The sequence below is a fragment of the Paenibacillus sp. 23TSA30-6 genome, assembly GCF_014858585.1.
Lineage (GTDB): Bacteria > Bacillota > Bacilli > Paenibacillales > Paenibacillaceae > Paenibacillus.
The window spans coordinates 1-57671 of the sequence record NZ_SLTL01000026.1 but is presented as its reverse complement, the minus strand read 5'-3'; the positions used below and the strand labels follow the sequence as shown (position 1 = coordinate 57671).

Below are 57671 nucleotides of genomic sequence, written 5' to 3'. Positions count from 1 at the left end.
AAAGTTGCCGCTAATAATGCGTCCTGCTCGGGAACAGAATGTTGAGCAGACAGTGTAAAACGAAGAGCAGCAAAAGCCTCACCCTTATGATTACGGCAAAATACAGGAACCATGTACACAAATGCAAGGCTTCCGTCCCGAAGTTTGCGTTGACTTATTTCCATTTCTCTGGACAAGCAGCAACGTTCGACCAGCTCCAAATCCTCGTCATCATCCTCTTCCCTACCTGCAACCCGAACACCTGTAAAATTAAAAACGGCGGATTGTTCTTCATTAACCCACGATATACCATTGCTCTGCTGCAACCAGTTCCGATATCCTTGGACAAGAAGCTGATTAATATAGGGGAAATCAAATGGTGTCATATCCATGTTTTGGAGCCAGGCAAAAGACGTATATTCTTTATCATCAAACAGCGGAGCACCGCTAACCTGGGCTGTTTTACCGTCAAGCGTTTGCTGATCCGTTGTTGAAAAGTCCGACATATTAAGGCGCTCCTTTACAGCAAAATTAGCTGTACCAAGACAGCGGCTACGCACCACTATAGCTTATAATATGATCTATTTTACTCTTAACTCCAGAAATTTGCATCCATTTTTCAGAAATTCGTCCCACTTTTTTAGTTCTAAAGCCCTATCGACAAATTTTGACGTTTTCATTCTTTTTCTCTTCTTGACATGACCCACTATTACATATAGTATATATTAATGAAAAAGACTGTACGGCAGAACTATCTACTGTGCGGATCTTAAATTTTGGGCGTAACAGTTTGTGTCACCCTCATCTTATTTGTTGCTAACAGGACAGCGGCTGAACTTTTCTGTCAGTAGTGCGCATCACCTTGATTGGTAGCGCCGAACAAATTGGAGCGCAAAGAGAGCCCCAACTCAAATTTTAATTATGAAGGAGTTAACTCTATAATGGCACGTTACACTGGTCCTAAATTTAAATTGAGCCGTCGTCTGGGGATTTCCCTGAGCGGCACAGGTAAAGAATTGAAACGCCCTTTCCCTCCGGGACAACATGGTGCAAACCAACGGAGAAAAATCAGCAACTACGGTATGCAGCTTCAAGAAAAACAAAAGCTGCGTCACATGTACGGCTTGGGTGAAAAACAATTCCGCACTCTGTTCAACAAAGCTCAACACATGCACGGTATCGCTGGTGAGAACTTCATGTTCTTGCTGGAAAGCCGCCTGGACAACCTCGTGTTCCGTCTTGGCTTTGCTAACTCCCGTGCAGGCGCACGTCAATTGGTAGCACACGGTCACGTTACTGTGAACGGTAAAAAAGTTGACATCGCTTCTTACCAAGTAAGCCTGGGCGACGTGATCGGTCTTCGTGAAAGAAGTCGTTCCCTGTCTTCCATCAAAGAAGCTTTGGAAAACCGCAACCACTTGGCAGCTTACCTGGAGTACAATGACGCAGCTCTGGAAGGCAAATACATCCGTTTGCCTGAGCGTGGCGAATTGTCCCAAGATATCGACGAAAAACAAATCGTCGAATTCTACAACCGCTAATCCTTGTGATAGCACTGAAAAGCACCCGAACTTCGTTCGGGTGCTTTTTTCGTGTTACTGTTGCGTGAAGCTTGTAACATTTTATTCAATCGGTATATATATCTTAATATCCAAATCTGGAAAGGAAGAATTCATCACGTCGGTGATTTCAAAATCCGGTCCTTCCCTACGCTCAAAATTAGAGTTGGGAAGCCATGTGCCGTAGATATAGTTTCGTACATCCTGAACCTGGCCATTCGGACCTGAAGCGTTAAATTCGGCATACTTTCCTGCAGGAATCTCCATATAGATAAATCCCTCTGCCAAATCTTCCGCTTCTCCCTCAACTTCCTCGCCAATCACAAATGAAAATTCACCATTATCTTGAAAAGAGCAAGCAATACCGTACGACATCCCTGGTGCAATTTTATTCGGAATACGCATAAAATGCTCATTCGTTCCAAAGTGATCATAAAATCCTGGAATCTCATTATAATGCTGCTCATGATTCAAGTTTGTTTTGTACTCATGGCCTATGACCTTAATCGTATCGAATTGCAGCATTACCGGCTTATTCACATCCAAATCCCCTTTGGTGTTTTTTTGATAATCCAGAAAATTAATCTTGTGTTGCTGGGAAATATCTATATCACTGTTCCGGTATTTCCCCGGGGTGACACCAAAACTTTTTTTCAAAAGCACGTGTAAATGCTTCTTGTGAACTGTACTGGTATTCAAGAGCAATATCTAATACCTTTTGATTAGACTGTTTCAGCCCTACAGCCGCCTCTGATAATCTTCTCTTCCTTATATACTGTTGAACCGTAAAACCCGAAATCGCCTGAAAAAGCCTCTGAAAATGAAAGGATGAAAAGCAAGATTGCGAAGCAATTTCCGTAATTTTCAACTCTTCTCGAAGATTCATTTCAATAAACTCAATCGCACACTGTATTCTTTTAAAGTAGTCCATACGATCCTTCCCCTTACTTGTTATAGTTTGACGATTCATCCACCAAGCGAATTTAGCAAGACTTCGTAATCCATTATGTACAATCCTGCACATACTTGTTTGATCATTTGTGCTAAGTTTACCACGCCCTTTTTACTTCAGTAGAAATAAAAACAACGCAGAGACACTATGCATGTCTCTGCGTTGTTAAAATAAAGGTGATTAACGGCGGGCAACAACGAAGCGGCCTGATTTAAATCTGGAGAAATCCAGCGATGTAGACTAAATCGAACGCAGGACTACCTCTCTCCCGCCATGTATCTCACATTTTTATCAGCCTAGCTTGATTTTGGCGAACTTCCGTTTACCCATTTGCACAATATCGCCTTCCTGCGGCGCGTATGCTTCGTTTATATCGGTCCATTTCTCTTCATTAATTTTGACCGAGCCCTGTTGAATGCTGCGTTTGGCTTCACCATTGGAAGCCGCAAAGCCCAAATGAGTCAGCAATTGGATGACACGGATGCCGCCATCTTCCAAATGATCGGCCGTCAAAGTGAACTCTTCAATATCGTCAGGCAGCGCTCGTTGCTGGAATACAGTCACAAAATGCTGCTTCGCTGTTTCCTCCGCTTCCTTACCGTGGTACATGCGTACCAACGTTCCAGCCAGCTTCATTTTGGCGTCACGCGGATGCACTGAACCGTTCTTAATGCCTTCCGCCAGCTCAGCCAGTTCCTCATTGTTCAAATCTGTTGCCAGCTCAAAATATTTAAGCATCAGTTCATCAGGAACCGACATGGATTTTCCGTAGATTTCGTTCGGCTCCTCATCGACACCAATGTAGTTGCCCAGACTTTTGCTCATCTTCTGCACGCCATCCAGCCCTTCAAGCAGTGGCAACGTAATGGTGGCCTGTGGCTCCACTCCGTATTCCTTTTGCAGAGTTCTGCCCATCAACAAATTGAACTTTTGATCTGTACCCCCCAGCTCGATGTCGCTTCGGAGTTCCACAGAATCCATCCCTTGCATCAACGGGTAGAAAAATTCATGGATGCTGATCGGCAAGCCGTTTTGGTATCTTTTCGTAAAGTCATCCCGTTCCAGCATACGTGCGACAGTTACTTTAGCGGCCAGCGTTACCACATCGGCAAAAGACATGGGAGCCAACCAATGGGAATTGTAGTATACCTTTGTTTTTTCGGGGTCCAGAATTTTAAATATCTGCTCCTTATACGTCTGAGCATTGCGCTGGACATCTTCCTCGGTCAGTTGCTTCCGAGTTTCCGATTTGCCTGTCGGATCACCAATCTTGCCCGTAAAATCACCGATGATAAGCTGCACCTGATGACCAAGCTCCTGAAACTGGCGCAGCTTATGCATAACGACCGTATGCCCGATGTGAATATCCGGCGCCGATGGGTCAAGTCCTAATTTAATCTGGAGCGGCTCACCGCTAACGACCGATTTAATAACCTTACGCTTCAGCTCGTCCTCTGGTACAATTTCCGCCACACCACGTTGGATCACATTTAATTGGCGTTCTACCTCTGCCTGCTGCTCAGGCTTCATCTCTTCCCACTTCATCCTGTATACCTCCTGTTTTTATCCAAAATATTACATATTAAACAAACCAAAAAGCCCCTTTCATCCCAAGGGACGAGAAGGAGCTGCTCGCGTTACCACCCTAATTAAAGAAACGTATGCCAAAGACAAGCGTTTCTTTCACTTCATTCCTATAACGGGCCTACACCCGGTACTGGATTACTATAGTCAGCTTCGCAAATCTGCAAAAGCTCTACCATTCATCCAGACAGCTCCAGACGGTAATTCAAAGGAGGGTCGTTACCGATTCGCACCACCCATCGGCTCTCTGCACAACGTGATTCCACCTTCTACTGAAGTCTTTCTCTGCTTTTCACGATATTTACTTTGACCTATTTATAACACACCACTTTTATAGAGTCAACGACACCAAAAGACAGGCTTTTTAGCATATGGGTTCATTTTGTAATTTTATGCTATAATAATGGCTGTTATAAAGGAGGAAGACTTAATGGTTGAAGAAAACAACAATGTGTCAGAGCCAAAGCCTTCCCGCTTACGGACAACCATGCGGAGGCTCGGCCGTGTCATAAAGTGGGTCGTCATCATCTGTTTTATGGGAGCGCTGTTCGCAGGAGGAGCCGCAGCCGGCTATGTAGCCTCTATTGTGAAAAGCGAGCCTGTACGCTCCAGATCCATGATTGAACAGGAAGTAGACAAAAATGCAATTACAGGCTTTGCTTATTTCAATGATGGCTCCCCTATCGGACAGCTCCGGACAGAAGAAGATCGACGTCCTGTCACGTTTAAGGAGATTCCGCAACTCGTCATTAACGCAGTCATTGCTATTGAAGATAACCATTTTTACGAGCATAAAGGTGTCGATCTGTCGGGAACGCTGCGGGCTATAAAACAAAAAGCGCTGCATGAATCCGTACAAACCGGAGGAAGCACCCTGACCCAGCAGCTTGCCCGTCGTGTCTTTCTGAATCTGGATCGCACGGATGACCGCAAGGTCAAGGAAATTTTGCTCTCTCTGCGCCTTGAGCGCTTCCTGAGCAAGCAGCAAATTATTACGGCCTATCTCAATAAAGTACCTTTTGGTAACGGATCAAGCGGTTATAACGTCTTTGGGATCAAAGCAGCGGCCAAAGGTATTTTTAATGAGAATGATCTGAATGAGCTGAATGTGGCTCAAGCCGCCTATCTAGCAGGTCTGCCACAGCTTCCTTCCTCTTATTCCGCTTACAACGGTAAGGGTGAATTTAACGAGTCCGGCTTTAAAAGGGCGATCAACCGCCAGCACCTGGTACTCAGCCGAATGCTGGAGGAGAATAAAATCAATCAGGCACAGTATGATGAGGCGATGGCTTTTGATATCAAAAAGTCGCTCGCTCCACGCACTGTTAAAGCCTATAACACGTATCCGTATCTTATGATGGAAACGGAACGGCAAGCGGCACAGGCACTTATGTCAGTCACAAATCCGGGTCAAGCGGCCAATGCCAGTGCAGATGCCAAAACCAAGGATGATAACGACTTGCTCAAAGAAGCTGAACAGCAGCTTCGAACAGGTGGTTATATGGTATACACCACTATTGATAAAAGCATCTACAAGTCGATGCGCCAAATTGCAGAGAACAAGAATAATTTTTCTTCCACAAGTAAAACCAAGGGAGACGAGCAAGCGGCCGCGATTCTTATCCAGCATAAAACAGGCGCGATTCTCGGTATGATGGAAGGCCGGGATTTCCAAAAGGAACAGATGAATTATGCGACCCAGATGGTACGCCAGCCGGGATCGGCTATGAAGCCGATTGCCGCCTATCTCCCTGCATTGGACAGCGGTCTCGTGCAGCCTGGCAGCATCGTGGATGATGCACCTATTATTTTGAAGGATGGCAGCAATGGGTATCACATCCCGAAAAACGCCAATAACCGCTATCAGGGGCTGGTTACGGCCCGTTATGCGCTGAATCAGTCACTAAATACGATAGCACTCAAGTTGTTTAACGAAAAAGTAGGTATCAGCAAAGCTTGGGATTTTGCCAAGAAGCTAGGCATTACCACCTTGGAACCAAGCGATAACAATGCCCAGACAGGTGTACTCGGCGGCTTGGCCCACGGGGTCACAGTTGAGGAACTGACGAATGCTTATGGTTCGATTCCAAATGGCGGTGTATTTAATGACGCCTACATGATTGAAAAGATTGTGGACTCGCAAGGCAATATTGTTTATAAGCATCAGCCTAATCCTGTACAAGCCTTTACACCACAAACCGCCTATCTGATGACGGATATGCTGCGTACAGCCGTGTCGGAAGGTACAGGCAGACTGGTGAAGCGTAATTTCGATCAAGCTGGCAAGATTCCGATTGCCGGTAAAACAGGCACTACACAATCCTATACCGATGTATGGTTCGAGGGCTTTACGCCTGACGTCACACTGGGTGTATGGGTTGGTTACAAGCAACCTGTCAATAAGCTCGAAACAAAAGCACAAAAAGAGCGGGCACGTCGCCTTTGGGCGCAAATCATGAATGAAGTGACCGCAAAGGATCCGGATCTGTTCCAAACCGACAGCTTCAAGCGACCAGACGGTATTGTAACAAGAACAGCGTCCGCATACGGTTCGGATATTTACAACAGTAAGTATCCACCCAAAAACAGTGAAAATGGTGTCACTCGTGCCAAATATATTACCTATCAAGGTGTCAATTACATTCCACGGGACGGCACACCAGATGACATGTTAAACGAGCGGACCGTTAGTAAACGGGAAAAACCGATTTCAGAGCTGATTAAAGAGCTCCAGCAAGCCTTTACGGTGATGAGACGACATAATTCGTTGTCCTACTATCTGCCTCAGGATGCAGATAAGGCGGCTCCTACCCGGATTGATCCGCGTAAAGACGATGGAGCCGATCCTAGTGCTCCGTCTAACGTTGGCGTAAGCTATAGTGACGGCAAAGCTATGATCAGCTTTAGCCCAAGCGGAAACAGCGATGTCGTAGGATACCGTCTATATCGTTCTACGGATGGGAGCAGTTTCCAACGGCTTGGCAAGGTCGTCATGGCTGACGGCTCTAAAGTGTTCTCTGACAGCCCGGGTGGCAGCAGCTCCAGCTACTACGTAACCGCCGTTGATGTAGGTGGACATGAGTCAGGGCCAAGCTCCCAAGCAAGTGCAGCACCTGTAGTGCCACCTGTTGATCCTGGGAATCCAGTTGTACCGGGTGAAGGAGATGGAACGGGTGCGCAGCCTACGGAGATTCCTACCGCTCCTGGGCAGCCTCAAGCGAAAGCAGCAGGCTCAGCCGTAGCGCTCCAATGGAGTGCAGGAAAGCCTGCGGATGCGATTACAGGCTATAAAGTGTATTACAGTGAAAGCGGTGCGGAGCCTTTTACAAACATCGGCTCCACCGCATCCACCAGCTTTCAATATAAAGCGGGCAGCAAACCGAAGGGTTGGTTCCGCATCACTTCCATGAATGCCTTGGGGGAATCAGCTCCTTCCGGAGCCGTTCGTCCATAACAGCTCACAACAGCAACAAATATTAATATTTGGTAAAAATCTACTTTATCAGCACCAACAAAAGGAGAGTCCCTCAGCTATCACGGCTTTGGAGACTCCCTTTTTTGTATCTTTCTTAAAAAGCATTTCAATCCTCTATGGTAGACAAATCTCCTGTAGGAAGATTAAGTTCCCAGGCTTTGAGTACACGTCTCATAATTTTACCGGAACGGGTTTTGGGCAGCTTTTCCTTAAACTCAATTTCGCGTGGTGCAGCATGGGCAGACAGCCCTTCTTTGACAAAGCGATAAATATCCTGCTGCAAAGCTTCAGAGGGGGTGTAGCCTTCACGGAGTGCGATAAAAGCTTTAATGATCTCTCCCCGCACAGTATCCGGCTTTCCGATCACTCCAGCCTCTGCTACAGCGGGATGCTCCAGAAGCTTGCTCTCGACCTCAAATGGACCGATCCGCTCCCCTGAGGAATTAATGACATCATCAATACGCCCCTGAAACCAGAAGTATCCGTCCTCATCCATATAGGCAGAATCACCGGACACATACCAACCGGAAAAACGGAAATACTCCTGAAATTTGTTCGGGTTGTTCCATATACGATTCATCATAGAGGGCCACGGTGTACGTATCGCCAAGTGCCCCATTCGATTAGGCGGCAGCACTTGCCCTCTGTCGTCCAGAATAGCCGCCTGAATACCAGGCAGGGGCTTTCCCATCGAGCCGGGCTTAATCGGCAGCTCAGGGTAATTACAAATCATTTGACCACCCGTTTCCGTCATCCACCAGGTATCATGAATACGCTGCTTATATACCTGCCAGCCCCAGCGTACCACCTCGGGATTTAACGGTTCCCCGACGGATAACACATGCCGCAGGCTTCCGAGATCATATTTGGCAACGATATCCTCCCCTGCGCTCATGAGCATCCGAAACGCGGTAGGAGCGCTATACCATACAGTCACCTCGTGGCGCTCAATCGTTCGGTACCAATCCTCGGGACTAAAACGACCGCCACGGATCACATTTGTTGCTCCATTCAGCCACGGGGCGAAAATGCCGTAGGACGTTCCTGTAACCCAGCCGGGATCGGCTGTACACCAATACACATCATCTTCACGCAAATCAAGCACCATTTTACCGGTATAATAGTGCTGAATCATCGCGTTTTGCACATGATATACACCTTTAGGCTTGCCCGTTGAGCCTGACGTGTAATGAATAATCAACCCATCCTCACGACTCAGCCATTCCGGTTCAAGTTCCTCGGAGGACGTAAGCATTTCCGTTTCAAAATCAATAATCCCTTGCTCCCGTTCGTCCACATCGCCAACCACAAAAATATGCCGCAGCTCCGGAAGTTCCTCACGCTTTACGCGTGAAAGAAGTGCAGGCGTGGTCACCAGCGCCACTGCTCCGCTATCTTCCAGCCGATCCTTGACCGCCGTTTCCATAAACGCCTCAAACAAAGGCCCGACGACTGCTCCTACCTTCAAAATGCCAAGCAGACTAATGACCAGCTCAGGTGAACGCGGCATGAATATAAATACCCGCTCCCCTTTGCCAATGCCGTATTTTCGCAGCACATTGCCAAACCTGTTGGAGCTGGCACGCAACTCAGAAAAGGTGTAGGCTTCATGGCGGTTCGCGTCACAATACAACAGCGCCGTTTTGTCACCTCTCCCTTCCTCTACATGCCGGTCAATCGCTTCGTGCGCCATGTTCACCTTGCCTGATTCATACCACGTAAAATGACGCTCTGCATCTTCCCACTGAAAGCGGTTGTAAGCTTGTTCATACGGGCCCATGTTGGATGTGGGAACTACAGCCTGGAGTTCTTCAATCTTCATGCGTTCAGCCTCCTCACGATATAATGAGAATAATACAGAACATGATAACGCTTACAAATTCAATACAAGCATGTCAATTCCTTTGTTTAACATCTGATAAAAGCGACTAATTGTGAACAATTTATGTCTAAAACAGTATATCATAGGTGAGGATGTGACGACCATCCTTTTCATTTATTTGTTTTTTTGCTATAAGTAGGGGATATGGGGAGCTAGGTCACGGTAAACAAGGAGGCGCATGTATGCAGCATTTAAAACTGCACCATTTGGACACGCTGAGTCATAACGGGCAAAGGATCTACGTAGAAGGCCCCGTATCCGCTGAACAACTGCGTTCATTTCAAATGCATCCACATCTCGACGCCTTTCGCAAGCCGAAGGAGCAATTCGACGCGCTGGTGGATATTTCGGGACTGCCGGAAGGCAGGATTATCATCGCTCATGACGGGGAAACCATTCTCGGATACGTGACTTTTCACTATCCGGATGAGATGGAACGCTGGTCCGAAGCCAGAATGAAGGACCTGCTGGAACTTGGAGCGATTGAGGTAGCCGACGAATATCGCGGACTGGGTCTGGGAAGCCAAATGATTCGGGTCGCCTTTGAGGACGGACAACTGGAATCCTATATCATTTTTACGACTGAGTACTATTGGCATTGGGATTTAAAAGGCAGCGGTCTCTCCGTATGGGAATACCGCCGCATGATGGAACGTCTGATGAAAACGGTGGATATGGTCTGGTACGCTACGGATGATCCTGAAATATGCTCCCACCCGGCGAATTGCCTAATGGTCCGAATGGGAGAGGATGTCCCCCTCACATCACAGGAACAATTTGACCGTATCCGGTTTGTGAGAAGATTCATGTATTAAAATGTTACACCACTAGCCTTCTAACCCAAATGCTTCAGCATATATTCCACAATTCGATGCGAACGATGGGAAGATGCTACTGTAAATTCGCCAAAATTAACGTGGGCAGATCCGTCTGCCTTATCAGACATAGAGCGGAGGACAACGTAAGGCACAGCGTTCATATGGGCTGTCTGAGCCACTGCTGCGCCCTCCATCTCGGTACAAGCACCGTCCATCTCCTGATGCAATGCAGCTACCAGCTCACGGCTGGCGACAAACTGGTCACCGGAAAGCACCTTGCCGACAATATAACGATCGCCGAAGGATTGACAGGCTTGCTCAGCCAGACGAACAAGATCAGGATCAGCCGCAAACTCCGAGGTATCCTGATAAGGAATGACCCCTCTGGCATAACCCAAAGGCGTTACATCCATATCATGCTGCATACATGTGGAGGAAATCACGATATCCCCAATATTTAAATCCGGATGCACCGCCCCTGCCACTCCTGTAAATATGATTTGTTCTACTCCAAAGCTATCGATAAGGATTTGTGTTGTTACCGCAGCATTGACCTTACCTACACCGGACTTGCATACGACAATCTGTTGACCGTGAATGACTCCCTTTGTATAGGTGATTCCAGCCTTGACCGACTTACTAACTTCAGTCATTGCAGCAAGCAGCAGTTCAATTTCTTCATCCATGGCACCAATTAATCCATAAATTCGACTCATCTCAAATCCCTCTATTCTTTGTTTAATGATGTGCATTATGGACTATGTATTCACGAAAAAAGCTCCATTAAAGGAGCTTTCATCGAAGGTCTATCCTGTTAACAAATCTGTCTAGTCTAGATAATTAACCGACAACCGCAAAATCGTTTCATGCGGCAAAATGACGCGAGGATTTTCCACATTTTCCTTCTTCATCAGCTTGGTCAGCAAACGCATCGCTACTGCACCCAAATCGTACATCGGTTGCGCTACTGTCGTAAGCTGCGGACGAACCATGGAAGCCATACGGATATTGTCCACACTGATGACAGAGAAATCGTCCGGTACTTTCAAGCCTTCATCCTGAATGCTATGAATCGCACCAATTGCCATTTCATCCGTAGCCGCAAAAATTGCGCTTGGCTTTTTCTTGAGGCCCAGGAAATACTTCATTGCCTCCACACCGGACTCATAACGATAGTTCCCAATTCGCACGAGATCTTCCTGATACTCCATTCCTGCTGCTTCCAGCGCTCTCTTGTAGCCTTGGAAACGTGCATAGCCGTTCGCAGGGTCCTGAAGAGTACCACTAATCATCGCGATTTGACGGTGCCCGTGGCGGATCAATGTATTCACTGCATCAAAAGCAGCGGCTTCATGGTCAATATCAACCGAAGGATAGCTGCCTTTCTCATCACTCGTTGCGCACAGAACGATAGGAACCGCAGCCGTATGAAACGCCTGAATATGCTCGTCCGTTACTGTGCCGCCCATGAACAGAAGTCCATCAACCTGCTTTTCAAGCAGCGTATTGATGACACGAATCTCTTTTTCTTTCCGCTTATCGGCATTACACAAAATAATATTATAGTGATACATATTCGCAATATCCTCAATACCGCGCGCAATTTCTGCAAAAATTGAGTTCGATATATCCGGAATAACCACACCAACGGTCGTTGTCTTCTTGCTGGCCAGACCTCTAGCCACCGCATTCGGGCGATATCCCAATTGTTCAATCGCTTCATACACCTTTTTGCGGGTCTGAGGTTTTACGTTAGGATTATTGTTAACTACGCGGGATACCGTGGCCATTGAGACACCGGCTTCGCGAGCTACATCATAGATCGTTACCGTCACATTCCTTCTCTCCATTGCCAATAAATTTTCAACCGAATCCTAGATCAACTAATTAGAACCATGATACGACAAAATACTACTTTATGCAACGACTGCGCTCATTCTGCCTATGTGAGATGATCGTGGAGCGCATGGGCTGTAATATTCGAATGGGATGTATGCCAGACAGCCTCTCCGTCCTTTATTAAGATGGCCTGCGGCGATTCATGCTTCACCTGGAGCCTGTCCGCAGCCTCATTGGACACCGGCCGGTCTTCTACTACATAAATGATACCGTATTCAATATTTTCGTCGGGAGTGCCTTGCAAGTAGGATTCCATCTCCTGATGTGCGCGGGAACTAATCGGACAGCGTGTGCTATGTTTAAAGAGAAGCAGCGGCTTGTCTGATGACGCTTCCAGTGCCGAATTTAATTGTTGAACAGTAGTCATTTTCGTCATCGTCACCATTGGATATACATTCCTTTCTGTGTCTTGTCGTATGGCCTATTCACATCGTAACAAAAAGAACATGTAAAATCCAATGGTGACCATGAAAATTTTCATTTTTTTAGTTTTTTGTATTCATAAACACCGATTCACTGGTAAAACCGGATAATTGCACCAATCTTTTCTGTACATCGTTCATCCAATCCTCATCTCCCAGACTTCTCGCATAACGATAAAGGTCCAGCAGCAGGTTGATTCGAAGCTCCATTCGCTCCTCCAATGAGGATTGCCAGTCTACATTGGGATTGTCCGCTTCCTCCAGCACCAGCTTGCGTATAATTTCTGCCAGCTCGTTGTTACGGGCAAAGGAAATACGCCGAGCATTAGGCTTGCTCCCCAAATTTTGTAACAGCTCCTTGATGTCCTTCGTCACGTGCTGCAAAACCTCACTCGAGAAGCACGAAGGGCATGAAAATACGGGAACATGTAAAATTTCAACCTTGTCCGCATATATCACCTTTCTCAACTCCAGCCCCATCGGTTTACCGCATTGGCATTGCTTATGCATTTAACCACCTCATTACGTAGGATCAAACTATATGAGGATCTCATCAGAATCCAGATATATCTATCTACTAGTCTATAAAATATTTGTAAACTCCATTAAAACTATCATACCTTGTTTTATTTCGACTTTGGGACCTCAAATCCTTCCACAGATTGAAGCTATGAACAAATTACCAAAGCTTCGGCGGGTCAGAAAATGACGACAATTGCTGTCAAAGAGCAGACTACTAACATAAGAATCTGCGAAGGAATGGACTTCGGGCGTTCTTTTTCTTAAGATGTAAAAGTACAGATTACAAAACAGAGGTGTCATCATGTGACGCACGAAAGGATGGTTGGATGTCAAGACTTGCCGGAAAAAAGGTTATCGCCCTGGTAGATGAGGAATTCGAGGATCTGGAGCTATGGTACCCTGTGTACCGTGTTCGTGAAGAAGGCGCAGAAGTACATTTGGCCGGTGCTGAAAAGGGCAAAATATATATTGGAAAATATGGCGTACCTGCTGAAGCGGAATATGCCTTTGAGGAATTGAACAGCCGCGATTATGACGGGATTCTTGTCCCCGGAGGCTGGGCGCCCGATAAACTGCGCCGCTATCCCAAGGTGATTCAACTTGTACAGGAGTTTCACGCCGCCCAAAAGCCTATCGGGCAAATCTGCCATGCAGGCTGGGTCCTGATTTCCGCCAAAATTTTGGACGGTGTCACTGTAACATCCACACCGGGTATCCGTGATGATATGGAAAACGCAGGCGCCATCTGGAAGGACGAGGCTGTCGTGACGGACGGACATATCGTATCTGCCCGCCGCCCGCCTGACCTTCCGCCATATGGAAAAGCGTTTTGCGATCTGTTGGCAAACAATGCTCAGAAATAAGTCAGTTCCAATAAAATGAGCAAAAGCACCTTCAAAACCATGGCTAATGTGGTTTTGAAGGTGCTTTTTTTATTTCAAAACAAAATGCACAATTAGTGCATAATTACTGGCGTCCTGGCCCAGCCGGAATATAGCCGACATTAACTGCGGTCAGCTTGTCTTCGATCGCCGCGCCGGTAGACATGCTGAAGCACGCCTGGGCAACCAGCGTTGCCTCTGCTGCGGACGTGTTCAGTACACGATGCTTGACTCGCAGCAAGGACTGGGGAGACATGCTAAGCTGATGTATTCCCAGCTCCAGCCACAGGGGAATGGAACGTTCATCTCCTGCCATTTCACCGCACACACTCACATCAATCCCTGCCTGATGAGCAGCCTGCGCCGTCATACGCAGCATCCGCAGCACCGCCGGATGGTATGGATGGTACATATGCGCAATCTGCTCGTTCATGCGGTCTACGGCCAGCACATACTGTACCAGATCATTCGTGCCTATACTGAAAAAATCCGTTTCAGCCGCCAGCAGATCGGCAATCATTGCTGCCGCTGGCACCTCGATCATAATCCCTTGCTGGATATGTGGGTTATAGGCAAGGCCTCTCGCATCCAAATCCGCCATAGCTTCCTTCAAGATCGCATCCGCCTGACGGATCTCCTCCACCGATGAAATCATAGGATACATAACCTTGATATTCCCTGCCGCACTAGCACGTAAAATAGCTGTCAATTGAGTCTTGAATAATTCCTTCCAATCGAGACTGATACGTATAGCGCGATAGCCTAAAAACGGATTTTCCTCCTCCGGCAGTTGAAGATAGTCCAACGGCTTATCCCCGCCGATATCCAATGTACGGATAACAACGGAGTGGTTTCCTGCCTTTTCTGCTACCAGCCGATACACTTCATACTGCTCATCTTCATCCGGTGCGGAGTTTCGATCCATATATAAAAATTCCGTGCGGAACAGTCCCACACCCTGCGCTCCATGCTTCAATGCCGCCTCCAGTTCCTTGACAGAGCTGATATTAGCTGCCAGCCTCAGTTCAGTTCCATCCTTGGTCACGGCTTCCACGGAAGCGAGCACCTGAAGCTGTTCTTTTCTGCGGCGCTGCTCATCACGTAATGCCGTATAATGATCAATAATGGATTTTTCCGGGTCCACATAAACCTTACCCAAGTCTCCGTCGACAACCATCATATCCCCCGTCTGGACAGGTAAATTGAGGTTGCTCTCCAGTCCCGAAACGAGCGGAATACCCATCGCACGGGCCATGATCGCGGAATGCGATGTTTTGCCCCCGTTCATAGTCACAATTCCTAATACATAGCTTGGATTCAAATGGGCTGATTGAGACGGAGAAAGCTCCTTGGCTACCAGAATGTAAGGCTGTGTGTCCTTCGGAAGAGTTACTTCCGGCGCACCCAGTAAATGCTTGAGCAGTCGGTTCCCCACATCCTTGATGTCGATTGCCCGCTCCTTCATATACTCATCATCCAGCAGATCAAACATCGTCACAAAATGATCAATTGCTTCCTTAACAGCTACCTCGGCTGCTTTGTATTGGCGCTCGATGATTCCACGAACCTCGTTCATGAATTCAGGGTCCTCCAATATAGCCAGATGCGCATCAAAAATGCTGGATTCCTCCGGTCCCACCATTTCCCGAAACTCATCCTTAATAAACTGGATTTCACTTTTGGATGTGCGGATCCCTTCATACAAACGCTCGAATTCCTTTGCGAGATCCACCGCATCCATTTTCTGCTCAGGTAAATCCCACTCCCAGCTCGGCAGGACAAAAGCCTTCCCGATTGCCACACCTGCGGCGGCGCCGATGCCTTCTATCATGTCTCTACCCCTCCAACATTCCTGTCATGCAGCACAACGGACATTACCGAGGCCTGACCTTTTTTCACTGTTTTAAACGGAGCAAAGCTCCATGACTTCACGCGATCCGGGTTCGTAATGACCATGGGGGTCACTAACGATGGAGCTTGTTCCCGCAGTGCCTGCAAATCAAATTTGATCAGCAATTGTCCCGGTTCCACCGTATCGCCTGCTTCTACCATAGCAGTAAAATTCCCTTTTAGCTGTGAAGTATCAATCCCTATATGAAGCAGAACCTCAATTCCCTCTCGTGTAGAGATGCCTAAAGCGTGCATGGTCGGATACAGATGCATAACCGTACCATACACCGGAGACACAAGTTCACCTCGTTCGGGAACAAAAGCAACTCCGTCCCCGACCAGCTTCGTTGCAAAAATTTTGTCCGGTACCTCGTGAATCGGCAGCATTTTTCCATGCACAGGGGCGTTGAACAACACTTGAGGAAGATCACGCTCCATAAGCTTCGCGATTTCCTCACGAATCAGTTCCGAATACGTCCCGAACACAACCTGCAAGTTGCCCCCTCCCAGGTTGATGAGTCCAGCCGAGCCCAAAGCTTTTATCGCTCCGGTATCAATCAGCCGGTCATTGTGGACGGTAAGGCGCAACCGTGTAATGCAGGCTTCCACCCGAACAATATTTTCCTTCCCTCCAAGCGCCTCCAAAATGAGCGGTGCGCTGTAGGGAATATTGCCTGCCCAATCCTCCAGAACCGAACCTTCCTCGCGGCCTGGAGTGGGAATACGGAACCTCCGAATCGCCCAGCGGAATAGCACATAATACACCAGCCCATACGCCACGCCTAACGGAATCAACAACCAGGCGTTATGTGACAGATGGAAATTGAGTACGTAATCTATAAAACCCGCTGAATATGAAAAACCGTGATGAATATCCAGCTCAAAAGTAAGCCACATGGCCAGACCTGACATAACTGCATGAACGAGGAACAAATAAGGAGCAGCAAACAAAAATGCAAACTCAATTTGTTCTGATACACCAGTAAAAAAGCAGACGAGTGCAGCAGTCAAAAACGTCTTTTGCACCTTCGGTTTCAAATCTTCACGCGCTTCCTGAATAATCGCCAGCGCAATGGCTGGAATCGCAAACATCATAATCGGAAACAACCCTGACATAAAATAGCCCGCCGTCGGATCGCCAGCAAAAAATCGGGGTAAATCCCCCTGCACTATGTCGCCTGACGGTGTTTTATATGTACCTAGTTGAAACCAGAATATATTATTAAGCAGATGATGAAGGCCAAAAGCCGCCAGCACCCGATACAAAATACCGTAAATAAACAATCCGAAGCCGCCCAGACTCAATTCCAGACCTGCTATAAATTGCAATCCTTTCTGAATGAGTGGTGCCACTATCAGCATCAGTCCTGCGAACACAGCGGAGAACAAGCCAATCAGCAGTAAAACAAATCGAGTCCCTCCAAAAAATTGGAGTACCTCAGGCAGCTTAATGCTTTTGAAGCGGTTATACGCCACCCCTGAAATGACACCCAAAATGATGCCAATGAGCGTCGCGGGATGAATGAGTCCGTTTCCAAATCTCAATGTGACCTGATCATATATAGCCATACCAGCCAATGCCGCCAGTCCTGCCTGACCTGCCTGATTCGACATGCCGAGTGCTACACCAACCGCAAACAAGTACGGCAAAAAATAAAAAATCCCCCGCCCTGCTGCATTAGCCATTTCAGACACCATTGGAAATCCCCACGTGGACCAGGGAAGGCTGCCGAGACTTAGTAATATAGCAGCAGCCGGTAACACCATCGTCGGGAGCATGACAGCCCGACCAAGCTGTTGTAAGGATCCGAGCCAATTCATGGCATTCCTCTCCTTTCTATCCCTGATGGTAAGTCGAATAAATACTTTTGTCAAAGCGATTCTCTTGCTTCACGTCTGGATGGTATGGACTCTCGACTTGAGGGTATAGATCAGCGTCTCAATACTGTCGATTGAGCTCATTCACCAAGATAATATCACAAAAATGGCATACATACATTATATGGATTCCTGTAAGCATAATATAGCCCAATTTCCACACACCAAAAACCTTCTCCCCGTATTTCATAGGGGTGAAGGTTTTTCTTCATGTCCAGATTATCCTTTACGTACTGCTTGGGTTATGGAATCCTCTACCTTGATGCAACGATCCATAATAACCGTCATTCCATGCTCCTGCGCAATGTCAGCGGCTTCCTGGCTGATAATGCCCTGTTGAAGCCACAAAACCTTCGCACCTATAGCAGCCGCCTCACGAGCAACCTCCGCGCAGTACTCACTGCGACGGAATACATTGACCAGCTCGACAGGCTCGGGTACTTCTTCGAGACTTGCATAGCAAGTTTCTCCTAAAATCGTTTGCCCCGCTGCCGCAGGATTAACCGGAATAATACGGTATCCCCGCTTTTGCATCGCATAAGACACCATATACGAGGTCCGGTCTGATTTATCAGACAAACCTACAACCGCAATGTTGCCTACTTGTTCCAAAATGCTTTTGATCTCTTCCCTTGACGGATTTGCAAAAGCCATCCTTTCCCCTCCTGTCCACTTCTAAAACTTACTTTTATTTTACCCACTCTACAGAGGCGCCAAGCGTCGTCAGATGGTCAAAATATTGCGGATATGATTTGGCAACATGATGCGCATCCTTGATCACCAGCGGTTTCTGTGCCCGCAGACCGACAACTGTCAAAGCCATAATAACACGGTGGTCAAAATGCGCGTTAATTTCAACACCGCCTTCAACCCCCTCCGGTCTGCCATGTACGATAATTTCAGCCTGACGTTCCTCCACCCGAGCTCCGGCCTTGGTCAGTTCGTTCAAATAATCGGTAATGCGATCACATTCCTTGTACCGCAAATTTTCCACATTATAAAAACGGGACGTGCCGTCAGCAAATACAGCCGCAGCCACCATCGCCAGCACAGCATCGGTTGCAGCATCGCCGTCAAATTCAATGGCCTTCAAACGACCATTCCCCTTCACGACGACGGTGTCGTTCTCGTGCGTCAGCGATACTTCCATCATACGAAGCACATCTACAATAGCACGTTCTCCCTGCTTGCTCTGCTCCTTTAGCCGATGGATGGTGACATCCGAGTTCGTGACCGCAGCCGCCGCCAGCACCGCGGCGCTGCCCGGGTAATCGCCCTGCACGGTATATGTGCGTGGCTGATAAGATTGTCGTCCCGGCACACGGAAAGACATGTAATCATCACTTGTATGAATGATAATGCCTGCTTCTTGGAGCACCTCCAGCGTCTGACCAATAACCACCTTGGATTTCAGATCATGCAGTACCTCAATTTCGCTATCTTCCTCCAATAACGGCGTGAGGAATAGCAAGGCGCTCAAATATTGCGAGCTAACCGAACCGGATACCTGAATTTTGCCGCCTTTGGGCTGACCGCCCTGAATGCGGATCGGAAGCTTACCTTCACGATGATCTACCTGTACACCCAGTTGACCCAATGCGTCGATCAGATCATCATGTGGTCGTTTTCCCAGCGAATCGGGATATGTATTGACGAAAGTAACATCCGGGCACAGCGATGCGATCCCCATCAAAAAACGAAGCACTGCTCCGGCGTTACCTACATTGAGTTCCTTCACAGCACGAGGATGGCTGCCAAAGCCCGTAATGACTATTTTTTCACCATCCTCTTCCAGCACTGCCCCCAAATCAGCGATACAACGACGCATAGCATCACTGTCCTCACTGTGTGCCGGAAAATAAATGGTACTTCGTCCATCGGCAAGCGCTGCTGTCAGCAAATAGCGTGTAGTGTAGTTTTTGGAGGACAAGGCCCCAATCTCCCCTTGCAACGAAGGGGTAGGTCTAACGATAACATCCATAATGTACATGCTCCTTTTCGATTCAAACCATCCTAGTTTACGTTAATTATACAAGCTGTGATGTTCATTTCACCACCAGAAAAAAACACTGAATATCAAGCAAAGCCTGCCCGAGTTTCATCCCGGCGATTCATTAATCTATACACGCCTTTAGGATTAGCCAGATTGACAGCTTAGAGATAGCTTCGCTATCATACATAGAGAGTGTGATGTTTTGCACACGTCAATAACACACGCAGCACCCATTTTACATTAGAAAAGAGGTCCAGCCATGACGCAAATCGCCCTGATTGAACCTTCTGAGCTTCGCGCACGCCTGCAAGCAGGAGAACAACTGCAATTGATCGACGTTCGCGAGGCAGAAGAAGTAGCGGAAGGCATGATTGACGGTGCCAAGCATATTCCGCTCGGACAGATTCCAAGTCGTCTTGAGGAAATTGAACGTACCGGTGAAATTATCTTTATTTGCCGGAGCGGTTATCGCAGCGAACGAGCCTGCGAATATTTACAACAGCTCGGTTATGAAGGCTGCACTAACATGACCGGCGGTATGCTGCAATGGTCACAAGAGCAGTAAAATGTTGCCCACCAAATGAGACGGGATCTTCCCGTCTTTTTTGTCGTGACTCAAAGCTTAGACGCGGTGATGTGTTAAAATAACTATTCCTATCATACCACAGTGCCGAAAGCTTAGACAATCCACTAAAGAAAAACGGAAGCTTCCTCCGCCACAGAGGGCAAAAGAAGCTTCCGTTGTATTACATTGCTGTTATCCTAGCATTTTCGCCAGTTCATTAGAACCATTGGTGATGGAATACGCCTTCTTTGTCCACACGTTTGAACGTATGCGCACCGAAGTAGTCACGTTGTGCTTGCAGCAAGTTTGCTGGCAGACGCTCAGTACGGTAGCTGTCATAGTATGCAAGCGCACTGGAGAAGCCTGGCACTGGAATACCTTGAGATACAGCTACGGAAATCACCTGACGCCATGCGTTTTGGTAAGTTTCTACTACATTTTTGAAGTAGGAATCTAGCAACAGGTTTTTCAGAGCAGGATCGCGGTCATACGCATCCTTGATGTTTTGCAGGAATTGCGAACGGATAATGCAACCGCCGCGGAAGATCATAGCGATTTTTCCGTATTTCAAATCCCAATCGTATTCATCGGAAGCTGCACGCATTTGTGCAAAGCCTTGAGCATAAGACACAATTTTACTTGCGAACAATGCTTTACGTACGCTTTCGATAAATTCTTTTTTGTCCCCGCTGAAGGATTCAGCATTAGGACCGCTCAGCACTTTGCTTGCCGCAATACGCTCGTCTTTCATAGCAGACAGGAAGCGGGAGAATACAGATTCGGTGATCATGGACAATGGAACGCCCAGATCCAGCGCGCTTTGGCTTGTCCATTTACCAGTACCTTTTTGACCTGCCGCATCCAGAATAACGTCTACCATTGGTTTGCCTGTTTCGGAATCATATTGGGAGAAGATGTCAGCCGTGATTTCGATCAGGTAGCTGTCCAGCTCGCCTTTATTCCATTCTGTGAAGATTTCATGAAGCTCTTCCGCATTCACATTCAGGACCGATTTCAAAAGGTGATAAGCCTCACCGATCAATTGCATGTCGCCGTACTCGATACCGTTATGCACCATTTTTACATAGTGACCAGCACCGTCAGGACCGATATATGTACAGCAAGGGTCGCCTTCTACTTTGGCAGAGATTGCCGTCAGAATCGGCTCTACCAGCTTGTAGGCACTTTCTTGTCCACCCGGCATAATTGCAGGACCGTTCAAGGCACCTTCTTCGCCACCGGATACGCCTGTACCAATAAAGCGGAATCCTTTTTCCTCCAGCTCCTTACTGCGGCGCTGTGTATCAGGGAAGTAGGCATTGCCTCCGTCTATAATAATGTCGCCCTTGTCCAGATGAGGCACAAGCTGCTCAATCGTGGCATCCGTTGCTTTACCAGCTTGAACCATGATCAGGATTTTACGGGGCGATTCCAGTGAGTTCACAAATTCTTCAATGGAGAAAGTACCCGTCAGTTTCTTACCTTCTGCTTCTTTGATAAGATCATGCGTTTTTTCGGGAGAGCGGTTAAATACCGAGACGGTGAAGCCTCTGCTCTCAATATTAAGGGCCAAATTCTTACCCATTACCGCCAGGCCGATCACACCAATCTGCTGTTTTGCCATCTGGTTCCTCATCCTTTGCAACATATTTTTTATTCTATATCGCCGCTTTACCGCATTACACTTTATGTGAATCGGAACACGTGCAATTCTATTTTAACGTTTTTGGTGTCAGAAGTGAACCCCTGTCTATTCGCAGATCAAAACACCCCATTTTCATGAGGTGTTCAGTTATACCCAAATCTGCACAGTATCTACGGATTTAAGCAAAAACGTTTGACTGGTCCTTAACACCACGCATTTTTTAACCCATAATGATTCGTTTTAAATTACGCTATTCTCTCATCATTATGCTTCCATCATTAACAGTTGGCGGGATAGCGCTTGCAGGCGTTCATGGCAGTTCTCGGCTCTGGTCGTATCTCCCTCTGTCATTGCCGTGAAAAGCTTCTCCAATTCATCATCCACTTGCATTCTGAGCAGCAGTAGTCGGGTCTCTCCCTCATTGGAAATATACATTTCCTCCATCTCCTGCGCTGACAGCACTGGTCCCTTCTGATAAATAACGCGTTGCTTAAAACCAGTAACCTCGACCAGACGAATGACCTCACCGAACAAAATATTTTCCACCAAAATATGATGGTCCTTGACTCTTTTGACAATGGCATGGCCTCGGGTGCTTCCAATCAGCTTTTCCAACCACTCAGCCAGCTTGGCATCGCGGATCACATAATCTCCGGCCAACTTGTAGTGTCCTGTACGTAATTGTTGAAAACGAAGCTTCACCAGCTTGCGCCCGGTTCTTACCGACAGCACCAGGTATGACTCATCCTCGCTCCAGTACAGCGAATACCCTTCCGATATCAAATCCTTGATCAGATTATGGATATGCCGACGGCTAAACCGGAGCTCCAGATTGCAATATTCTACCTCGCAGCCCTTGTTCACGGCATTCCCTCCTTTTTCAAGTCCGATTCAAGAAGTCCGGCTACAGCAAGCCTGCGGCTTTTCCGCTTGATCTTCCCTTGCTCTATTTTATACTTCATTTTATGTAAGGGTACTTGGTTATTTGACCTATTTTTATGAGTAACAACGCACAATCCTACTTTTGCCTTATGCGCTTGTCCCAAACCCGGCCTAAAGTCGGTCAAGCCTGCTGACGTTATGCTATAATCGGACATATTACGCCACACGAAATGGCTTAACCCAGTTACAGGAGGAAAAGGTATGACGTTCAATGGATTTACAGCAAAGGACTTTGATGTTTTTGAAATACCGGGGCTGGAGCCTCGCATGGAGGTACTGATTGAACAGGTTCGACCCAAACTGGAAGCGATTGGTGCGGAGTTGGCTCCTTTCCTGACGGACTTGTGTGGCGAGCCTATGCACGTTCACGTTGCAAAGCATGCACGGCGCAAAGTAAATCCGCCCAAGGATTCCTGGGTAGCTTGGGCGGCAAACAAGCGTGGATACAAGGCGTTGCCACATTTTGAGGTAGGGATGTTTTCTTCTCATCTGTTCATCATTTTCGCAATTATTTATGAAAGCCCGAACAAAACCACGTTTGCCCAGGCACTCAAAGCCAACCTGAGCGATGTCCGCACTAGCCTACCTGATCATTTTTACTGGTCCATGGATCATATGGCCCCGGAAGGTACGGAGCAAAAACAAATGGACGAGAAGGATTTTCAAACGATCATTGACAAGCTGCAACAGGTTAAAAAAGCCGAGGTCATGTGTGGTATCCGTATTGACCGGGACGACCAGCTCGTCGGTGACGGGGCTGCGCTGCTACACACAGTGCGTTCCACTTTTGAGCGTTTGCTGCCGCTGTACCGAATGGCTTTTCCGAAAGAGTAACCGGTATTGGCTAATCAAGCTACCAATCAGGCTTCAGCCGTCTTTCTGCGCGGATTACGTGCCAAAGCCAGATGACAGCCGAACATGAGCAGCATTACAACTCCGCTGATGATAAATGGAGCTGTGTGTCCTGCGCGGTCCCACAGCACTCCTGAAACGAGCGGACCGATGACCATACCTGAACCTTGGAGTGTCAGAAAAAAGCCCCATATCGTCGCTCGCTCGCTTTCTGGGATCAATTTGGCGAGGAACGTGTTCCATGCAGGCAAAATGAGCGCATAGCCCAAGCCGATAAGGGCTACGGATACAAACACAAGCGGAATGGATCGGACGGCGGAAAAGAAAAACAGTGTAATCCCGGCAAGTAAAAAACCGGCGTGCAAAAAGTATTCTGTTCCCAGCCGATCCACCAGCTTTCCGCAAGGAATAAGCGCCAGCACCGTTACCCCGCCGCCAGCAATTAGAAGTACACTGTACAAATTCGGCGAGATCCCGAGGTCCGTACGGGCGTACAGCGTCAATACCGGGCTGATTAGACCGATAACAAACGATTGCAAAAACAGCGCCGGGTAAATCAACGGGTTTACATTTAGTTTTGTTTTGAGTGTAATGATCGTCTCCTTGATTCCTCCCAGCAGCTTCAGCTTTTGTTTTGCAAGACCGTCGGAGGACACCAAAGCGCTCCGTTGCAGCGCTCCTTTGTCGGCAGACTCTTTCCGTCCGGGCAGCATTAGGGAGACCAACAACAGCACAATACTGCATCCTGTCAAAATCATAAACACCATTCCGTAAGAATGACCATAATGTGCCATAGCGAAATTCATAACAAGCGGCCCCATTCCTGTTCCGCCCATGGACGCAATTTCCAATGTGCCCATCGCCGCACCATTGCTGTTATTAGGCCCGGACATTTCGGTCGTTCCGGTCATAACACAAGGCCAGAGCGGAGAAGTACCCAGACCGAGCAGCAGACACGCGACGACGAGCCACACGGGCTCTGTCAGTACGCTCAGCATAATAATCGCTACAAGCGTAAACAACAGTGCGGTCGACATCGTTCCACGGTAGCCGAGCCGTTCAGCCATCCAGCCCGCCGGTGCCCGGAACGCATTGTCTCCAAAATACTGAAGCGAAAAGGCCAAACCAATAATCCCGGCCGACAAACCAAGCGTTTCTCCCATATATACCGGCAGGATGGATACCAGAAGAGATCCTTTCATAAATTCGACCAGAAATACCAAAACCCACAATTCAGTAAAAAAAGGAGTCCACAACCGCTGCAGAGCTTTTTTTCGTCCTATTTGCCTCATCTAATCCACATCCTCCACCTTCGTTTTTTGGCTATAAAGACCGGGTTCTCCGCCTACTCCACTCTTTCGTAAATAAATGCGCCCTCAACCGCTTGCATTCCTACTTCAAACTGCTATACTCAATTTTGTTCTATTATCACTTGCACAGGATTGTCGAAATCCTGCACGAAAGGTTGTGACAACACTAATGAATCAAAGCAACACCCCGCTTTTTACTGCTTTGAAGAAGCACGCTCAAAGCAACCCGGTTCAATTTCACATCCCAGGTCATAAAAAGGGAGTCGGAGCAGATCCGGAATTTCGCGAATTTATGGGGGATAATGCCTTTTCCATAGATATGATCAACATCGCTCCATTGGACGATCTGCATCAACCAACAGGTGTCATCGAAGAAGCCCAAAAGCTTGCAGCAGATGCCTTCGGAGCAGATTATACTTACTACAGTGTACAGGGGACAAGCGGAGCCATCATCACCATGATTATGTCCATTTGCTTGCCAGGTGATAAAATTATTGTACCCAGAAACGTACACAAATCCATAATGTCTGCCATTATCTTTGCTGGTGCAAAACCAGTATTCATTTCTCCAGTCAGTGATGAGAATCTCGGTATTCACCACGGGGTTACAACCAAGTCCGTACGCCGGGCATTGGAACGCCACCCTGACGCCAAGGGCGTCCTTGTTATCAACCCGACATATTACGGTGTGTGCGCCGACTTAAAAGAAATTGTAGATCTCGCTCACAGCTATAATGTGCCGGTCCTGGTCGATGAGGCTCACGGGGTACTGATTCATTTTCATCCTGATCTACCGATGTCCGCCATGGAGGCGGGAGCAGACATGTCAGCTACAAGCGTCCACAAGCTGGGCGGTTCCTTGACACAAAGCTCGATCTTGAATGTAAATACGAAAAACGGATACGTTAACCCACAGCGTGTACAAACGATTTTCAGTATGCTGACAACGACATCCACTTCGTATCTCCTGCTGGCTTCCTTGGACACATCCCGACGCAACCTAGCACTTAACGGTCATGAAATAGCACAACGCGCCCTTGATTTGGCGGAATATTGCCGCTCAGAGGTCAACAAGATTGAAGGATTATATTGCTTTGGCAGTGAAATTCTCGGTACAGAGGCAACCTATAATTATGACGCGACCAAAATCACCATTCATATTCGTCATCTAGGCCTTACTGGGTACGACGTGGAAAATTGGCTGAGAGATCACTACAACATCGAGGTTGAGCTTAGCGATATGTACAATATTCTCTGTTTGGTGACCCCTGGTGATACCAAAGAGGAAATTGAAATTTTGTTGAAAGCTCTGCGTGAGCTGGCTTCTCTGCACTATTCCACAGGTCAGGAGCATGAGTTGGTTGTAAAGATACCGGAAATCCCTCAGCTCTCCCTCATTCCGAGAGACGCTTTTTATGGAGATACAGAAGTGGTACCATTCAAGGAATCTGCTGGACGCATTATTGCAGAATTCATTTATGTATATCCGCCAGGTATTCCGATCCTACTGCCGGGCGAAGTGATCTCACAGGACAATATTGATTATATTGTCGATCATGTGGAAGTAGGCCTGCCTGTAAAAGGGCCGGAGGACCGTACCGTACATCAAGTGAAGGTTATTGTTGAAACGGACGCCATTTCCTAATCCTTCCTGAACCTTAACAAGTCTGGAAAGTCTTACAAGCATCCTAAAAAAGCTTAACAAAAAAAGCCCCCAAACGGGGGCTTTTTCATTACCTTACAAAGCTGTAGCAGCCGTTAGGTCCAATACTATTCGTATTGGGCAACCAGCTCGCTGTAAGCCTCTTCAACACGTTTCCATTCATCTTCGTCCTCGATATTGTAAAGCACCATTTCTTCGTTTTCTTCTTCCATACGAAGAATAATGCCGTCTGCTTCAGGATTGCCGCGCTCCAGCAGGAGAGCGTAAACGTGATTTTCTACGTCAAAGGTCTCTACCAGCACCATTTCTACATCTTTGCCATTTTCATCAGTTAGCGTAAGAACCATTTCTTCATGTTCGTGGTCATGATCGTGGTTGCAGGCTTCACCGTGTTCATGTTTGTGATCACTCATGGAAATACCTACCTTCAAATTGTTTTATTTTCCCCCGTATCGTAACATGATCAAGGATACAGGTCAATTTGTGGTATGCCTAATTTATCGCTGTAATGACTTTTTCGGACACCAGGGTATAGCTGCTGTCTTTGCTTTCTTTAATGTAGAAACCGACCCGGTAATTCCCTGCTATTTTGAAATCATACGTAAAGTCGTTTGTACGGAACCAGAAGTTATCCTTTTGTGCTCCGCTGATATCCTGAGACTGAATATCCTTCACGTTACCCGCAGGATCGGTGATCGCTACCTTCACTCCGGAGATATCCGCTTTCAACGTATCAATCTGACTGAATACATTGAATTTCACTTTGTTACCTTTATTCACGTTGCCAAACACCGTATCGCCCTTGAACAAGAACATGTGTACATTCGGTTGGTCGAAAACAACCTTTCCACCGGACGGATCAAAACTGACAATCCCGTTAAAATCCCGAATGGGCACATACGTTTTGCCGTCAATGACAACCGCGCCATCCTTCGACACCTCACCGTTAATAATCAGCTTCACTTGGTCCTTGGCGGATTCCGCCGAAATAACGGTCCCTCCCATTATCGAAAAGGCCATCACTAGGGCCATAACTTTTCTCCACTTCATCGCTAGATATCCCTCCATCATCATCTGTTAAATAACTTCTGTCTTACATTTATACCTAGCTCAGTTCCACAAGTTGCGCTGTGCTTCACAAATTGTCCAAAGTTTTTGATATGGCGTGAAATCTTTAATTTCTATCATCATCGATGGTAAGATACGACTGTAGAGGATTTATACACATTTAAGTCTGGAGGGTGAAATACGGATGAGCCTGACAATACAAATGCTAGGCACAGGCAGTGCCTTTGCCAAAAACTATTACAACAATAACGCACTGCTGGACAGCGGAGCAGGCAAGCTATTGATCGACTGCGGAACAACCGCTTCTCTGGCTCTGCACCGAATGGGCATTCAATTGCGTGAAATTGACGCCATTCTAATTACCCACATTCACGCCGATCATGTCGGAGGACTGGAAGAGTTTGGATTCCAAATGAACATCCTTTATGGTCGTAAACCCGTGCTTTATATCGCAAAACCGCTAATTCATCCATTATGGGAAAATACGCTCAAGGGCGGCATGTCACAGCAAGGCATGATTGACAAGCTGGAGGATGTGTTTGAGGTAAACGTGCTGACGCCTGGGGAATCTACCAGCTTAGTATCCGGCATCGAAATTGAACTCGTTCCTACCCGTCATATCCCCGGTAAAGACAGCTACTCCCTGTTCATTAATGACCGTCTTTTTTATAGTGCGGATATGACCTTTGATCCCGGCCTGCTGAATCAACTGGTACACGAGCGGGGCTGTCGCAGCATTTTGCATGAGGTTCAATTACAAGGTGCCGGAGAAGTTCATACGACGTTGGACGAGCTACTCAGCTTGCCAATCCCACTTCAAGAGCGGATTCGTCTCATGCACTATAGTGACGACATGGAGCGATTCAGGGAAAAGGCTGGAGTCATGTCCTTTCTGGAGCAGCAGCGCGTATACAACATTGTTGATCTGGAACGCACAGAGCAATAATAATACTGGATACAAAGTGAAATAACAAAAAGCCGCCGGGTTTCCAACTGGAAAAAGAGCCCGGCGGCTTTGGCATATACTTGCGTGTAGTTATGTGCTTAGCGATAGATGCTTGAAATGAACGTCAGAACAACGGCAACTGATCCAAATTATTCGTAGGATCTCCATCAGCATCTCCGCGAATCCGTTTACTTCCATCCTTAGCTTTGAATACATTGACCCCGGCAATCGAGCCTGCTTCAATTTCATTCAGAGCCTGACTGTAATCCAAAACCCGTCCGGTAGACGTCTGAAATGACATCAGATCACCATCACCGTTTTTACGTACTGCCGTAATTTGTTCCCGTTCTGCATTAGCCATGCTGCATCGCTCCTTATCCATAGTATAGTGGAGGAACTTTTACTAGCATGCACCCTATGCAGAATTATATGCATCTTTGTACTGCCACCTACAGCTTTTTGCGCATACGCACATGTGGAATCCCGGCATCGTCAAAAGGTTCTTCCGAAATCGTCTCGTAACCGAGCTTCTCGTAAAATTTTTCAGCTTGACATTGAGCATCCAGCAGCGAATGCCGTAACCCCAGCTCACGCGCACGTTCCTCCAGAGCCAGCAGTAATATACGTCCGTAACCCCCTGAACGATGCTCCTTGAGAACCGCAATACGTTGCATTTTAGCTGTATCTTCCTCATAGTAGGTCAAGCGTCCCGTTGCCACCATCTTACCATGATCAGAGATCAGCAAATGATGTGCAGTTTCCCCCAGCTTGTCATAATGGTCGATTTCTAGATCGAGAGGAACCTTTTGCTCTTCGACAAACACTTTGGTACGGATCAATATTGCCTCCCGTAGCTGCTCCTCTGTTGTTACACTTATAATTTCTGCGGCCATCATCCGCCCCCCTTATCATTGCTTCAATTTGCAAACTCACTAAATTTGAATTATATATAAAAATGGTAATGAAGTACAATCTAATTTCTATTTTTCTACTTTACATTTATCGTTAATACATGATATTATCTAATAACCGAAGGACGGTAGCTCAGCGGGAGAGCATTATCTTGACAGGGTAAGGGTCATGGGTTCGATCCCCATCCGTCCTATACGTCAAAAGCCTTGATGATCAAGGCTTTTTTGTTTATTTAGAGATCAATTGGGTACTATAAGAAGAGTAAAACAGATTACCTATACATATTGAGTCAATTGTTTAGCGATTCTTCGTTAATCATACTTAGAAGATAAAAAGCCGACCGGAAAATAGGGTCGGCTTTTCTGTATGCTCAGCTTAATATACACAGAATCCTTAGATTACGATATAAACAGCTCCGCTCTCATTGTCAATCTCCGTGGGGTAAGCGGTCACACATCCAGTATCCGGCTCTAGCACCCTTCCGGTGGATAGGTCGATTTTCCAGTCATGGAGCGGACAATGGACTGCTGATCCACATATCATTCCTTCGGATAACCGTCCCCCTTTGTGCGGGCAACGATTCTCAAGCGCACGCACGCTGCCGTCGCTCAGGCGGAATACGGCTATCTCTGTATTATGAATGCGAACTGTCCTTGCTCCACGTCGGTCAATTTCGTTCAGATCGGCTATCCTGATTCTGCTGGTTGTGGTGTTGGTCTCCATTGTAATCAGCCCCCTATTCCGTTACTGGCTTAAGCTCTGGCAGCCGCACAAAATTCTTGCGTAGCTCTTCGTTTTGAATGATTTCGTGCCACGGATCAGTCGTCGTGCTTAGCGTTTCCTCAATTCTGCTCACCAGTTGCTGTCTCGTCTCCTCATTCGCAAGTGCCTGCTTGATGGATTCCAACCCGACTCGTTCCACCCAGTGGGCTGTACGCTCGTTCCAATTCGCCTGCTCACGATAATATTGCAAGTAAGCACCGGTCCATTCCATCACTTCATCCTCCGTTTTAACGGTACAAAGCAGTTCAGCCGCCCGTACCTTAATACCGCCGTTACCCCCGACGTAGATCCCCCAGCCACCGTCAATAGCGACGACGCCCAAATCCTTGATCGTCGCTTCGGCGCAGTTCCGCGGACAACCAGACACAGCCAGTTTAACTTTGGATGGCGCATTCAGACGTTCAAATGCCTTTTCCAACCGGATGCCCATGCCCATAGCGTCCTGAGTGCCGAAGCGGCAAAAGGTGTTACCGACGCATGTCTTAACCGTTCGCAGCGTCTTCCCGTAGGCATGCCCAGACGGCATATCCAACTCGGACCAGATACCCGGCAAATCCTCCTTTTTCACACCAAGCAGGTCAAGACGTTGTCCGCCCGTAAATTTCACCAGAGGCACATTGTATTTCTCCGCGACAGCAGCAATTTTCTTCAAGTCCGCAGGTGAAGTAACTCCTCCGTAAATACGGGGTACGACGGAATATGTGCCGTCTTTCTGGATATTGGCATGGTACCGTTCATTGGTGAATCTGGATTCCTTTTCATCTGCGTATTCCATCGGCCACAGCATACCAAGATAATAATTGAGAGCCGGGTGGCATTTGGTGCAGCCTTCCGGTTCGTTCCATCCCAGCACATTCATAACTTCTTTGACGCTCTTCAATCCCATTTCCCGAATGCCATCAATGATCGCTTCCCGGTCAAGCGTCGTACAACCACAAATCCCCTCTTTAATCGTTTCTCCGGTTTCTGCGCCTGCGTATAGCTGTAAGAGTCCCTCCACTAATGGCTTGCAGCCGCCGCATGATGCCGATGCTTTCGTGCAGGCCTTAATCTCCCCAAGGCTCCGGCAGCCAGCCGCAACCGCCTCACCGATGTCACCCTTGGATACACCATTACATCCGCATACAATTTCGTCATCTGGCATTTGCTCCAGCATCATGGAGCCACTTGCTTCTGGTTGGCCGGGATTGAAGCCGAGCAATAGCTCTTTCTCACGGCCAGCCACCGACTCGCCACTTTTGATCAGAGAAAACAACATAGCTCCGTCAGACGTATCCCCAAACAGGACGGCTCCGATCAGTTTTTCTTCCTTGATGACGATTTTTTTGTAGACGCCGCCAATATCATCCTGATATCGAAGGGAACGCGTTCCCGGTTCGTCCTTATAGCACCCTGCGGAAAATACGTCTACGCCCGATACCTTCAGTCTCGTCGAAATGACGGAACCACTATAGCCGGGAGTCTCCATTCCCGCGAGCCGCTGAGCCAGCACACCACCCTGTTCATATAATGGAGCCACCAGGCCGTAGGTAATTCCCTGGTGTTCTGCACATTCGCCAACGGCGTATATGCCGGGGATGCCTGTTTCCATGTAATCATTTACGATAATGCCGCGATTTACTGGGATTCCCGCCGACACCGCAAGTTCAATGTCTGGTAAGATGCCCACCGCCATAACGATCAGATCCGCTTCCAGTTCACTGCCGTCGGCAAATTTCAATCCTTCCACACGACGACGGCCCATAATAGCCGCCGTCCGCTTATTGACCAGAAAAGTCATTCCCTGCTCCTCCAGCTCGCGCCTTAGCATAAGGGAAGCTGCCTCATCCAGTTGCCGATCCATAATATGTTCGTGAATATGAATAACCGTAACATCCATCCCTAAGTTGAGCAGCCCCCTGGCTGCCTCTAGCCCAAGCAATCCGCCGCCGATGACGGCTGCTTTTTTGTGCGTCTTCGCCGTCTCCATCATCGTTTCACAGTCACGGATATCCCGGAAGCCGATAACACCATCCTTGTCGGCCCCTGGAAGTGGCAGAATAAAGGCTTTAGAACCTGTTGCCAACAACAACAAATCATAAGAGATGCATACGCCGGAGCGCGACGTCACCTGCTGTTTTTCCGTATCGATGGCTGTGACAGGATCATCGGTATACAACCGGATATGATTGTCTTCATACCAACTCCAGTCGTTGATGACAATATCCTGCAAACCAGCCCCTCCAGCCAAAACGGAGGACAGCATGATCCGGTTATAGTTCGGGTGAGGCTCGGCCCCGAATACTGTAATGTCATAGGCACCCGGAGCAATCTTCAGCAAATGTTCGAGGGTGCGTATCCCCGCCATTCCGTTGCCGACCAGCACTAACTTTTTGATGTGGTTCATCAGGTCACTCCCCTTCCATTCATATCCTCAAAACATAAAAAGCCTGCTTCACATAGGGGAATTCAAAACATCCCTCCACATGCGAAAACAGGCTCCATTGCCGTTTCATCGAATACGCCGTTGTATCCATCAGAGTATGGAATTAAAAAGTACTGTAGCCAATATATAATGATTCAAGTTAGATGTCAATATTCCTTACGCGTTATCTTATGAAAAATTATATTTTATCATCATGTAACATATTTATGACGTGTAAAATATCACTTTTTTATAAAGTTTGGATTGATTTTCAGACGAAAACACGCCAAAATGGATTAAAAGTCCGTTCTCACTTGATAATGATCAAAAAATACGTAGACAGACAAAAACCCATGTCATGTTTGTTATCAGGAAATACCATCCGACTTCCCCCATCGCTAACTACCTTTATGTTACAGAAAGGAGGAGCCCGCTTGCGTTCCTTGTTGGTAATTCACTCACATTCAGAGCATGTATCCGGGCAGGCGCACGCCGTTTCCTCACGGCAGGCAGGGCCTGAGCACCTTTTGGAGTCCAACGGATATGTGACGCTACCCTGCCGTGATGCATCTGAAATTAAACAGCTAATTCATGATGCGGATGCGGCTGTACTGAATATACCTGTCGGTGCCATCAGCACATGGTCCGGCAGGCTGGAGCAAGCCAAAGCAATCCCACTGCTCTGGTGGTGCAGCCCGGAATCTGCTCTGTCATCGACGGAATCCTGTGAAGCCAATGTTCCCGTCGACGGCATTTTAATCCCTGCTATGGCAGCACATGAGCTGAATTGGGCTCTTCACTTTAGCGCCAAGCGCTTTTTCGAACGCCAGCACTGGCTAAGTGAACGTAAACAACTGACCGCTCGGCTGGAAGAGCGCAAATGGATTGACATGGCCAAAGGAATACTTGGCGAAGTAAACGGCATTCCGGAAGCGGAAGCATACGATCTGCTGCGAAAAAAAGCAATGAATGAGCGCAAGCGGATCGTTGATGTGGCCATCTCCATCGTCAAAGCACAGCAAATGCTAAAAGCATAAATTTGAAAGGGGCCCTTAATATGAACATTATTGAAATATTAAAAGAGGTTGGACGCGGCAAAAGAGGCGCCCGGGATTTGAATTACAACGAAGCCGAAACCGCTGCCGAGCTTATTATGACCCGGTCGGCAACACCTGCACAAATCGGGGCCTTCTTTGCCGCGGAACGCATCAAAATGGAGAGCATCGCCGAGCTGGAAGCATTCGTCAACGTCTGTCGCAAATACGCCCATCGCTTCCCGATGCAGGAGGGTATAGATTTCGCAGGTCCCTACGATGGCAGAAAATCATCATTTATCTCCACCTTTGCCACCGCTTTTCTAGTTGCCGCGCACGGGGTCCCGGTGACAATGCACGGAAGTGCGCCCCTTCCTCCCAAATGGGGTATTACACTCCCCCTTTTGCTGCAGGAAATAGGGATAACATCTGAAAACATGACACACGAAACCGCCATTCACGCCGCAAAGCTGACAGGCGTATTATTCGCAACCTCCGAGCAGTGGTGCACACCTCTGAGAGAGCTGCGTACTATTCGCGAAGAGCTAGGGCTGCGCACGGTGCTAAACACAGCTGAGAAATTGGTTGATTACGGTGCTTCTCCGTATATCGTATTCGGCGTTTTCCACAACACTGTGTTCGACAAAACGGCGAAACTGATGCAAAAACTGAATTACCGCAGGGCTCTAATCGTCCAGGGAAGCGAAGGATCGGAGGACCTGTTCATCGACCGACCGACCCGGACTTACCTGCTTGCTAACGGCGAAGTGTCACTGCAGGTTATTGATCCGGAAATGTACGGGCTGGATTCGGTGGTACCAGAGCATAACTGGACCCCCGCTGAGCAGCTGCGCATAACGGAGGAAGTGCTACAAGGCACAGCTCCTATAGCTTTTTCGAATCAAGTGCTACTCAACGGCGCGGTCCGGCTGTTCGTTGCAGCGCGAGTCGACTCCGTAGAGGAGGGTTTGTACACCTGCAAACCGCTGCTGGAAAACGGGGCCGCCTGGGATTTGTATTGTCGCTGGCGTGAAGCTATGCTCAGAAAAGAAATAAAAACGGGAGCCAGCATATCCGAAACCCGATTGCATTTATAGTACGAGCATCACGCAGTCTAGCGATTGTGGATCATAAACTGAACAGGTCAAAAGGCCAGCTCCTGCACTCATATCAGGGGCTGGCCTTTTATGCAAAGAAAAAGGAATGCTGTAGAACTAAAACCATTCACCACTATCTGCACTGATCGATTCTACAGCCAGGTGGAGAGGACGGATGCGTACAGCAGTCGTTTTAAAGCCGGGCATTCGGCAGAACGGATCAAGGTCTGCTCGGGTCGCCCGGTTTACATTTTGCGCCCCGCCCCAATGCATGGGTACGAAGAGCGTGTCTTCACGGATATGTGGCCTGATTCGGCTGCGCACCGTGAAGCTTCCGCGCTGTGAGGTGATTTCTACCCACTCCCCGTCCCTGATATACCAGCGCCGCGCTGTACGTGGATGAATTTCCACAAAGTTTTCAATCTCACGCGCAGCCAGCGACGGACTTCTGCGCGTTTGTACGCCTGTCAAATAGTGAGCCAGCACGCGTCCGTTCGTCAAAATAAGTGGGTATTCCTCTGACGTCTCCTCTCCTGCTTCACGGCTTTCAACCACCGTAAAAACCGCCCTTTGATCGGAAAGAGCAAAACTTTCCCGAAACATCGTATCCATACCCGCTTCGTCCGGAGACGGACATGGCCAATATACCCCTTCCTCACGACGCAACCTGCTGTACGTGATCCCGTAATAATCGGCAGGACCGCCCCGGCTGGCAAATCGCAGTTCTTCAAAGATATGCTCGGCATCTTTGTACGAGAAGTAGCTCCCCTTGTCCAGCCTCGCAGCCATTTGACATAAAATACTCCAGTCATCTCTAGCCTCGCCCGGCGCGGGCCGCGCCGCTTCCCGCAACAGAACACGGCCCTCCAGATTGGTCATCGTCCCCGTATTCTCCAGATAAGATGTTACAGGCAAAACAATGTCGGCCATCTGCGCTGTTTCAGTAAGGAACATATCCGCTACAACCAACAGATTCAGCTTTTTCAGTCCTTCCTCCACCAGTCGGACATTCGGATTAGATACGACAGGATTGGACCCCATCACGAACAGAGCTTGAATTTCTCTCTGATGAACTAGCTCCATCATTTCATAGGCCGACACTCCTTTTCCCGGCAAACTGCCCGGTTCAACTCCCCAGACTGACGCTACATAGGCCCGATCCTCTTGATTCTCAATCGATCTGTAGCCGGGGAGCTGGTCCGCCTTCTGGCCGTGTTCCCGCCCCCCTTGCCCGTTACCCTGGCCCGTGATGGCCCCATAACCGCATCCTTCCCTTCCAATCTTGCCGGTGGCCAGCACCAGATTAAGAAATGCACGTACTGCCATATGTCCATCCGTCTGCTGCTCGACGCCTCTGGCCGTAAAAACGATCCCCGTCCCTACACTGCCAAAGGCACGCGCAGCCTGTCGGATCACCTCCGGCTCAATTCCGCACAGCGCAGCCGAATCGTTCAGATCTACACCGTTCAAATGAGTCAACAGCTGCTCGAACCCGTTAGTCCGCTTGCGGATAAACTCTTCATTCGCAAATCCTTCATCCACGATGACCTTTAGCATGGCATTGGCCAGCACAGCATCCGTACCTGGCTTGATTTGCAGGTGCAGATCGGCGGCCGCCGCCGTTGGTGTCGCGCGCGGGTCAATTACGATGACAAACGCGCCATTTTCCTTCGCCTGGTGAAAATAAGGCATTAACGTCGGTTGACATTCAGCAATATTCGTACCTGCGAGCACAATACACTGAGCTAACGGAATATCTGCCAACCTGCAGGTCAGTCCGCGGTCAACGCCAAACACCTTGCTGCCAGCGGATGCCGCAGCCGACATGCAGAAGCGCCCGTTATAATCGATATAACGCGTACCTACAGCCACTCTGGCAAATTTACCGAGCAAATAAGCCGTTTCATTGGATAGCGAACCTCCGCCGTAAATGCCGATTGCATCGGGACCCTGCGTGGACAGCAGCGAAGAGAATCTGCTAGCTACAGTATCCATCGCCTCTTCCCACGTGACTGGAACAAGTCTGCCCGCTTTGCGCATGAGGGGCTGTACCAGCCTTTCCGCATGAGTTGCATGCTGATGTGCATTCATTCCCTTGATGCACAGCCTACCCTGCGAGGCTGCATTAGGTTTCCCTTCCGCCTTATACACTGTACGGATGATACCCGCGAGTGTCTCCGTACACGTACTAACGGTCATCTTACATTGCACGCTACAAAACGGGCACTGTGTATCCATAACTGCCGGTGCGTGTAGCCCAGCTTCCGGTTTGCCTTCTCCTGACTGACACATAAAGTCTCCCCTCTCCATTCTTCACAACTTTATTGTCTGCACACGCACGAATCGCTACAATTCCTGCTTAACCAGTTACCCTGTCCGCATTGTAGTCGCGCAGGCTGCCCGCCAGTCCACTTCGAAGAGCTGCGTCGAGTACGCTTTCCCGCAGCACCAAAACGTCAGTCCGTTCAATCCACTCCCACATTTTTTCCCCATATCGTGCGTTATGCCGATATATTTGCAAGCAAGCAGTAGCCATTAAGACCGCTTCTTCCGGGTCCTCCTCCACTCCAAGCAGCCGTCCCTGGCGAACCGGATGCTCCGCATGACCACCAGCATAAACCTCCCAGCCTGCTGGCGATCGGGATAGCCCCATGTCGTGGACAAGCACACCTCCGGGATACTCCGGTCCCGGGCAAACTGCAACTGCAATCGGTGACGGCAACGCGCGGCTTCCCCAGACAGCCGACAGCCGTTCTCTCATCCAGGCTACTTCTACCAAAGCCTCGCCGCGCATCAGAATTGGCTTAGAAAGTGTCTGATTCTCGGCATTCAGGCCCATAAAACGCAGACCGACAAAGGCTGGTTCTCCGCCGTGCTGTGCGGCGGACTGGATCGCAACACCTGCGACTAATTGGCTTGACGCAGATCTATCCCGCAACCCGAGAGATTCCAAGTAATAAAGTACAGCCGGACGGCATAATTCACACCCCTGCTGTCTGGTCCAGCCGAGACGGGACACGACTTCCGCTGGAGTCCGACAGACTGCGGCCGCCATAGCCGTCTTAAGCGAATCATGATCGTAATGCGTACATTCGCACACAGGAACAACTTCTTGGGCGGTCGGAGTAACTACAGCTCCGGAAACTGCCGATCGGGACAAAGCATTTTTGACCAGTGCAGCCACCAGCGGTCGACAGCCCCCACAGGAACCGGATGCTTTTGTCCGGCTCCTCACCTCTTCCACCGTCTTTAGCTTATCTGTAGTGATCGCTCGCAAAATAGTCCCCTTGCTCACGCTGTTGCACGCACATACCGTCTCCTCTTCCGGCAGCGCGGCGGCCACTTCCTCCGCTCTGCTCACACCTCTATCTTGTGAAGTAAGCTCTGCAGTCGGTGCGCCGCGCCGCACCATTCCAAGCAGCGAGGTACTTTCCGCCGTATCTCCGAACAAAATAGCGCCGGTGACTGCGCCATTACGCATCATCACTTTTTTGTAAATCCCCCGCATACCGTCATATTCCATCACCGCTGTCTCATTTCCCTCTTCGCGAATGTCTCCTGCTGAAAACACATGGATCCCCGCAACCTTAAGCTGCGCATACGGGACCGACCCTTCATAGGGAGCCGTTTCACGGCCACAAATGACTTTTGCCAACACTTTACCCTGCTCATATAGCGGCGCCACCAGCCCATATGAAATCCCCCGATGCTCAGCGCATTCGCCGACTGCGTAAATACCAGGAATACTTGTGCGCATATAATCATCCACGACAATGGCACGGTTGACTGTCAGACCGCTGTCCTGCACTAATTCGGTATTCGGCCGGATGCCAACCGCCAGCACAACCAAATCCGTTTGCAGTCTCTTTCCGTCCGCAAACATCAGTCCCTGCGCCCTGTTCCGACCCATAATGTTGACTGTTTCCTTTGCCAATTGAAACCGCATTCCCTGTTGCTCCAGCTTCCGTTGCAAAAGCACAGCCGCCGTCCGGTCAAGCTGACGGTTCATAAGATACTGGGCATTATGGACAACTTCGGCTTCCATTCCGAGATTCAGCAGGCCTTGAGCGGCTTCAAGACCCAACAGCCCCCCTCCAATGACTGTGGCCTTCCCGTACGTTTTGGCATATTCAGCCATTGTTTCACAGTCCCCCACATCACGAAAAGCGATGACTCCCTGTTTCCGAGCTCCGGGGATGGGAGGTATGAAAGGCAATGAACCAGTTGCCAGTATGAGAATGTCGTACGGTTCTTTAATGCCCGATTCCGTTTCCACCATACTGGCTGCAATATCAATGCGACAGACACGTTCGCCAGCGCACAGCCTTACTCCGTTCTCTTCATACCAATCCCAGTTATGGGTAATAATATGTTTGAATGAACTTTCACCCTGTAGCATTTTGGACAGGAGCACTCGGTTGTACCCGGGATGTGGCTCTGCACCAAATATCGTGATTTGGAACCGCTCTGGCTCCAGATTGAGTATTTCCTCCACACATTTGATACCTGCCATACCGTTGCCGACGACGACCAGTCTTTTCATCATATTAAACCAGCCCCATTCTCCGAATAAAATAAGACAGAAAAAGCCCTTCTCCATTCATAGGAAAAGGGCACCGTTGCCGTAAATATCGGCACACCGTTGTGCCGATATTTACCTAAGATTAATGAATTGTGAATGTCATGTCAATATTCAATACATAAAATCTGCATTATTGTCTTTTTTTTATTTTTTGTGTTATGTATATTGACATTTGTCGCATCGTTTTTTATAATCTGGATTAAAATCACTCGAACGTGATCGTAACAAGTTGACGCACAATGTGGTGTGTCAGTTACGGCAATGAAGCCGCAAATCGTCCCCAGACACCAGGCAGGGGAGATTCGCGGCTTTTTCACGTTCAAATTACATTTTGCGGACAAAGAACAAAAATAGGAACAGGAGAGATGGAGAATGAACAAAAAAAGTTTCTGGCAAAGCGGACACAAGCCCACCCTATTTGGCTCCTTTCTGTATTTTGATATCAGCTTTATGATATGGGGAATGATCGGACCATTGGCCGTTGTAATTGCTAATGACTATCCAATGGACCCTGTACAAAAAGCCAACCTTGTCGCTCTGCCGGTACTCGGCGGTTCCCTGCTGCGACTCGTACTCGGCTTCATGTCGGATTATATCGGTCCAAAGCTCACCGGGCAGATCGGTATGCTTGTAACAATAATCCCTCTTCTGCTCGGCTGGCTGTGGGTTGATTCGCTGGAGCAGTTGTACCTTGTCGCCCTCCTGCTGGGGATAGCCGGAGCCTCATTTGCAGCTGCGCTGCCGTTGGCTGGTCAATGGTATCCGAAAGAGCATCAAGGCTTGGCTATGGGAATTGCCGGTGCTGGCAATAGCGGTACCGTTCTCGCCACCTTGTTTGCCAACCGCATCGCCCAATATTTCGGTAGTTGGGAGGCCGTTTTCGGATTGGCCATCATTCCGATCCTCATCGTCTTCATTCTATTCAGTCTTTTTGCCCGCAACAGCCCTCACCGCCCAGCACCAAAAAGTCTGTCGCAATATGCTTCGGTGCTCAAACAAGGGGATGCCTGGGTGTTCTGTGCCTTTTACTGCGTGACGTTCGGCGGATTCGTTGGGCTTTCTAATTATTTGACCATTTTCTTCAATACCCAATATGGCCTCTCCGCGGTACATGCTGCCGATTTTGCGACCGTTTGTGTGATTGCCGGGAGCTTCTTTCGTCCTGTGGGTGGCTTTTTGTCTGATCGGATCGGTGGTTCACGCATGTTAATGTACTTGTATGCCGGAGCCGGGATTATGCTCGCCGGCATTGCGTTTTTACCGCCACTTGCCGTGGTAGTCGTGCTGCTGTTCTTAGGCATGATGTGTCTTGGCGCAGGCAACGGCTCCGTATTCCAACTCGTGCCGCAGCGGTTCGGCAACGAAATCGGGCTCATGACCGGCATTGTCGGCGCTGCTGGTGGCATAGGCGGATACTTTCTTCCCCTTATCCTCGGACATCTGTACAAATCAACGGGTTCCTATATGCCGGGCTTCATCTGTCTGAGCCTGATCACTTTCTGCGCCTTTATCCTCGTCATCATAATGCAATTGAAATGGCGTAACAGCTGGATGCGACGCTCTGCTACAGTTACTGATGAAGCCGTCAATCGCATCGGAGAATTAAATGCCTGATGTTCATTAAACATAAAGCTGCGAAGCATTGAATTTTGACCCTCAACCATCCCCATAGCCAAAAAAATAGCTTAACTTCGTTTATATAATTCGTTTATATAAAATGAAGTTTAAGCTATTTTTCATGCACGCTTAATCGAACCACACCTCAAAAAAACTATGATAATTATCACATTTAATCAAGATTTTCCGAAAATATTATGAAAATTAAATGAAATTTTCATTCGAAAAACATTAAAAATCGCTTTCATTTTCATAATTTTTCTTATGTAAACACTTATATAACCATTTTTCACACAACATACTTGTTCACTTGGTTTAAAATAAGGCGTATACTTGTTCACGAATTGTTCAAGGATTAACTAAATGTAATTTTCTAGAAAGAAGGAATTGGAAATGCGTGCTTTTCATTTTACGGAAGACGGATCTATCGAAACCAAATTAACCGGAAAAGATCTACTTGCCAACCCACTGCTGAATAAAGGAGTGGCTTTTACCCTGGAAGAACGGAAACAGCTTGGACTTGACGGTCTCCTTCCTCCTACGATATTAACTATTGAGGAGCAGGTTCAACGGGTTTACGAGCAATTTCAGAGCCAACCGGATAATTTACGTAAAAACGTTGCGTTAAATGATCTTTTTAATCGGAATACCGTCCTTTATTATCGTTTGCTCTCTGAGCACCTAAGCGAAATGCTCCCGATTGTTTATACACCAACAGTCGGCCAGGCCATACAGGAATACAGTCATGAATATCACAAGCCCGGTGGTATGTATCTATCTATTGATAATCTTGCGGGCATTGAAGAGGCTTTTAAGAATTTGAACCTAGGCCCTGATGATATCGACCTGATCGTAGCCACAGATTCCGAGAGTATTTTGGGAATCGGGGACTGGGGAGTCGGAGGTATTAATATCTCTATTGGTAAGCTTGCTGTGTATACAGCTGCTGCTGGTATAGATCCTAGCCGGGTGCTGGCAGTTGTTCTTGATGCAGGTACAAACAACGAGAAGCTATTGGAAGATCCTTTATATATGGGGAATCGTCATAAACGTGTACGTGGAGAACAATATGACCAATTTATTGACACTTATGTTCAAGCTGCACTTTCCTTTTTCCCGAATGCCCTGCTGCACTGGGAAGATCTGGGCAATGTCAACGCACGGAACATTATCAATAAATACGGAAATAGTATTTTGACTTTTAATGATGATATTCAAGGTACTGGAGCGGTTACGCTCGCAGGTGTGATGTCCGGTGTTCAATTGTCCGGAATCCCACTGAGCAAGCATCGGATTCTAGTCTTTGGTCCAGGAGCTGCTGGAATCGGCAATGCAGACCAAATTAGCGCAGCCATGATGCTGGAAGGACTGTCAGAAGCAGAAGCAAGACGTAACTTCTGGGCTTATGATTACCGTGGCCTGCTTACCAACGAAACAGAAGGACTTTTTCCATTCCAGGTCCCTTATGTGCGTGATGTTGCAGAATGCCGTGACTGGGAACATGCTGAAGATGGCAAAATCCCTCTGCTTGAAGTCATTCGCCGCGTGAAACCTACCATTATGATCGGTACTTCCGGTGTTACTGGGGCATTTAGTGAGGAAATCGTTAAAGAAATGGCCAAGCATACAGAACGTCCTATTATTATGCCTATGTCCAACCCGACTCCACTGGCAGAAGCAACTCCGCAAGATTTGATCCACTGGACCGAAGGAAAAGCCCTCATTGCAACAGGAAGTCCTTTTGAGCCGGTGATCTATAACAATATTAAGTTTGAAATTGGGCAATCCAACAATGCTTTCGTGTTCCCGGGTCTTGGTCTTGGCGCAATCGTGGTAAAATCCAAAATTATAACAGATAGCATGTTTGCAGCAGCTGCCCATGCAGTAGCTCAAATGGTTGATTTGACGCAGCCTGGTGCTTCCCTGCTGCCAAAAATCAGCGAGCTGCGTGAAGTGTCTGAAGCTGTAGCCGTAGCAGTTGCAGAGGCTGCGGTTCAGGACGGCGTAGCACGTCACCAGCCCGATGATATCCGCCAAGCGGTTCGGGATGCAATGTGGGACTGCAAGTATAGACCGATCAAACAGAATGGCAAAGAAACTGTCCTGGTTTAAGATTAGCGAACAACGTCAGGTTGTATTTGCATACAAGCAAAGTAATTATTGATTACCCGATGTCCGCCAGCCATTTGGCGGACATCTTCATTGGAGGCGACATTATGGCTACGGTTCATATTTTTATCATTTTAATTCCTATTTTCTTTGTCATTTTAATTGGTTATTTTGCAGGTTTGTTCAAAGCATTTAATCCTGCTTCTTCCAAAGGACTGAATACACTGGTAACCAAATTTGCGTTACCTGCACACTTATTTATTGGTATTACGACGACACCAAGGGAAACATTGATTCAAAAATGGCCTTTTCTGGTCGCCCTGCTTCTTGGGGTTATCGGCTTTTATATCGTATTGCTCGTAGGATATCGCTTAATCGCCAAAAAAGCTCTGACCGAATCCTCCATGTTCGCTTTGAATTCAACTCAGCCTTCTTTTGCGTTTATGGGAATCCCGGTTCTAGGCAGCTTGTTCGGGAGCGCGGCTGTCGCCATCCCGATTGCGATCACTGGCATCGTCGTTAATGCGATTCTTGATCCACTTGCAAGTATTTTAGGAACGGTCGGTCAGCGCAAAACAACAGAAGCGGATGCTAAAGGCAACTTGTTTAAAGTCACCATGAAATCAGTCCTTCACGGACTAAGCGAGCCACTTGCCTGCGTACCGCTGATCGGTGTCGTGCTTACTCTCTGCGGATTCCAAGCTCCGAAGCTGCTACAATCCATGTTTGATCAACTCGGCAATATCACTTCCGGCACAGCCCTGTTTGCCATCGGGGTAACGATTGGTATTAAAAAGATTACGTTCAGTCCTAAAGCACTTAGCATTGCTGTACTGAAAGCCATCGTTATGCCTATTGTCATGCTAGGTATCGCTGTACTCGTAGGGCTGTCCCATGAAGATGTAACCAAAGCTGTACTGCTTGTTGCATTTCCCGGTTCGGCGGTTGCCGCTATGATTGCTACCCGTTATGAAACGCTGGAAACGGAAGCCGCATCTGCTTTTGTCATTAGCTCAGTATTGTCGCTTATTTCACTCCCCCTGCTCATTTCACTTCTTATATAAGTGACAGGAATTTTAGAATCCTCGATGTGATGCAGACCTATACATGATCTTAGGGTGCTCGTTTGTTCCCTAATATCTTATTTTTTAAATATTGTCCAAACAATAAAATAATATAGTCATGCCGACAAGCGGTGGTTTCACAACGTTATTTCGTTGTAAGCTACCGCTTGTTATTCTGTAACCTTTCATCTTTTTTCTCCTTCAAGTCCTATTTATCCCATATGAAAGTGACAAGAATCTTTGTCGGTTTTTGTCACTATATTTCACCAATATGCAACCGATATTCTCCAAATTTAATAAATACCTAACATTTAGAAAGCAAATTGACGAAATATATAAGGGATAGGTTGTATATTAAAAATATATTTTAACTTAAAGGAGAAGAAGCACGTGAAAAACTTGAAGTGGAGTACTATGTCGTTTTTTGGTAAAAATTTATTGATTTCATTCATTAACATCGTATTGATCGGTGCGATTCTCATCACATCCAGCTACATACTTCAAAAGAATATTCTCACCACACAGCTGCAAGACCAGGTTAAGGTGTTAACCAAAAAATGGGCACAAGATGTCGATAAAACACAAGTACAACAAGCCTTGACTGAAAAAGATTATAATGGCACTGTTCAGCAAGATTTACGCAAATTTCTCGACTCCATTCACACGTTTTATCCTAACGTTGCCCAAGCTTACATATTTGGTACAGAGTTAAAAGAAGGAGACCAAACCTCCATTATTGGCGTTCCCACAAATCTAGTTCAACCATTCCAAGATTCCAAAATGAACATAGGGGATATGTATCCTCTTCCTACCGCAAACGTAAAGGCCGTAAATGAAATGCTAAAGTCGAAAGAATCGGCGTTGAGCAGCTTTTACACCGACGATTATGGCACATGGACTACCATTGTTTATCCCATTACAGATGCAAGCGGTAAAATTACGAGCGGCATCTACTTTGACGTAGACGCAAGCTCGGTACCTGCCGGACTTCACAAACTGCTTTTATACGGTGTATCCCTGCTCATTCTGTTCCTTGCTATTTTCTTAACCATTCAATATTTGCTTATAAAACGTACCCTTTCCCCGATTCGCAGCTTGATGAAGGGCATTGAAGAAGTCAGCGAGGGCAATCTGAATGTTAGCATCAAAACAGGTCAGGATGACCTTGGCATTATCAACCAAAAGTTTAATACCATGATCAAACGTATTAACGATACGATGGTAAAAGTACAAGATACGACGCAAGAAGTTACGGAATCGGCTCAGGAGCTGCTAAGCATTAGCGAACAGAACAGTAACAATACGAATGTTATTAACAACAATATTCAGGAAATAACCCAAGGACTTGAATCCCAAGATCACGCAGCACTTGAAAGCTCCAGAGCTATGAATGAAATGTCTACGGTTATCCAAACCATTGCCGAAAGTTCCTCCTCCGTAGCAGATCAAGCTTATTCCATGGAAAAACGTTCGGTTGAAGGCAATCAGGTAGCCCAAAAGCTATCAACTCAAATGGATTCTATCTCCACTACAATAGAAAGTACAGTTGATTCCGTTAATGCGCTACAAAACCGATCTAACGAAATCAGTAATATCGTAAGCATCATTACAGGTATTGCCAGCCAAACGAACCTGCTTGCACTGAACGCTTCTATTGAAGCTGCCAGAGTCGGTGAAGAAGGCAAGGGTTTTGCAGTAGTAGCGGGAGAAGTGCGTAATTTGGCTGAGCAATCTCAAGAGTCCGCCAAACAAATTGCAGAGCTTATTGAAGAAATTCAAAAGGAAATTGAACAAACCGTAAAAGGCATGAGTCTAGGTACAAAAGAAGTTCACATCGGGCTGGAAGTTACGAAGCAGACAGGCGAAATGTTCTCTGAAATTTTACATGCGGCTAATAAAGTATCGTCACAAATTCAGGAAGTATCCAGTGCGACGGAGCAGATTTCAGCCAGTACGCAGGAAATGTCAGCAACCTCTGACGAGCTGTCATCGACGGTAAGCAAAACAGCAGACAGCAGCAAACAGATTGAGCACACCATTGGAGAACAGGCTGAGTCGATGGCTTCTATCGTCAAAGCTTCCGACAAGCTTACATTGATGTCCGGGGAGTTGGAAGAGCTTATTTCATTCTTCAAGGTAAACCGGAAATCCTAACAATCTACCTTAAATAAGCCAACGAAAACAAAGAACCTCTATTCTGCACATTGTGCGGATTAGAGGTTCTTTGGCATACTCGTACGTACTCTAGTTTATAAAGCCTTCCAGCGCTGAGGTCGGCTTACCGTCAGCCTGCCAAGCACCTTTGTTATAACCCTGATTATAACCTGGGGTTGCAGCCGGTTCCCAATAAAATACCCCCAAGCCTTTGCCGCCCGCGATACTACGAACCTTCGTTTTGATATCGGCAATAAATGCCTTGGAAGTTGCAGGTTCATTATATTCCATTCCGATTTCACTGATGACAATGCCTTTACCGTATTTTGCAATAAGGTTATTGGCATTGGTAATCGTCTGATCCACCGTGCCCTTCCAGTCAGAAGGAGACGGATATAGAGACAGCCCAATGAGGTCGAACTGAGCTCCATTTTCAATCAGTCCACCAATATTCCAGTTTAAAACGGAACTGTTATCCCCGTTAGCTAAATGTACGATTGTCTTGGTACTACTGCTTACCGATTTTACAGCGTTATTCCCCGTATTGACGAGCCACGCATAGTTTTTCATATTCACCGAGGCTTTGCCGTCATCCCAGAGCATTCCGTTGTTCGTCTCATTGCCGATTTGCACCCAGTCCGGTGTCACACCCTTGCTTTTCATTGTATTCATAACATAGACTGTATGGGACCAGACCGCATCCATGAGTTGTGTAAATGTAAAATTGCGCCATGCGTAAGGCTTATTCTGCTGTCCGGGATCTGCCCAGGAATCGCTATAATGCAGGGTTAACATAACGCTCATGCCCAATTTTTTAGCTCGTTGCGCCAGTTCTGCTGCTTTTTCGGCATTCATGTATCCGCTTGCATAATCCTTCATGTCAGGATTCACCCAAACCCGGATACGCACCGAGTTGATCTGATAATCATCCCGCAAAATTTGCAGTACATCCCGACGGACACCCTTTTTATCCTTCCAGTTCATACCTTGCGCTTCCATTCCTGCTACCCAGCTTATATCTGCTCCTTTGGCAAAAGCAGGGGCGGCCGAAGCCGCACCACCTCCCACAGAGCCAAATGGATACAAAAAGCTGGATAACAAGATCAACATCGCAAATACCATAGTCCGTTTACTTGTTTTCATAAGTCATCCCCCATCTGAATTGTGTACTCCTCATTGCTTCTGACAAATCTACCAGATCCCTCATTCGGGAAAACGTCAGCCATCACACTCTATACTCTTTCCGATTTACTCCGCTCTGTCTTTAGTACCTTAACAGCATAGGCATCCAATCGAACCTTGCCGTCTTCTACCACATGATTTTCGAGCATATCCGCATAAATTCGTCCATCTAGCCTAATCTCTTGCGGCTCATGAGTGAAATTCAGTATGAAAATATAATCATGAACTCCATCGGTACGAATCGCCGTATTCACTCCATGCGGCAACTGAACATCGAGTGCTTTACTAATTCCTGCGCCATCAATCAAACTTCTGTAAAAATGACTGTTGAACGATCCCGTGTTGCGTGAAGCGATGTAATAAGCTTTTCCCTGTCCCAAGCGGTTCACCGTCAAGGCTGGGCGTCCTGCATAAAAGTCTGAACCGTATACAGCCAGTACCTCTGCACCTTCCGTATGAATGAGATCGCACAATTCCACAGCCTCATACTCACCGTGCAGATCCAACTCATTGCCTTTAACTGGCAAAATATGATTACGGTCGTGATCATGCAGCCCGTCAATCTCTTCCGACCAGATCCCAAGCGTCTTACGAAGCGGCCCAGGAAAGCCTCCAAGAAAGCACAAATCATGTTCATCCACGATACCTGACCAATAGGTTGCTACGAAAACGCCGCCATTTTCAACAAACTTCTGTATACGCTCCCCCACACCGCTGCGGACCATATACAACATCGGAGCTACCAAAAGTTTGTATTTGGAGAAATCTGCATCCATATGAATAACATCTACGGGCACTCCCTGCTCCCAAAGTGCCAAATAATGCGCTTCAGCTGTCTCCTCATATTTCACACCCTTGTTGCGTGGTCCCTGTGAATCGTTGATTCCCCAACGGTTCTCCCAGTCAAAAATGACTGCGGCCTCCGCCGGTACAGAAGTACCGATAACCTCCTCCAATTTTTCCAGCGCATTGCCGACCTCTGTCACATCTCCGAATACACGAGTGTGCTCATGTCCCACATGATCGACGACTGCACCATGCAGCTTTTCACTCGAACCGCGGCTTTTCCGCCACTGAAAATATTGAACGGTGTCTGACCCATGTGCCACAGCCTGTAAAGACGATAGCAGATGCATTCCTGGTCGCTTCAGCTTGCTTACGTCTTGCCAGTTCGTCAAACTCGGCGTACTCTCCATCAGCATCCAAGGCTTGCCTCCCTTGATTGAACGAATAATATCGTGCATCATGGCCACTTTAGCAGCCTGACGGCTATCATCTCCCCCACGGTCATGCCACGTTGGATAGCTGTCCCAGGATACAACATCGAGCAGATCAGCAAACTTCCAGTAATTCAATCCTTCAAAAAACTCCATCAGATTTGTGGTGACTGGAAGCGCCGGGTTTGCAGCCTTGAGCGGTATAATCTCATGTTTGATAAAATCTGCGGTCTGATCAGTCACAAAGCGTCTCCAGTCCAAATTCATAGCATGGACCTGCGTTTCACCGTGAGGGGCCGGAGATTCGATTTGGCTCCAATCCGTAACCGTATGACTCCAAAAGGTCGTCCACCATGCGTGATTAAGCTTATCCAGCGTGCCGTATTTATCCTTCACCCAGGTACGAAATGCCTCCTGACAATAATCACAGTGGCAATCCCCACCAAATTCATTGGAAATATGCCAACCAATGACAGCCGGATGATTCGCATAGCGCTCGGCCAGCTTTGTATTCATGATGCCTACTTTTTCCCGGTATACAGGTGACGTAGAACAGTGGTTATGGCGGACCCCGTGCAGGTTGCGGACACGGTTAGCCTCCACACGTAGCACCTCTGTATATTTTTGTGACATCCAGGCAGGTCTAGCTCCACTAGGAGTAGCTAAAAACGCATATATTCCGTTCTCGGCAAACGAATCCAGGATACGGTCCAGCCATTCAAACGTAAATACGCCTTCCTCAGGCTCCAATGAAACCCATGAGAAAATACCGACAGACATCACGTTACATTTGGCTAGTTTCATTAGACGGATATCCTCCGCTAACACCTCAGGGTAATGCTGCCATTGCTCCGGGTTATAGTCCGCTCCATGCAGCATACGTGGAACTCGCTCACTAATGGGAGGGTACTTGATTATGTTTTGATTCGTCACTATAAATCATCTCCTTCTATGAATTCTATTACTCTTTGACGGAACCTAGCGTCATACCTTTAACAAAATACTTTTGTAAAAATGGATATACAATGAGAATAGGCGCTGCACCAATGAAAATTTGCGCTGCATTAACCGTCGTTTGAGAAAGTAATTCCATCTCTTTGGGACTCATGCTCATGGAACTCATGTCCTTCTGAATAATTACAGTTTGCAGGAACGTCGCCAGCGGATAATCCTTTGCATTGCTCAAATAGAGCAGACCGTCAAACCAGGAGTTCCAATGAAATACCATACTAAACAGCGCAATCGTAGCAATGGAAGGCATGGATATCGGTAAAAAGATACTAAACAATGTCCGAAAATGTCCTGCTCCGTCGATCAATGCGGCCTCTTCCATCTCTTTGGGAATTCCTCTAAAAAAGTTCAACATAAGGATTACCAAAAATGTATTGACCGCTCCCGGCAAAACAAGTACCCAAAAGCTGTCCATGAGATGAATCTTTTGAATAACCATATAGAATGGAACCAAACCGCCGTTAAAAATCATACTGAATACGAACAGCCATGAATAGACGTTTCGGCTTCTGAATACAGATGTCTCTTTTGAAAGTGGATAAGCAGCCAAGAAGGTAATCAGCAGCGTTAAGCCAGTTCCCAGCACGGTCCGGAGAACAGAAATCCAGATAGAGTGCAGAAAAATAGGATTATTCATCGTCTTTTTGTAGGCTTCTAATGAAAATTGCACCGGCCACAGTCCAACCAGATTGGCGTCTGCTGCTGATTTAGCACTAAATGATACCGCCAACACATGAATCAGCGGAACGATACACATGATGGACAAAATCACAAGCAAGCAAATATTAAACACATTGAAGATGCGGTATGGCGTTGTTTTATGATACATGACTCTCCCTCTTTCAGCCTCGTGGAATCAAAATATGCGGTAACCTGCCCATTTGTAAGCAAGTCGATAAGATATCAGAATGAGAATCATACTGATAACGGATTTGAACAAGCCGATAGCAGTAGCAAAGCCCATTTCCCCATTGATTAACGCTGTTCGGTAGACGAATGTGTCAATAATATCGCCTTTTTGGTAAACCAGCGGATTATAAAGGTTGAAAATCTGGTCAAAACCGGCATTCAGAACATTGCCCAGTGCAAGCGTTCCAACAACGACTACCATCGGAATTAACGAAGGTACAGTGATGTGTAGCGTCTGTCTCCAGCGGCTCGCTCCATCCATTTCAGAAGCCTCATACAACGAAGGATTAATACCCGCAAGTGCAGCGAGAAATACGATAGTGTTGTAGCCGAACTCCTTCCATATATCCGATACAATGACTGTAAACCGAAACCAGTTATTATCTCCCAGAAAAAAGATAGGCTGGATCCCGAAACTACCGAGAATACGGTTCATAAATCCATCTGTAGCCAACAGATCAATCAGAATTCCGCCCAAGATTACCCACGACAGAAAGTGTGGCAGATAAACCAGTGTCTGAATGGATCGCTGTAGTCCGACCTTGCGAATTTCATTCAGCAGTATAGCAAAAACAAACGGAACCACCAGATTGAAAAACATCTTTAACACAGCAATAATTAGCGTATTCCAGACGACTTGAAGACTGTCCTCCCGTTGAAACAAAAAGCGGAAATTATCCAGTCCAACCCACTCGGAACCAGTTATGCCTAGCCAAGGCTTGTAATTTTGAAAGGCCATCACGATGCCGCCCATCGGAATGTAGCTGAATACAATTAAGAAAATGATGGCTGGCAGCAGCATGATATGAAATGGCCACGTACGTTGCAGACTTCTCATTGCAGTTCCTCCTGTAACTCTCATGGTATACTTCAATTATAAAAGCGTTTTCGCTGTCCCAACAGTTCAAAAAACCAACATACATGGCACAAAAGCAATCATTTTTCAAGCTCGCCAAACGAATAAAACTTTTTTTCAAACACACCATGATAGCGCATTCATTTCCACTCGATACGGGTGAAGCTGTAGTAAAAAGGCTGCCCACCTCGGGACAGCCCTCCTACTCTGTTACAACATCATTGGTTTTTACTTTTCGACGCTTTTATACCATTCGTTTACTTCATTTGTAATTTGTTCGCCACCAGCTGTTTTCCACGTCTGTACAAAGGTATCAAAAGCAGAGATCGGCTGCTTGCCATAAATAATTTCATTGAAGGTCTGACTTTCAATCTTATCCAGATAGTCCTTTTTAGCCTTCATGGTTGGCGTAGTAGGGCCTGTGAACTGATCTTTCATGGAGATATCCTTCTGTTCCATAAGCACTTTGGCAGCTGCGGGAGTATCTTTCCCGTAGTTCACCATTACATCTTTCTCCAGACGGGTCTTCGGTTCTGCGCCGTTAGCTAAACTTAACAAAGCCTTCATTTGGGCATCAGGTATACGCGCACCATCACGAACCAGCAAATAACGAAAAGAGTTTACATAACCGCCTGGTATTTTATCGATAGACATTAGCTTTCCGCCCGCATCTAAATCATAATCGTAGCCCTTAAACAGCCCATTCGACAAATCGCCGTCCGGTTTGGCATTAGCATAATGGTCAAACAAATAATTTTGATAAGTGAAAAAAGCTTCAGGATGCTGCATTTGTTTGTTGATTAATATAACACCATTGGTATATTGCGTTCCGTGACGCATGGCTTTATTGTCAGGACCCGCTGGAATCTTGATCGGCTTCCACACGGCACCCGGCGCATTTTTGACTGTATCCTGAAGCGGCCAGCCGCTCATCCAATATGGCCCAGGGATCATACCGGCTGTTCCTGCGACTGTAGGTTCTGCCGTTTTATTTTCATCCCACAATGCTGCTTCCTGAGGGATATATCCCTTTTTGAGCCACTCGCTCAGCTTTTGCAAACCCGGCTTCATGCCAGGCTGCACGGAGCCATATTCCAAACTGCCATTCGTGCCTTTGTTCCACTGCTGGGGTAGTGTGCCATATGCCCCGAAAATCCAGGACGGGTCACCCATCCAAGTATTCATGGATGTTTTGAAACCGATGCTGAGCGGAATCACTTTGTTCGGAGCCAGTCCGTCCGGATTTTTATTTTTAAAGGCATCCATCACTTTTTCCAGATCATCCATCGTCTCAGGAGCCTTCATGCCCAGCTTATCCAACCAATCTTGTCGTATCCACAATACATAATCATGGTTATAGGCGAAATCAAGCACAGGAATACCCATTTTCTTACCATCTCGGCTATACTGATTCCATACGTTCGTATCCTGATTCATCGCCTGCTTCCAGGAATCCGAAGCGTACTTGTCAAACAACGGACCAGCCTCTGCAAACATACCGGAATCGATCATGTCCTGTGCCAGTTGCTCATTCTCCGTCCCCAATACAACGACGTCCGGCATCTCCTGACCGGAGGACATAGCCAATCGCAGCTTCGTAGCAAATGCGCCATTCGTATCTGTGACGGACCAGAGTGATTTGATATTAATACCGAATTTCTCTTTAGCCCATTTTGTTGCAATATTATTTTCGATAGATTCACCATTTTTAAATTTTAAGGCGGGATCTACACCCCATACCGTGGAAATTGTGACTTCTGGATTGTATTTTTCTTTGTATGCGTTTTCAGTTTTAGCTGTGCTATCCGTATTCCCATCATTTCCCGCACCTGAGCAGCCCACAAGGCCAACTCCTAATACCATAGTTGCGGCGAGCAACGACAACAACTTTTTTTTCGAATGAACTCGCATACTGTTCCCCCTCTAAAAATCATTTTCTACTCTTTTATTATAAGAGGGCTTTTCTTCGCAGCCTATGTCACAAAATAAATATTTCTGCACCTTTCCCAACTGATCTTTACTATTCTCTTCTTGGTCTCATCTTTACTGGTCCCGAAATTCATGTGGAGTCATTCCGTAATGCTTTTTGAACATCTTACTGAAATATTGGGGATTCTGATAGCCCAGTTCCGTCGTAATTTCATATATTTTTTTGTTGGAATATTTGAGTAAATAAAGAGCCCGCTCCATTCTCATTCGGATGATATAGTCACCCAGACCTTCTCCGGTTTCAGCTTTATAAATTTTAGACAGATAGACTGGATGTAGATAAACTTGATCGGCAATCGTCTTAACAGACAGCTCCTGACCTTTATCCTGGGAGATGAGCTCCTGAACCTGCTTGACCACATAGCTTTTAGCGCTTTGCTCGCTTGCGGACCATTCAGATTTAAGTTTGTTCATCATTGAAAATATCCACTCTTTGAGGTGGCGGAACGAATGAACCATTTTCTGCGCATGTAACGGATCGAAGCCTACTTGGTCCATCTGTGTAATGAAAAGTCCTTGTTTGTGCGCTGTATACATAAAGGCGCTCGTCACCGAAATAAACAGCTCATATAAATGTTCGCGGGTATATCCCGCTTCTTCTATCTTCCCAAATACACGGTTTATTTTCGCTTCGGCCTCCTCCCATTGTCTGGACTCCAGAAGATGGGTCAGCGTTGGGTGCACATATAGTCCCTCCAGCAACTTGGCTGAACTGTGCGGCTGTTCTGGCTGCTCATCCACAAATAGCAACGTATCCGTCTCCTTCTGTTGGTTCCAGTATAAGGATCTTATCGCTGTCTGATATGCCTTAGGCAGTTCCTCCGGGAACATAAACCAACCAGTTACCGTGACGTAAATTTCCCCTTTCAAGTAATTGCTCACATTTTTTCGAAAGGTTTCGATAGTCTCCCGCAAAATACTACTATGCTCGTTCATACTAATTTCTGTTATTCGCTTCATATCATGCTGTTCTGGGGCATAATCTGATTCTTCTTCATGATGCATACTATACTTTTCCCGATTGTTATTCGAATTTGCTTCTATTAATACAATTAAGCAATCATGTGGCGCTTTACAGTGCCACACGTGAAAATCGGGTGCGAACACTTCTTCGGCAATATTTCCAATCGCATACTCAATTAAGGATACTGAATGATAATCCATATCAGAAAAATGCTTCCCTAGCTGAATAAGCAGCATACTGGCAGGATGTCCCGTGCGTAGCTTGATCTCGTACTCGGACATTTTGCTCTCTATTTTTTGTACAGGCAAATCACGCCCGAGTAGCAAATCGTGCATTAAATGGGTCCGCAGCACACCAAAATCGTTCCTACGGCTATATTGTAATTGATGAACCTTGTCAAATGCTTCCCATTCTTCCTTTAGCGAATCCATGGCGGCTGACACACATTTGATAAACTCTTCATCATCCACCGGCTTTAAAATGTAATCAAAAGCCTTAAGCTGGAGCGCTTTTTTAGCATATTCAAAATCGGCATAGCCTGTCAGTAACAAACTTCGGATATGCGGCCATCGCTCGTTTACCTCAACAATCAACTCCAGTCCCGTCATGCCGGGCATACGAATATCCGTAACCAGAATATCAATATCGTACGCTTCCAGCACATCCACTGCTGCTAATGCGGAAACCGCTTGATGAACCCTCTCGATGCCTAGCGTCTGCCACGGAATGGTAGCTGCCAGACTTTCTGTTACATAACTCTCATCATCTACTAGTAATATCTGAACCATCTGGTCCCTCCGTTTTAACTATATTCGAATTTGGCGAAGGCTCAATTAAACCATTCGCATGCTCTCCTTCTGTTGAGAGCGACCATTTTAAAACCGCACGCAATCCTCCTAATGGAGACAAAGAGAATTCCAGTCCGGCATCTTCTCCAAAATGTAATCGCATGCGTTGATGCACATTCCACAAACCGTATCCATGATCCTCTTCCACAGGCTTGTCAAGCGTCGATGTCAGGGAAGTTATAGCCTCTCTACTCAAACCGAGTCCGTTATCATCCACAATCAGGTACATATACGAGCCAACACGCTCGGTTAAAATATGAATTATACCATCCTCTGCTTGAGGCTCTATCCCGTGCAGCACCGCATTTTCCACCAGTGGCTGCACTACAAGCGGCGGAATCAGCAGACTGCTGGCCTGCGAAGAAACATGAATTAAGAACGTTAGCCTTGGCATACGCATCTGCTGTATGTTCAAATAATATTGAACAAACTCGACTTCCTCTGACAATGGAACCAAATCCCGCTCCTGTCTTGTTGTATATCGATAATACCTGGATAAATTATGAGCCATGGCCACGACCGCCTCATGATTGCGCAGCTTCGCCATACTTGTAATAAACGAAAAACAATTATAAAAAAAATGAGGATTGATTTGTGACTGGAGCTGCTTTAGTCGCGCTTCCTTGACATGTAGCTGCTCAACATACACCTTCTCAAACAGCTCCTGAATCTGTTCGACCATCAGATTGAATTGACTAGACAGGAAGGCAAACTCGTGACTCCCCCTTACACTTAATCGAACAGCATAGTCTCCATCCTTTAATCTCCGAAATGCCTGCACAAGCTGAAGAATCGGCACCTGTACCTGTGAATGAAGCAAGTAAGCGCCAATCAAGCCTACCAGCAGCGAGCCAACAACAGTTATATAAAACAGTCGATTCGATGAGTAAATCGGAGACATCATATCGGACAAAGGCATGTAATCAATCAAATACCAACCAGTCGTTTGCGAAAGAACGGCATGAACCAGGTAGCTTTCTTCTCCAATTTTCACGGTCAGATTATCAACTTCATGAAGTCCCATTTTTTCCAATTTTGAAATCAGATTTCCAGACAGCTCTTCATTTGCAGTACGATTATAGATCACTCCTACGCCTTTTTTATAATAAAAAGGCTCCTTTCGACCATCACCTTTGAAGCGGTCAAGCATGTCCTGAATATTACTGCTGTCAAATTCAACCTTAATAATCGTGTTAGCGGTTTCTGGATTACCGAGTGAAGAAAACGGGGATAATGTATACAATGAAAATATAAATTGGTCTTTCCCGTATGATCTTTTTTTGGATACCTGCCAGCCGTCTTTTATCAGTTGATTTAGTTTTTTCTGATCATATAAACCTGCCCCATTCTCCGATACAACCCGTCCGAGCGAAGGTGAATAAATACTCAGACTGGTTCTCCAATTCGATGAGCTTTCCTGAAGTCCGAGCTTGGTTTGGATCCGTTTGACAAGGTTAATGCCATCCAGATTGAGAACCTTGTCCTTTAAAAAAATCGCTTGAAAACTGGCTACATCAGGGTCATGAATCAGCAGATGCGGCCAGGAGGAAATCATTTCAATATTCGTATTCACCTGATTTTGAAAAAAAGTCAACTGGTTATAATTTGACTGATTTAGTTCCTCACGTAACACGCCTGTCGTTGTCTGATTAGAATAGACATACAGGATTAGCACAGGTATAAGCAATACGATAATGATCGAGAGAATTTTAGTATAAAAATTAAATTTAAACATGATTTCTACACATCCTCTGCACAAAAAAACAGGCATACTTAAATGGTATGCCAGAGCCCTGACCTTCGTTGCCGTCAGTACATACTATACATTATCAATGGTTGGCGGTGATAATATGTTTGATGCTAAGCAAATGGAATGGTTTAATCAACTATCCGCGGAAGACTTGGCCATTTTAGGTGCCGGCTTCAATACACTAGGTGATTTTTTTGATTTTCTGGCGTTAATTAAGGCCAGACAGGAAACAGCCCAAAGTAATAAAAAGTAACAGCACTATTTCACAACAAATTTCACACGAGCTCCATCCTCATACTCATCCAATTGGTGACTGACCCATGATCCTGCCCCACGATTATCCTTAGGGGCTATGTATTTGATATTTGCACCTTTGCCACCTTCTGAGTAGGATAAGCGCCCAGCGCCTTTCTGTATTACTACAGTAGGTTTCCAAACGCTCTCCTCCGAACCGTACGTACACC

Annotated in this window: 44 protein-coding genes, 1 tRNA gene, 2 pseudogenes and 1 other annotated feature (1 of these 48 running past the window's edge); of the genes and pseudogenes, 16 read left to right on the top strand and 31 right to left on the bottom strand. The window is 47.0% G+C overall.

Annotation, left to right across the window (positions count from 1 at the left end; all coding sequences use genetic code 11):
* A protein-coding gene (locus tag E0698_RS20590; protein WP_192512762.1) for a sensor domain-containing diguanylate cyclase crosses the window boundary here: on the bottom strand, positions 1 to 485 show its 5' end (the start). It extends 1501 nt beyond the left edge of the window; only the first 485 of its 1986 coding nucleotides appear in the window; the start codon lies at positions 483 to 485; the stop codon falls past the left edge of the window.
* Positions 486 to 920: 435 nt separating this feature from the next.
* Between E0698_RS20590 and rpsD the strand changes: the two genes are divergently transcribed.
* Complete coding sequence (rpsD, locus tag E0698_RS20585; protein ID WP_025684247.1) at positions 921 to 1520, top strand: 30S ribosomal protein S4; 600 nt, start codon at positions 921 to 923, stop codon at positions 1518 to 1520.
* 81 nt (positions 1521 to 1601) lie between these two features.
* On the opposite strand, the pseudogene E0698_RS20580 reads toward rpsD, so the two are convergent.
* A pseudogene (locus tag E0698_RS20580) lies at positions 1602 to 2469 on the bottom strand (AraC family transcriptional regulator).
* Between the two features lie 312 nt (positions 2470 to 2781).
* Positions 2782 to 4035, bottom strand: coding sequence for a tyrosine--tRNA ligase (gene tyrS / locus E0698_RS20575; protein WP_192512761.1), 1254 nt, complete (start codon positions 4033 to 4035; stop codon positions 2782 to 2784).
* A gap of 65 nt (positions 4036 to 4100) precedes the next feature.
* Positions 4101 to 4369: a binding site (T-box leader), on the bottom strand.
* Positions 4370 to 4504: 135 nt separating this feature from the next.
* Between tyrS and E0698_RS20570 the strand changes: the two genes are divergently transcribed.
* Positions 4505 to 7528, top strand: a complete 3024-nt coding sequence (locus E0698_RS20570; protein ID WP_192512760.1) for a penicillin-binding protein 1A — start codon at positions 4505 to 4507, stop codon at positions 7526 to 7528.
* 127 nt (positions 7529 to 7655) lie between these two features.
* Here the strand turns inward: E0698_RS20570 and acsA are convergent, their stop codons facing one another.
* Positions 7656 to 9371, bottom strand: coding sequence for an acetate--CoA ligase (acsA, locus tag E0698_RS20565; protein WP_192512759.1), 1716 nt, complete (start codon positions 9369 to 9371; stop codon positions 7656 to 7658).
* A 242-nt stretch (positions 9372 to 9613) separates the two neighbouring features.
* On the opposite strand from acsA, the gene E0698_RS20560 reads away from it, so the two are divergent.
* The gene (locus E0698_RS20560; protein ID WP_149093472.1) at positions 9614 to 10246 is read left to right on the top strand and encodes a GNAT family N-acetyltransferase; all 633 of its coding nucleotides are present in this window, start codon (positions 9614 to 9616) and stop codon (positions 10244 to 10246) included.
* Positions 10247 to 10266: 20 nt separating this feature from the next.
* On the opposite strand, the gene E0698_RS20555 is transcribed toward E0698_RS20560, so the two are convergent.
* The 4 genes from E0698_RS20555 to E0698_RS20540 all read right to left on the bottom strand — a co-directional run bounded on the left by E0698_RS20555 (position 10267) and on the right by E0698_RS20540 (position 13080).
* Positions 10267 to 10965, bottom strand: coding sequence for a 5'-methylthioadenosine/adenosylhomocysteine nucleosidase (locus tag E0698_RS20555; protein ID WP_149093471.1), 699 nt, complete (start codon positions 10963 to 10965; stop codon positions 10267 to 10269).
* Positions 10966 to 11076: 111 nt separating this feature from the next.
* Positions 11077 to 12084 (bottom strand): catabolite control protein A, encoded by a 1008-nt coding sequence (gene ccpA / locus E0698_RS20550; RefSeq protein ID WP_044648625.1) that lies wholly within the window; start codon positions 12082 to 12084, stop codon positions 11077 to 11079.
* A gap of 107 nt (positions 12085 to 12191) precedes the next feature.
* Positions 12192 to 12533: a bacillithiol system redox-active protein YtxJ gene (gene ytxJ / locus E0698_RS20545; RefSeq protein ID WP_134913588.1), complete on the bottom strand. Its 342-nt coding sequence runs from the start codon at positions 12531 to 12533 to the stop codon at positions 12192 to 12194.
* 100 nt (positions 12534 to 12633) lie between these two features.
* Positions 12634 to 13080: a hypothetical protein gene (locus tag E0698_RS20540; RefSeq protein ID WP_149093469.1), complete on the bottom strand. Its 447-nt coding sequence runs from the start codon at positions 13078 to 13080 to the stop codon at positions 12634 to 12636.
* A gap of 338 nt (positions 13081 to 13418) precedes the next feature.
* Here E0698_RS20540 and E0698_RS20535 point away from each other — a divergent pair, with 338 nt between their 5' ends.
* Complete coding sequence (locus E0698_RS20535; protein WP_192512758.1) at positions 13419 to 13955, top strand: type 1 glutamine amidotransferase domain-containing protein; 537 nt, start codon at positions 13419 to 13421, stop codon at positions 13953 to 13955.
* Between the two features lie 103 nt (positions 13956 to 14058).
* Here E0698_RS20535 and ptsP read toward each other — a convergent pair whose 3' ends face one another.
* The 4 genes from ptsP to aroA all read right to left on the bottom strand — a co-directional run bounded on the left by ptsP (position 14059) and on the right by aroA (position 19722).
* A complete protein-coding gene (ptsP, locus tag E0698_RS20530; protein ID WP_149093467.1) occupies positions 14059 to 15804 on the bottom strand; it encodes a phosphoenolpyruvate--protein phosphotransferase in 1746 nt (581 codons plus the stop codon).
* The gene (locus E0698_RS20525; protein WP_192512757.1) at positions 15801 to 17684 is read right to left on the bottom strand and encodes a glucose PTS transporter subunit IIA; all 1884 of its coding nucleotides are present in this window, start codon (positions 17682 to 17684) and stop codon (positions 15801 to 15803) included. The genes ptsP and E0698_RS20525 overlap by 4 nt, the downstream gene beginning before the upstream one ends.
* A 276-nt stretch (positions 17685 to 17960) precedes the next feature.
* Positions 17961 to 18395 carry a CoA-binding protein gene (locus E0698_RS20520; protein ID WP_192512756.1) on the bottom strand — a complete coding sequence of 145 codons (435 nt, stop codon included), beginning with the start codon at positions 18393 to 18395 and terminating at the stop codon, positions 17961 to 17963.
* Positions 18396 to 18429: 34 nt separating this feature from the next.
* Positions 18430 to 19722 carry a 3-phosphoshikimate 1-carboxyvinyltransferase gene (gene aroA, locus E0698_RS20515; RefSeq protein WP_192512755.1) on the bottom strand — a complete coding sequence of 431 codons (1293 nt, stop codon included), beginning with the start codon at positions 19720 to 19722 and terminating at the stop codon, positions 18430 to 18432.
* 271 nt (positions 19723 to 19993) lie between these two features.
* On the opposite strand from aroA, the gene E0698_RS20510 reads away from it, so the two are divergent.
* A complete protein-coding gene (locus tag E0698_RS20510; protein WP_014282339.1) occupies positions 19994 to 20299 on the top strand; it encodes a rhodanese-like domain-containing protein in 306 nt (101 codons plus the stop codon).
* Between the two features lie 217 nt (positions 20300 to 20516).
* On the opposite strand, the gene gndA is transcribed toward E0698_RS20510, so the two are convergent.
* Positions 20517 to 21923 carry an NADP-dependent phosphogluconate dehydrogenase gene (gene gndA, locus E0698_RS20505; protein ID WP_044648633.1) on the bottom strand — a complete coding sequence of 469 codons (1407 nt, stop codon included), beginning with the start codon at positions 21921 to 21923 and terminating at the stop codon, positions 20517 to 20519.
* Positions 21924 to 22208: 285 nt separating this feature from the next.
* Positions 22209 to 22808 carry a hypothetical protein gene (locus tag E0698_RS20500; protein WP_044648634.1) on the bottom strand — a complete coding sequence of 200 codons (600 nt, stop codon included), beginning with the start codon at positions 22806 to 22808 and terminating at the stop codon, positions 22209 to 22211.
* 279 nt (positions 22809 to 23087) lie between these two features.
* Between E0698_RS20500 and E0698_RS20495 the strand changes: the two genes are divergently transcribed.
* Positions 23088 to 23720: a YktB family protein gene (locus E0698_RS20495; RefSeq protein ID WP_192512754.1), complete on the top strand. Its 633-nt coding sequence runs from the start codon at positions 23088 to 23090 to the stop codon at positions 23718 to 23720.
* 26 nt (positions 23721 to 23746) lie between these two features.
* On the opposite strand, the gene E0698_RS20490 is transcribed toward E0698_RS20495, so the two are convergent.
* A complete protein-coding gene (locus E0698_RS20490) occupies positions 23747 to 25030 on the bottom strand; it encodes an MFS transporter (RefSeq protein ID WP_192512753.1) in 1284 nt (427 codons plus the stop codon).
* 187 nt (positions 25031 to 25217) lie between these two features.
* On the opposite strand from E0698_RS20490, the gene E0698_RS20485 reads away from it, so the two are divergent.
* Positions 25218 to 26693 (top strand): aminotransferase class I/II-fold pyridoxal phosphate-dependent enzyme, encoded by a 1476-nt coding sequence (locus E0698_RS20485; protein WP_192512752.1) that lies wholly within the window; start codon positions 25218 to 25220, stop codon positions 26691 to 26693.
* Between the two features lie 125 nt (positions 26694 to 26818).
* Here E0698_RS20485 and E0698_RS20480 read toward each other — a convergent pair whose 3' ends face one another.
* Positions 26819 to 27124, bottom strand: coding sequence for a DUF1292 domain-containing protein (locus E0698_RS20480; protein ID WP_025684269.1), 306 nt, complete (start codon positions 27122 to 27124; stop codon positions 26819 to 26821).
* A 79-nt stretch (positions 27125 to 27203) separates the two neighbouring features.
* On the bottom strand, positions 27204 to 27761 hold the full coding sequence (locus tag E0698_RS20475) for a copper amine oxidase (protein WP_192512751.1): 558 nt from the start codon (positions 27759 to 27761) through the stop codon (positions 27204 to 27206).
* A 202-nt stretch (positions 27762 to 27963) separates the two neighbouring features.
* On the opposite strand from E0698_RS20475, the gene E0698_RS20470 reads away from it, so the two are divergent.
* The gene (locus tag E0698_RS20470; RefSeq protein ID WP_192512750.1) at positions 27964 to 28725 is read left to right on the top strand and encodes an MBL fold metallo-hydrolase; all 762 of its coding nucleotides are present in this window, start codon (positions 27964 to 27966) and stop codon (positions 28723 to 28725) included.
* A gap of 124 nt (positions 28726 to 28849) precedes the next feature.
* Here E0698_RS20470 and E0698_RS20465 read toward each other — a convergent pair whose 3' ends face one another.
* The gene (locus E0698_RS20465) at positions 28850 to 29086 is read right to left on the bottom strand and encodes a DUF3892 domain-containing protein (protein WP_025684272.1); all 237 of its coding nucleotides are present in this window, start codon (positions 29084 to 29086) and stop codon (positions 28850 to 28852) included.
* A gap of 88 nt (positions 29087 to 29174) precedes the next feature.
* Positions 29175 to 29618, bottom strand: coding sequence for a GNAT family N-acetyltransferase (locus tag E0698_RS20460; RefSeq protein ID WP_134914613.1), 444 nt, complete (start codon positions 29616 to 29618; stop codon positions 29175 to 29177).
* Between the two features lie 140 nt (positions 29619 to 29758).
* Here E0698_RS20460 and E0698_RS20455 point away from each other — a divergent pair.
* Positions 29759 to 29830 (top strand) — tRNA-Val (locus tag E0698_RS20455).
* A gap of 200 nt (positions 29831 to 30030) precedes the next feature.
* Here the strand turns inward: E0698_RS20455 and nirD are convergent.
* Both nirD and nirB (E0698_RS20445) read right to left on the bottom strand, forming a co-directional pair.
* The gene (gene nirD, locus E0698_RS20450; protein ID WP_149093461.1) at positions 30031 to 30360 is read right to left on the bottom strand and encodes a nitrite reductase small subunit NirD; all 330 of its coding nucleotides are present in this window, start codon (positions 30358 to 30360) and stop codon (positions 30031 to 30033) included.
* Positions 30361 to 30373: 13 nt separating this feature from the next.
* Entirely contained in the window at positions 30374 to 32806 is a 2433-nt protein-coding gene (nirB, locus tag E0698_RS20445; RefSeq protein WP_192512749.1) for a nitrite reductase large subunit NirB, read from the bottom strand.
* 452 nt (positions 32807 to 33258) lie between these two features.
* On the opposite strand from nirB (E0698_RS20445), the gene E0698_RS20440 reads away from it, so the two are divergent.
* On the top strand, positions 33259 to 33861 hold the full coding sequence (locus E0698_RS20440; RefSeq protein WP_134913564.1) for an ANTAR domain-containing response regulator: 603 nt from the start codon (positions 33259 to 33261) through the stop codon (positions 33859 to 33861).
* A 20-nt stretch (positions 33862 to 33881) separates the two neighbouring features.
* A complete protein-coding gene (locus E0698_RS20435) occupies positions 33882 to 34955 on the top strand; it encodes an anthranilate phosphoribosyltransferase (RefSeq protein WP_192512769.1) in 1074 nt (357 codons plus the stop codon).
* Between the two features lie 117 nt (positions 34956 to 35072).
* Here E0698_RS20435 and nasC read toward each other — a convergent pair whose 3' ends face one another.
* Both nasC and nirB (E0698_RS20425) read right to left on the bottom strand, forming a co-directional pair.
* Complete coding sequence (nasC, locus tag E0698_RS20430; protein WP_192512748.1) at positions 35073 to 37247, bottom strand: assimilatory nitrate reductase catalytic subunit NasC; 2175 nt, start codon at positions 37245 to 37247, stop codon at positions 35073 to 35075.
* A gap of 67 nt (positions 37248 to 37314) precedes the next feature.
* Positions 37315 to 39501, bottom strand: a complete 2187-nt coding sequence (nirB, locus tag E0698_RS20425; RefSeq protein ID WP_192512747.1) for a nitrite reductase large subunit NirB — start codon at positions 39499 to 39501, stop codon at positions 37315 to 37317.
* 408 nt (positions 39502 to 39909) lie between these two features.
* On the opposite strand from nirB (E0698_RS20425), the gene E0698_RS20420 reads away from it, so the two are divergent.
* The 4 genes from E0698_RS20420 to E0698_RS20405 all read left to right on the top strand — a co-directional run bounded on the left by E0698_RS20420 (position 39910) and on the right by E0698_RS20405 (position 46481).
* Positions 39910 to 41151, top strand: a complete 1242-nt coding sequence (locus E0698_RS20420) for a nitrate/nitrite transporter (protein ID WP_134913558.1) — start codon at positions 39910 to 39912, stop codon at positions 41149 to 41151.
* Positions 41152 to 41547: 396 nt separating this feature from the next.
* On the top strand, positions 41548 to 43266 hold the full coding sequence (locus tag E0698_RS20415; protein ID WP_192512746.1) for an NAD-dependent malic enzyme: 1719 nt from the start codon (positions 41548 to 41550) through the stop codon (positions 43264 to 43266).
* Between the two features lie 104 nt (positions 43267 to 43370).
* Positions 43371 to 44327 (top strand): AEC family transporter, encoded by a 957-nt coding sequence (locus E0698_RS20410; RefSeq protein ID WP_192512768.1) that lies wholly within the window; start codon positions 43371 to 43373, stop codon positions 44325 to 44327.
* A gap of 390 nt (positions 44328 to 44717) precedes the next feature.
* Positions 44718 to 46481 carry a methyl-accepting chemotaxis protein gene (locus tag E0698_RS20405; protein ID WP_192512745.1) on the top strand — a complete coding sequence of 588 codons (1764 nt, stop codon included), beginning with the start codon at positions 44718 to 44720 and terminating at the stop codon, positions 46479 to 46481.
* 90 nt (positions 46482 to 46571) lie between these two features.
* Here E0698_RS20405 and E0698_RS20400 read toward each other — a convergent pair whose 3' ends face one another.
* The 7 genes from E0698_RS20400 to E0698_RS20370 all read right to left on the bottom strand — a co-directional run bounded on the left by E0698_RS20400 (position 46572) and on the right by E0698_RS20370 (position 57192).
* A complete protein-coding gene (locus tag E0698_RS20400) occupies positions 46572 to 47624 on the bottom strand; it encodes a glycoside hydrolase family 53 protein (protein ID WP_192512744.1) in 1053 nt (350 codons plus the stop codon).
* Between the two features lie 89 nt (positions 47625 to 47713).
* Complete coding sequence (locus E0698_RS20395; RefSeq protein ID WP_192512743.1) at positions 47714 to 49813, bottom strand: beta-galactosidase; 2100 nt, start codon at positions 49811 to 49813, stop codon at positions 47714 to 47716.
* Positions 49814 to 49841: 28 nt separating this feature from the next.
* Positions 49842 to 50720, bottom strand: coding sequence for a carbohydrate ABC transporter permease (locus E0698_RS20390; protein WP_192512742.1), 879 nt, complete (start codon positions 50718 to 50720; stop codon positions 49842 to 49844).
* Between the two features lie 27 nt (positions 50721 to 50747).
* Positions 50748 to 51638: an ABC transporter permease gene (locus E0698_RS20385; protein ID WP_029517681.1), complete on the bottom strand. Its 891-nt coding sequence runs from the start codon at positions 51636 to 51638 to the stop codon at positions 50748 to 50750.
* Positions 51639 to 51884: 246 nt separating this feature from the next.
* Positions 51885 to 53567: an extracellular solute-binding protein gene (locus E0698_RS20380; protein ID WP_192512741.1), complete on the bottom strand. Its 1683-nt coding sequence runs from the start codon at positions 53565 to 53567 to the stop codon at positions 51885 to 51887.
* Between the two features lie 132 nt (positions 53568 to 53699).
* The gene (locus tag E0698_RS20375; RefSeq protein ID WP_192512740.1) at positions 53700 to 55397 is read right to left on the bottom strand and encodes a response regulator transcription factor; all 1698 of its coding nucleotides are present in this window, start codon (positions 55395 to 55397) and stop codon (positions 53700 to 53702) included.
* A complete protein-coding gene (locus E0698_RS20370; protein WP_192512739.1) occupies positions 55372 to 57192 on the bottom strand; it encodes a sensor histidine kinase in 1821 nt (606 codons plus the stop codon). The genes E0698_RS20375 and E0698_RS20370 overlap by 26 nt, the downstream gene beginning before the upstream one ends.
* On the opposite strand from E0698_RS20370, the gene E0698_RS20365 reads away from it, so the two are divergent.
* Positions 57191 to 57460: a hypothetical protein gene (locus tag E0698_RS20365; RefSeq protein ID WP_192512770.1), complete on the top strand. Its 270-nt coding sequence runs from the start codon at positions 57191 to 57193 to the stop codon at positions 57458 to 57460. The two genes, E0698_RS20370 and E0698_RS20365, sit on opposite strands and share 2 nt — an antisense overlap.
* 5 nt (positions 57461 to 57465) lie before the next feature.
* On the opposite strand, the pseudogene E0698_RS27075 reads toward E0698_RS20365, so the two are convergent.
* A pseudogene (locus tag E0698_RS27075) lies at positions 57466 to 57671 on the bottom strand (hypothetical protein); the annotation flags it as partial.

Bases quoted from the DNA above. Each gene is read 5' to 3' on its own strand.
- E0698_RS20420 (WP_134913558.1), top strand. From the start codon at position 39,910: ATGAACAAAAAAAGTTTCTGGCAAAGCGGACACAAGCCCACCCTATTT.
- E0698_RS20415 (WP_192512746.1), top strand. From the start codon at position 41,548: ATGCGTGCTTTTCATTTTACGGAAGACGGATCTATCGAAACCAAATTA.
- ytxJ (WP_134913588.1), bottom strand. From the start codon at position 12,533: ATGGTGACGATGACGAAAATGACTACTGTTCAACAATTAAATTCGGCA.
- ptsP (WP_149093467.1), bottom strand. From the start codon at position 15,804: ATGATAGAAGGCATCGGCGCCGCCGCAGGTGTGGCAATCGGGAAGGCT.
- E0698_RS20470 (WP_192512750.1), top strand. From the start codon at position 27,964: ATGAGCCTGACAATACAAATGCTAGGCACAGGCAGTGCCTTTGCCAAA.
- gndA (WP_044648633.1), bottom strand. From the start codon at position 21,923: ATGGCAAAACAGCAGATTGGTGTGATCGGCCTGGCGGTAATGGGTAAG.
- E0698_RS20465 (WP_025684272.1), bottom strand. From the start codon at position 29,086: ATGGCTAATGCAGAACGGGAACAAATTACGGCAGTACGTAAAAACGGT.
- E0698_RS20490 (WP_192512753.1), bottom strand. From the start codon at position 25,030: ATGAGGCAAATAGGACGAAAAAAAGCTCTGCAGCGGTTGTGGACTCCT.
- E0698_RS20390 (WP_192512742.1), bottom strand. From the start codon at position 50,720: ATGTATCATAAAACAACGCCATACCGCATCTTCAATGTGTTTAATATT.
- E0698_RS20410 (WP_192512768.1), top strand. From the start codon at position 43,371: ATGGCTACGGTTCATATTTTTATCATTTTAATTCCTATTTTCTTTGTC.
- nirD (WP_149093461.1), bottom strand. From the start codon at position 30,360: ATGGAGACCAACACCACAACCAGCAGAATCAGGATAGCCGATCTGAAC.
- E0698_RS20570 (WP_192512760.1), top strand. From the start codon at position 4,505: ATGGTTGAAGAAAACAACAATGTGTCAGAGCCAAAGCCTTCCCGCTTA.
- E0698_RS20435 (WP_192512769.1), top strand. From the start codon at position 33,882: ATGAACATTATTGAAATATTAAAAGAGGTTGGACGCGGCAAAAGAGGC.
- E0698_RS20495 (WP_192512754.1), top strand. From the start codon at position 23,088: ATGACGTTCAATGGATTTACAGCAAAGGACTTTGATGTTTTTGAAATA.
- nirB (WP_192512749.1), bottom strand. From the start codon at position 32,806: ATGAACCACATCAAAAAGTTAGTGCTGGTCGGCAACGGAATGGCGGGG.
- tyrS (WP_192512761.1), bottom strand. From the start codon at position 4,035: ATGAAGTGGGAAGAGATGAAGCCTGAGCAGCAGGCAGAGGTAGAACGC.
- E0698_RS20555 (WP_149093471.1), bottom strand. From the start codon at position 10,965: ATGAGTCGAATTTATGGATTAATTGGTGCCATGGATGAAGAAATTGAA.
- aroA (WP_192512755.1), bottom strand. From the start codon at position 19,722: ATGGATGTTATCGTTAGACCTACCCCTTCGTTGCAAGGGGAGATTGGG.
- E0698_RS20365 (WP_192512770.1), top strand. From the start codon at position 57,191: ATGATTTCTACACATCCTCTGCACAAAAAAACAGGCATACTTAAATGG.
- E0698_RS20535 (WP_192512758.1), top strand. From the start codon at position 13,419: ATGTCAAGACTTGCCGGAAAAAAGGTTATCGCCCTGGTAGATGAGGAA.
- E0698_RS20380 (WP_192512741.1), bottom strand. From the start codon at position 53,567: ATGCGAGTTCATTCGAAAAAAAAGTTGTTGTCGTTGCTCGCCGCAACT.
- nasC (WP_192512748.1), bottom strand. From the start codon at position 37,247: ATGTGTCAGTCAGGAGAAGGCAAACCGGAAGCTGGGCTACACGCACCG.
- E0698_RS20385 (WP_029517681.1), bottom strand. From the start codon at position 51,638: ATGAGAAGTCTGCAACGTACGTGGCCATTTCATATCATGCTGCTGCCA.
- acsA (WP_192512759.1), bottom strand. From the start codon at position 9,371: ATGAAGATTGAAGAACTCCAGGCTGTAGTTCCCACATCCAACATGGGC.
- E0698_RS20370 (WP_192512739.1), bottom strand. From the start codon at position 57,192: ATGTTTAAATTTAATTTTTATACTAAAATTCTCTCGATCATTATCGTA.
- E0698_RS20475 (WP_192512751.1), bottom strand. From the start codon at position 27,761: ATGAAGTGGAGAAAAGTTATGGCCCTAGTGATGGCCTTTTCGATAATG.
- E0698_RS20375 (WP_192512740.1), bottom strand. From the start codon at position 55,397: ATGGTTCAGATATTACTAGTAGATGATGAGAGTTATGTAACAGAAAGT.
- rpsD (WP_025684247.1), top strand. From the start codon at position 921: ATGGCACGTTACACTGGTCCTAAATTTAAATTGAGCCGTCGTCTGGGG.
- E0698_RS20400 (WP_192512744.1), bottom strand. From the start codon at position 47,624: ATGAAAACAAGTAAACGGACTATGGTATTTGCGATGTTGATCTTGTTA.
- E0698_RS20460 (WP_134914613.1), bottom strand. From the start codon at position 29,618: ATGGCCGCAGAAATTATAAGTGTAACAACAGAGGAGCAGCTACGGGAG.
- E0698_RS20480 (WP_025684269.1), bottom strand. From the start codon at position 27,124: ATGAGTGATCACAAACATGAACACGGTGAAGCCTGCAACCACGATCAT.
- E0698_RS20525 (WP_192512757.1), bottom strand. From the start codon at position 17,684: ATGAATTGGCTCGGATCCTTACAACAGCTTGGTCGGGCTGTCATGCTC.
- E0698_RS20560 (WP_149093472.1), top strand. From the start codon at position 9,614: ATGCAGCATTTAAAACTGCACCATTTGGACACGCTGAGTCATAACGGG.
- E0698_RS20510 (WP_014282339.1), top strand. From the start codon at position 19,994: ATGACGCAAATCGCCCTGATTGAACCTTCTGAGCTTCGCGCACGCCTG.
- E0698_RS20520 (WP_192512756.1), bottom strand. From the start codon at position 18,395: ATGGCTTTTGCAAATCCGTCAAGGGAAGAGATCAAAAGCATTTTGGAA.
- E0698_RS20540 (WP_149093469.1), bottom strand. From the start codon at position 13,080: ATGCATAAGCAATGCCAATGCGGTAAACCGATGGGGCTGGAGTTGAGA.
- nirB (WP_192512747.1), bottom strand. From the start codon at position 39,501: ATGATGAAAAGACTGGTCGTCGTCGGCAACGGTATGGCAGGTATCAAA.
- E0698_RS20485 (WP_192512752.1), top strand. From the start codon at position 25,218: ATGAATCAAAGCAACACCCCGCTTTTTACTGCTTTGAAGAAGCACGCT.